Here is a 56,714-nt window from a genome sequence, read left to right as displayed (position 1 = left end):
AGATATGGCAATCAATTCTTATCGCGATATTCTTGCGTGGCAGCAGGCAATGGAGCTGGTAACGGCAATCTATAAATCGACGGAGATGTGGCCAAAAGAAGAGGTCTATGGGCTGACAAGTCAGGTGCGTCGCGCAGCAGTATCAATTCCGGCGAATATAGCGGAAGGTTACGGGCGGGATACACGTGGCGCCTACCAGAACTTTTTGCGTATCGCGCAAGGTTCGTTGAAAGAAGTGGAAACCCATATACTGATTGCTGAGAGATTGGGATTCATCAAACAAGACACTATCGATCCGATCATGGCGAAGAGTGAGAGTATTGGAAAATTACTTAGGCTTCTCATTCGCAAGCTATCGGACGGCTAACACACTCCCTTATTCCCTTATTCCCTTACTCCCCTATTCCCCTACTTCCTTAAAGCGCGGAATCGCCGATGCCCCACCAGTCCCCAATCTCCCCCGGCCTTTCGTGGTACGAAGCGAGCGTGCCCGAGCGGCCAGAATATCCGGAACTTGACGGTTCGCGGCAGGCCGATGTTGTTATCATCGGCGGCGGCTATACGGGGCTTTCGGCTGCTTATCATCTGGCGAAACAGGGCGCAGATGTGGTTCTGATCGAGGCCGAACGCTTCGGCGATGGCGCGTCGGGGCGCAATGGCGGCCAGTTCGGCACCGGTCAGCGCACATGGGCAGAAGACCTTGAAGCCGAATATGGCTTCGAGCGCGCCAAGGCCCTGTTCGATGTGGCCGAAGAAGCGAAAGCCTATCTGCTCGCCTTTGCGAGCGAACATCAGATCGACATGGACTATGTCCCCGGACAGATCTCCGTCGTGCACAAGCCGCGCTATCTCAAGCAATATGAGCGCCATGCGGAACTGATGCAGAGCCGCTTCCACTATCCGCATTTGCGTTTTGTCACCCGCGATGAAACCGCCTCTCTGTTAGGGTCGAGCCGCTATCACGGGGGCGTTTATGATGCGGGCACCGGCCACATCCATCCGCTGAAGTTGCTCATCGGCACGGCCAAGGCGGCGAAAGCGGCGGGTGCGCAGCTTTATGAAAACACCAGGGCAACGGGGATAAGCACGTCCAGCGGGCGTGTGGAAGTCGCGACCACAAAGGGCACAATTGTTGCGAAACATGCCTTCATCGCGGTCAATGCTTATGGTGGAACGCTGGAACCGACCAGCGCATCGCATGTCATGCCGATCCGCTCCTTCATCGGCGCGACGGTGCCGCTGGGCGACGACAGCCCGGTGATACCGGGCGGCGAGTCCGTCGACGATTCCCGCTTTGTGGTCCGCTATTTCCGCCGCTCGAAAGATGGGCGACTGTTGTTCGGCGGTCGCGAAGCCTATACGGCGGATAATCCGCGTGAGATCAGCACGCATATCCGCCGCCAGATCGCTGAAATCTATCCCGCACTCGGCAATGTCGAGATCACCCATGCCTGGGGCGGCTCGGTCGGCATAACCATGCCGCGCCAGCCTTTTGTCCGCGAAGTGATGCCCGGCGTCATTTCGGCAGGCGGTTATTCCGGCCATGGGGTGATGCTGGCGAATTTCATGGGCAAGCTTTATGCCGACACCATTTCCGGCAAGCGCGACAAACTGAGACTGTTCGAAGAACTGCGCATTCCCGCCTTCCCCGGCGGGCGCACATTCCGCGCGCCGCTGCTCTTCCTTGCGCTGTCATGGTATGCGCTGATGGATCGGATATGAAATGAAGGCGAGGCGCCATTTGGCGCCTCGCCTTTCTTCGACCTGCATTTTTGCAGACCGCTCCCCTTACACTATTTGCTCCCCGGCCCTCAAAGCCAGACGCTGATAGGTTTCCTCCACCACGTCACGCATCGGCAGAACACCGCTCAGGCACAACAAAGCGCGCATATGCTCGCGTCCGCCCTCATAGCCCATGATCGGCGCGAAGGGCTGCATCACGATGTTCGGCTCGTCGGTATAAAGCTCCTGATATTCGGCGAAGTTCATGAAGCTTTTATAGCTGTCGCCCAGCAGCAGATAGGTCTCCACCGCAGCCCCTTCGGCGAATATCGCTTCATGGCTGTCGAGCAGAATATTGTAGTAGTCGATTGCTTGCTCCATCGGGACACGCGTGATGGAACGCCCGTTGACGAGATCCTTGGCGCGGATCAAAACGCCGTCGATGAAAAGCGCATGGTTGGGCGACAGATAAAGATCGCGTCGCGGCGTCATGCGGTCGAGCGCGTGACGTGCAATACGGATCGGCATCACGTCCTCGCCCCATTCCACACCGCCCTTCCTATAGCGCTGCCAGCCGACCCATTTCACCGGCACCACCTTGCAATTGGCGGTCACGACAAGATCGCCAACGGCCAGGTTTTCCACGGCAACGGGTCCGCTCATTGTTTCAACCAGCGTGCCTTTCAAAAGGCAATTGGTGCCACTGCCACCGTCACCGCCGCCATCCTCCCACCATTTCGTCCCCAAGGCGCGGGCTGGCGTTGTGAAAGACGACGCCAAAGCGCCAAGCGCGGCGGCCTTTGCGGCAGCAGCGCCCGCCACTCCTAAAAAATGGCGTCGCGCACGATTGCGTGGTGAATGCCTGTTTTGTTGTTCTGTCGACATAAGTCCCTCCGCTCCGTCTGTCTGTTTCGACGCATCGCCAGCATCAAGCGCCGCGCGCTTTTGCCGGAAATGCAGTTGAACATCGGCCCGAAAACCAGTGCGGAGTTTTGCAAAGCACGATGCGCAGATTGAAAACCCGAAACGCCGCTCGCCATTACGTGGAAATTCGTCGTTTCGAACGCTTTGCCCCAAGACTACGTTTCTGATCTTAGCCGATCATGCCCCGCTGAATATTCCGGCAAAACGGACGAAACCCACCATAAACAGGCGTAAAACCTACCTCCAAAGGTGCAGGTTTTTGGCATTTTCCCACACGCGTTAAAGCAGTGCGAACTGATCGAGATTAATTCCCATCATCTGAAACATCCGATTCCACTTCTTGTCGAAACGTCAAAAATAGTATACCCCCCTATTTTATAGGAGGCCGCGATATGGGCACGCATCATCCGTATGAACGTCAGCTGGAAGCGCGGCACGACCATGTGTTTCTGGGTGACAACCACCGGCGCAACGAGCGGCGCACGTGGATCGTCATCGCCATTACCGCCGCAATGATGGTGATCGAGATCGTTGCCGGGAACCTTTATGGTTCCATGGCGCTGGTTGCCGATGGCTGGCACATGTCCACCCATGCAGCAGCGATGCTCATCGCAGCACTCGCCTATCTCTATGCCCGCAAGCAGGCCCACAATCCGCGCTTTACCTTCGGCACCGGCAAGCTCGGCGATCTGGCGGGCTTTGCCAGCGCCATAGTTCTAGCACTGATTGCGTTGCTGATCGGCTGGGAAAGTTTCCAGCGTTTCAGCGCCCCGGTCGCCATCAACTTCCATGAAGCCATTCTGATTGCCTGCCTCGGCCTCGCGGTCAATCTCGTCTGCGCCTGGCTGTTGAAAGACGATCACGCGCATCACCACCACGGACATGATCACGCCCATCACCACGAAAGCGGTCACGACCAGAACCTGCGCGCTGCCTATATCCATGTGCTCGCCGATGCATTGACTTCGGTGCTGGCGATTGCCGCCCTTCTTCTCGGCAGTCTTTACGGCTGGCTCTGGCTCGATCCGGCCATTGGCATTGCCGGTGCCTTGGTGATTGCGCGCTGGTCCTGGGGCCTCATTCGCGATGCGGGCGCGACGCTTCTCGATTACATCCCTGAAGGCGAGGACCTCCCCGAAGAGATCACTGAAATCATTGAGAAGGAAGGCGGCGAAATCGCCGATCTGCATGTCTGGCAGCTTGGGCCGGGCCATCACGGTGCCATCGTGTCGATTGTCACGGCCACGCCAAAGGCGCCGTCCTATTACCGCAAGAAGCTTGCAGCGATCCACGATTTGTCGCATGTGACGGTGGAGGTGGAAGTCCGCCCCGCCTGACATATCGCAAAATCAGGAGTCCCCATGACCCATACCCTCCGCGAAAAGCAGAAGCTTATCAACCGCGTGCGCCGCATTCGCGGGCAGCTTGAAGGTGTGGAGCGGATGCTTGAGGAGGAAAAGGGCTGCTCTGAAGTCATGCAGGTGATTGCCGGTGTGCGCGGCGCGGTGAACGGGCTGATGGCCGAGGTGATCGAGGATCATATTCTCATGCATGTCGCCGATGGTGATCTGCCGCAGAAGGAGCGCGACGAAGGCGCTGGCGAACTTGTGGACGTGGTTCGCGCCTATCTCAAATAATGTGAGCACAGCGCTCATATTTCATCAACCCGTGCTATCAGACACATAATCCTTCGACAGATTCGGATTTTCTGCATGGCGACAGGTTCAGCCTCCACCGACAAGACGCACGCAATCCCCTCAACCGTGTGGGTTCTGGGCGTTGTCAGCCTGTTGATGGATATCTCATCCGAAATGGTGCAGACGCTGCTGCCGCTTTATCTGGTGGCGGGATTGGGCGCATCCGCGATGACGATCGGCTTTATCGAAGGCCTGTCGGTTGCCATCGCCACGGTGACCAAGCTCTTTTCCGGCGTGATATCCGACTGGACTGGCCGCAGAAAGCCGCTCGCGGTGGCAGGCTATGGTCTCGCCGCCCTCTCCAAGCTGATCTTTCCGCTTGCCACCACGGCTGGCGGCATCGTCACCGCCAAAGCCATCGACCGCGTTGGCAAGGGCATACGTGGCACACCACGCGACGCCCTGATTGCCGATGTGACGCCGCCGGAAATTCGCGGCGCGGCCTTTGGCCTGCGCAAGTCACTCGATACGGTTGGCGGCTTTGTCGGTCCGCTTGTCGCTATCGGCCTGATGGTGGCGACAGGCGGCAATATTGTCGCGATCTTCTGGATTGCCGTTATCCCGGCCTTCCTTGCGGTTGCGCTTTTGATCGTCGGTATTCGCGAGCCGGAAACACCCCCTGCCCGCTCTAAAGGCTTGCCCCGTTTTGCCGATACGGGAAAACTGAACACCGCCGTCTGGATCGTCATCGCCGTCGCGTCGGTCCTGACGCTTGCCCGGTTCAGCGAAGCATTTCTGCTGCTCAAGGCGCAGGAAGCCGGTTTTACCGCCGCTTGGGTGCCAATCACCATGGTCGTCATGCATGCCGTCTATGGGCTGACCGCCTATCCCGTCGGCAGCCTGTCGGACCGGATGGGCCGCAAGGGCCTGCTCGCCGCAAGCCTCGGCTTTCTCGTTGCCGCCGATCTGGTGATCGCTCATTCAACGACGATCTATCCGTTTCTGGCGGGTATTGTCCTGTGGGGCCTGCATATGGGCTTTTCACAAGGCATTCTGGCGACGCTTATCGCCGATACCGCACCCCCGCATCTCAAAGGCACCGCCTTCGGCATCTTCAATGTGATCACCGGCTTTGTCATGCTGGCGGGCAATGTCGGCGCTGGCTGGCTATGGGAAGCCTATGGCTCGTCCTCGACCTTCCTCGCCGGAGCGATCCTTTCGGCCATAGCGCTTGTGAGCCTGCTCGCGCTTCCCGGAACGCCTAAAGCGGCATCGCCGAAGTCTGCTTGACCGTCTGGCTCGGAACGTCGGTCTTCAGGTTCTGCACGCCTTTGATGCGGCTTAGATATTCCGACTGGAAACGCCGATATTCCTCGATATCCGCCGCGACCACGCGGATCATCGCGTCGTAATCGCCCAGCATGAAATAACATTCCAGCACTTGCGGCAGCTTCAATATTTCGCGTGCAAACTCCTGAAGCGTTTCCTCATCCTGCCTGTCCAGCCGGATGCGGGTGAAGAAGGTCAGCCCCTTGCCGATCTTGGCCGGATTAAGCACCGCAACATAGCGTCGATCACGCCCGCCTCTTCCAGAAGCTTGACCCGCCGCAGACACGGCGACGGCGACAGCCCGACCTCGCGCGCCAGATCATTATTGGCGATGCGCCCGTCGCGTTGCAGCACACGCAATATCCGCTTGTCGATCTCGTCCAGCTTCATTGGCCACCGATTTCATTTACACCCAAACTATTGGCATTTTCTGCCAAATATTAATGCCATACACTAGCTCCCACAAGGCAATTGCTCAAGATACTGATTACATTAGCGAATACTTCCAGACCAGCGCACCGCATGCGCGAATTTCCGGCAAAGGTTATGAAGCGGCCAGTTTGCCGCGCAAAGCCAGAAAGAGATCAAGTGGTTCCAGCAGCTGTGTCTGGACTGGGAACCACGCGGATAAGGGGCAGCCGCGAGGCCAGCCAACGGGATTTTTATGGATATTCCACCGTTCTATGCATCTCAAGAAAGCACATTTAGCAGCCATCAAATTAGAAGGTCAGAATTCCGCCGCGGAGCCATTGCCGTGCTTCCGGTTCTGCTGGGTGCTTTTCCCTATGCCATGGTTATGGGCGCGCAGGCTGTACACAAAGGCCTCAGCCTGTTGTCCGTCATGTTGATGGCCGGCATGAACTTCGCGGGCGGTTCGGAGTTTTCGGCAATCCGGCTCTGGACGTCGCCACCGCATGTCCTGCTCATCGCGGCGATTACCTTTCTGGTCAACAGCCGCCATCTGCTGATGGGTGCCGCCCTTGCGCCCTTCATCAGCCATTTGCCGAAGCGCACGGCCTTCATCAGCCTGTTCCTGATGTGCGATGAAAGCTGGGCGCTTGGTCTAGCCGATGCGAAGCACCGCCAGTCTAAGGACGTCAACCCGGCGCTGAGCCTGAAATTTTATATGGGCGTTGCCATCCCATTCTACGTGGCATGGCTGTCCGCCGCCACGTTGGGCGCTGTCCTCGGACCGATGGTGGGGGATCTCCGCCCCTATGGCTTCGACATGGCGTTTCCGGCGGTCTTTCTGGTGCTGCTCGCAGGCATGTGGAAAGGCCTTAACGCAGCGCGTCCGTGGTTCGTCAGCCTCGCCGTCGCCGCAGTCACCTACCTCACCATTCCAGGCGCATGGTATGTCGCCGCTGGCGCAGTTTCCGGCCTCGTTGCAGCCTATCTTCTGGCAGATGCAGAATGATTGACCCCTTAGTCCTGCTCACCATCATCGCGATGGCCAGCGTCACCTATCTGACCCGCATCGGCGGCTATGTACTGCTGCGCAATCGCACACTCAGCAAACGGTCGATGGCGGTGATGGAGGCCGCGCCCGGCTGCGTACTGATTTCAGTCATCGCACCGGATTTCGTCTCCGACAGGCCCGCCGATCTTCTGGCGCTGGCGATTACCGTTCTCGCCGCCACGCGCTTTTCCATGCTGCCGACCGTGCTGATCGGCATCGGCACTGCCGGTCTTTGCCGCCACTTTATCGGATAGCTTCTATATCGCCCCGCGCTTCATTGGCCACGAATTCCATTTATGCCGATATTGTTGGCATTCACTGCCAAATATTGCTGCAATCGGCCAATCTTTGCAACCCGATTGCTCAAGACATTGGCTATATTGCCGTTCGCTCTCAAGCAAAGATGCTGGGGTAATAGACAAGGGGCAGCCGCGAGGCCAGCCAACGGCGGTTTTATGGATATTTCACAGGCCTATGTGCCACAGCAAAGTAAACCGGCGTCGGAATTCCGTCGGGGTGCCACCGCCGGACTACCGGTTTTGCTAGGCATTATTCCCTATGCTCTGGTGCTGGGCGCGCAGGCTGCACAAAAGGGCCTAAGCGTCCTCGAAGTGCCGTTGATGACGGGCCTGAATTTCGCGGGCGGCTCTGAATTTGCCGCGATCCAGCTCTGGACCTCGCCGCCGCATGTTTTGCTCATTGCCGCGATCACGCTTCTGGTCAACAGCCGCCATCTTTTGATGGGTGCCGCCCTTGCGCCTTTCATCCGCCATCTGCCAAAGCGCAAGGCTTTCGCCAGCCTGTTTCTGATGTGCGATGAAAGCTGGGCGCTCGGCCTCGCCGATGCGAAGCGCCGTCAGGCGAAGGGCGTCAATCCGGCGCTGAGCCTCAAATTCTATGCCGGTGTCGCCATCCCGTTCTACATTGCATGGGTGCTTTTCACCACGCTGGGCGCGGCCTTTGGCCCGATGATGGGCGACTTGCGGCCCTATGGTTTCGACATGGCGTTTCCGGCGGTGTTTCTGGTGCTGCTGGCAGGCATGTGGAAGGGCTTTGCCGCAGCGCGCCCGTGGCTGGTCAGCCTTGTTGTCGCCGCCGTTACCTATCTCACCATTCCCGGCGCTTGGTATGTCGCCGCCGGTGCACTCTCCGGCCTCGTTGCCGCCTATCTTCTGGCAGGTGAAGAATGATCGATCCGTTAGCCGTTCTCACCATCGTTTTGATGGCCAGCGTCACTTATCTGACCCGCATCGGCGGATATGTACTGCTGCGCAATCGCACACTCAGCAAACGCGCGACCGCCGTTATGGAAGCCGCGCCCGGTTGTGTGCTGATATCGGTGATCGCACCGGATTTCGTCTCCGACAAGCCCGCCGATCTTCTGGCTCTGGCGATCACCATTTTCGCCGCCACGCGCTTTTCCATGCTGCCGACCGTGATCATCGGCATCGGTGCTGCCGGTCTCTGCCGCTACCTGATCGGATAGCGGCAGCACAGGTCAGTGCAGGTGCTGCAACTTGTCGGGATTGCGGACGACATAGATCGCCGCAATCTTTCCGTCTTCGATATCGAGCGCCGTGGTCTGGATCTGACCATCCGATTCCAGCGAGATGAAGCCCGGCAGACCATTGATGAAGGTGGTGCGCACCAGCGTTGAACCATTGGCCCTGAAATAGCCGGCAAGCTTCTCGTGAATTTCCATAACATCGGTAAAGCCGAAAATCGGCTTCGGGAAGGCCGGGCGTTTTCCGCCGCCATCCGCATGCATATGCACGTCGGCGGCCAACATGGTGCCCAGCGCATTCATGTCGCCGCTACGCGATGCCGTGAAGAAAGCCTGCGCCAGCTCAATCCCGCGCTCTCTATCGACCTGAAAACGCGGTCGTTCTTCGCGAACATGCTTGCGCGCGCGGGTCGCGAGTTGTCGGCAGGCCGCCGCATCGCGCTGAATTGTTTTCGCTATTTCGTCGAAGTCGAGACCGAAGACATCGTGCAGCAGAAAGGCCGCGCGTTCCAGCGGTGAAAGACGCTCCAGCGCCAGCATCAACGGCAGGGTCACATCGTCGTCTTCCTCTTCCTCCTCGACCACCGGATCTGGAATCCACGGGCCGAAATAAGTTTCGCGCTGCCGCTGGCCGGATTTAAGCCGGTCGAGACAAAGCCGCGTCACCGTGCGCCGCAGGAAGGCTTCCGGCTCGCGCACCGCGCTGCGGTCGGCGTTCATCCAGCGGATGAACGCCTCCTGCACCATATCTTCCGCATCGGCGACGGAGCCGAGCATGCGATAGGCGACACGGATCAGTTTCGAACGCAGCGGATCGAAAATCTCCGCTGCATCGTCATGCGCCGCCCCCCCTGCCATCAGGCGACCGCCTCAGCAGTCTTTTGGGCCGGAGCCTTTGCCGCCGCTGGTTCAAACCAGAGGCCGAAGCCAACGGCCATGCGGTTCCAGCCGTTGATAATATTGATCATCAGCGTGAGATTCACCTGTTCCTCCTCCGTAAACTGCGCCTGCAGGGCCTTGCGCGCTTCGACAAGATCATGCCCCTGCGAGAGACGCGTCAGCGCATCCACCCAGCCAAGAGCCGCCCGTTCCCGCTCAGAATAGCATGGCGCTTCCTGCCAGGCCGAGAGCAAATAAATGCGCTGTTCGGTTTCGCCCAGCGCGCGGGCTTCAATCGTGTGCATGTTGATGCAGTTTGCACAGGCATTGATCTGCGACGAGCGGATTTTGACCAATTCGATCAGGCTCCCTTCCAGACTGGCAGCAACGGCTTGCGAGGTGGTCATCCAGGATTTCATCAGGGCAGGAGCAGCATTGAATGGGTTCAGCGTGGCAGTCATGGTCTCGTTCCTTTCGGGTTTGATTTGATGGTTCGAAAGACATGACGAGCGAGCATCGCTGAATGTGACATGTGGGCAAAAAAATTTTTGCCGATAGGCGTTATTTTCCAAGTTCTCCCATAATCCATGCCCGAAAAGCCCGGATTTTCGGCACGTTACGGCGGGATTCGGGATAGACCAACCAATAGGAACGGCCATCATCGCAGAGGAGGTCGAAAGGCTGGATCAACAGACCCGCCGCAACTTCCGCCGTGTGAAAGGCAGGGGTGAGGATACCCATACCGAGGCCTGCCGTGGCCGCCCGCCCTTCCAGATGCTGCGCGCCCAGTCGGTTCTGCGTGTTGCCCCGCAGTTGCGGATCAGGAACACCAGCGGCTTCGAACCACAGCCGCCACCAAGGATCGCTGGCATCGATGGCGGGCAGGCGCAACAGATCAGCCGGCTCGCGCACCCCGCCAATGCTTGCCGCAAGTTTCGGGCTCAGCATGGGCGTGAACTGCGCCTTGATCAGCTCATGACTGACCAGCCCCGGCCAGTGGCCGGTGCCGGTGCGGATGGCGAGATCGACCTCGCTCTGGGTGAAATCGATCAGCTGGTCATTGGTATCGAGCCGCACCGCCAGAAGCGGGTGCTCCATCTGGAACGAACCAAGGCGCTGAACCAGCCAGTTGGCGGCGAAAGTGGCGACCGAGCTGATCGTGAGCACGCCTTCCGCATCCTCCCGCAACGTGGCGAAAGCCGTGCGCATCGTTTCAAAAGCCTCTGTAATGGACGGCGCCAGTCGCTCACCAAGCTCGGTCAGTTTCACTTGTCGCGGCATGCGCAGAAACAAGGGCGCGCCGACCCGCTCCTCCAGCATCTTGATCTGATAGCTGACGGCGGCCTGCGTCATGCCAAGCTCTTCCGCAGCCTTGGTAAAGCTTGCATGACGGGACGCGGATTCAAAGACGCGAATGGCGGATAAAGGGGGTAGCGACGACACCATGATACATAAGCCCTCCTTATGTATGGTAATCGACGTTCAATTGGAAAACAACAGCTTTTCCGGCCATATCTATAGGCAGAATTTAACTGAGCTGTCTCCCACAGTTCACAAAAGCAAAGCCGGAACCATGCAAAATATCGAGATCAATGCACCAGCCCATGCAGGCGCTTGCGCTGCGTCTGGCCCTGCCGGCAAAGCCACCACAGGCTGGTATCGTCTTTTCACCCGCTTGTTTCAGCGCAAGCCAGCGCCCTATGTCGTCAGCGAACACTCGCCCGACTATCTGCTGCGCGACCTTGGCCTCATGGAAGGGCGCACCTCCCGCCTCCCGCGCGGCGGACACAGACTGCCGGATTGGCGCTAACTCAAGCGCTGATAACGGCAAATCCCCGCGCCTTCAGGCCGCGACGATCCTCGTGCAAACTGCTGACGAGACGGTCGCGGCTGCCGCCCAGATGCGCGCTCAACAGCTTCGCCGCCTCGTCGGCGTCGCCTTCGCGCACCGCATCAAGGATCGCGTGATGCTCACGCCATGCGCGGGCAAGGGCCGCTTCGTCGCGCACTTCCAGCCAGCGCGCTCGTGACAGGCGCTGCATCGCATCACGCACGCCACGGCTCAAAAACTCATTACCCGACAGTCGCGCCAGTTCGATGTGGAAATCCATGCCGACCCGATGCCATTCCTCCCGCGAGGTTTCGGCGTCGCAACTGTCCAGCATCGCGCCAATCGGCTCGACGCCGCTGCGCTCATCAAGCGTCGCAGTCAGCCGGATCGCCGCCACTTCCAGCGCCTCACGATAAACGCCGATCTGATCGATTTCAGCAAGATTGATCGGCGAAACCGTCCAGCCGCGCCCTTCCCGACAGACCAGCCCTTCGGCTTCCAACCGCAACAGCGCGGCGCGGATCGGCGTGCGCGAGGCGGCGAACTGCGTCTCCACCCAGCGCTCGGTCAGGCGTTCGCCCGGCCCAAGCTCAAGCCCCAGGATCATGTCGCGGAGTTGCGTTTCCACTTGCCTCATCTGTGACATTGCCGACCGGTCTCCTGGAGCGGTTCCGGTTAAAACGGAATGGTGGAACCGCTCTATCTAGTTGTTTCACGCATTATCCCACGCAAAACCGCTACGCACTGTTGCTGGAAATGCTCTCGTTCACCACACCGTGAATGCTTGTTCCTGACGGGAGTTGACAAGACGAAGCAACAGGCGCATGCATGTATTCCGCTTTGGTATCCCAAAATGGAATACAATACAATCCCATTCCCGCATCCGCATTCATTCGCAGGACATGACATGAGTACGACCCAAGCTGCCGCCAGGGACGCCGCCGCGTTAGACGGCACCACTGGCCCTTTGGCTGGCCCGAAACAGGCTGAGGAAAACCACGAGCGCTACTGGAAACAGAACCTCCTCATTTGCCTCATCGGTTCGTTCACCACGCTTGTGGCCATATCGCTTCTGCTTCCTTTCCTGCCGCTTTATGTGGAGCAGCTTGGCGTGTCCGACCATGCGGCCATCGTGCAATGGTCCGGCATCGCCTATGGCGCAACCTTTCTCGCCGCCGCCTTCGTCGCGCCGCTCTGGGGCAAGCTTGGCGACCGCTATGGTCGCAAGCTGATGCTGATCCGCGCCAGTCTCGGCATGGCCATCGCCATGTCGCTGATCGGCATGGTAACGAGCGTCTGGCAGCTGGTCGCGCTACGCCTGTTCGTCGGCATTGCGGGCGGTTATTCCTCCGGCTCAATGATCCTCGTCGCGACGCAGACCCCGAAAGACAAAACCGGCTGGGCGCTGGGTGCGCTTTCGGCGGGCATCATGGCGGGCAATCTGGCCGGGCCGCTGCTCGGCGGCGCTTTGCCGCCGTTGATCGGCATCCGCGCCACTTTCTGGCTGGCGGGCGGTGTGATCTTCCTGACTTTCCTCGCCACAACTTTCCTGATCCGCGAAGAGCGCAAGCCGCCGAAACCGACCAAGGAACAGAGGGCGGAATCCATCTGGGCTGCGATCCCCGACAGAAAGCCTGTTCTGGCCATGCTGGTGACGGGCATGCTGCTGCTGTTCGCCAATATGTCGATCGAACCGATCATCACTGTCTATGTCATACAACTGATGGACGACCAGACCAAGGTTACGCTGATTTCCGGCGTCGTGATGGCGGCGGCAGCCTTGGGCAGCATCCTGTCCTCATCGCGCCTCGGACGACTGGCCGACCGCATCGGGCACAGATATGTCATCATCGGTGCGCTGGCGATTTCCGCATTGTTGCTGATCCCGCAGGCATTCGTCACACAAGCCTGGCAACTGATCGGCTTGCGCTTTCTGATGGGACTGGCGCTGGGCGGCCTCCTGCCCTGCATCACCAGCGTCATCCGGCACAATGTGCCGGACCGGGTTGCTGGCGGCATACTCGGCTATTCGGTCTCGGCGCAATATGTCGGACAGGTCGCAGGCCCGGTGGCAGGTGGCTTTGTCGGCGGCCATTTCGGGATGCGCGCCGTCTTTCTCGGCACCTGCCTGATGATGGCGTTTGGCGCGTTTTATAACTGGATCGTGCTGCGCCGCGCTTCACAGAACTGACGCAACCAAGGGATACTGGCTGTCATTCCATCGATTCCATGATTCTGGGACATTGAATGACAGACCATATCTTCGCGCCCTTCGAAGCGCTTGCAGCTGAACTTCTGCCGCATGCGCTGGAACATGGTGAGGACGGATCGCACGACCTGTCCCACCTCGCCCGCGTCTGGAAAAATGCCTCAGCCATTCAAAGCGTGGAAGGCGGCGACGCCGAAATTCTTTGCACAGCGGCAATTCTGCACGATTGCGTGAGTGTGGAGAAAAATTCCCCCGACCGGCACAAGGCTTCGCGCCTTGCAGCCGACAAGGCCTCCGCACTGCTGCGCAGCCTCGGCTGGGACGATGAGCGCATTGACCGCGTCGCCCATGCGGTTGAAGCGCACAGTTTTTCAGCCAATATCGAGCCTGTGACCATCGAGGCACAGACCTTGCAAGATGCCGACAGGCTCGACGCCATTGGCGTGATCGGCGCAGCACGCTGTTTTTATATAGCAGGCCGTATGGGAAGCGCCCTTTATGATTGGCGCGACCCGCGCGCGGAAGACCGCGCGTTCGACGATAAAACTTTTGCGCTCGACCATTTCCGCACCAAGCTGTTCAAGCTTGCCTCCGGTTTCAGAACGGAAACCGGACGGCGCATGGCCGCCGAACGCCATAAGCGGCTGGAAGCCATCTATGATGATTTTCTCGCGGAAGCAGGTGCATGAGATGGATTGTGGTTATGGTCAGCCGAAAATGGTGGAGTTTGAGAACCGGAGCGGAGTGTACTTAAAGGTACATGAGCACCGGAAGCGCAAAACAACGCCATTTGCAGGCGGCCAGAGCCGCAATCTCAGATAGAATAGCCGCCGTCGACACTCAGCGCCGTCCCCGTGACCATCGCGGCGGAGTCGGATGCGAGCCAAAGGGCAGCTTCGGCAACATCTTCCGGCGTCGAAAAGCGATCGAGCGGGATGGTTGCTTTCAAGGCTTCACGCGCTTGCGGCGTATCGTCTTCCAAAAACAGCTTCAGCGCTTCACTGTCGCTTTCCGCCGGGCAGATGCAATTGACGCGAATATTCTTGTTGGCCAGTTCCAGCGCCATCGCCTTGGTGGCGCTGATGATCCAGCCCTTGGACGCGCTATACCAGACCAGCCCCTTGCGCGGGCGCAGCGCGGTCGCCGAAGCAGTGTTGATGATGACGCCGCCACCCTGATGCTCCATGATCGGCACGACGATCTGCGTCGAATAATAGAGCGCCTTCATGTTGACGGCATGGATGAGATCGAAATTGTGCTCATCCACCTCGGTCAATGGCATGTTGCGATGCGTGAAACCGGCATTGTTGACCATGATGTCGATGCGCCCGAAGGCCTCGAAGGCCGCACGCGCCACGCGCTCCACATCGTCCTTGCGCGACACATCCGCCTGCACGGACAAGGCATTCTTGCCGATATGCGCCAGCTCGTCTTCTACGCGCTTCACATTGACGTCAGCCAGCACGACTTTCGCGCCTTCGGCTGCAAATCGGTGCGCCATGCCTGAACCGAAACCCGATCCGGCACCGGTGATGATTGCGACCTTATCCTGCAGCCTCTTCATGTCATTCTCCTTTGACAAAGCCGTTTCAGACTTTGTGTGCAAATCACTTGAAACACGATTGTTTGTTCCAATATGGCTTTAAGATGAACATGTCATGTGTGCATAAGCGGTTAACCCGACAAAACCGACAGGCTGCCTCCATGCGCGGTCATATCCCGATATCTGGCCCACATTTGACGCCCAGTTCAAATTCACGAGAATGCGGCAATCGGACGGTTGAATTTAAATCGATTAAATTATAAAGATGGGCCGCGCATATGGCACCGTTGTCATAGTAGGCTATGACTGACAGACTGATTTGCGCGAACGAAAGAAGAGAGCGACAGATGACCAGCCAGACTATTCCGGTAGAGCCTTTCGACTGCATCGTTTTTGGCGGCTCGGGCGACCTAGCCGAACGCAAACTGATCCCGGCATTGTATCAGCGGCAGCGTGCAGGCCAGCTCTCCGACCCGACGCGCATTATCGGCGCTTCGCGCAGCCCCATGACCGATGAGGAATATCGGAAGTTTGCGCGCGATGCCATTCATGAGCACGTCAAGCCTGCCGAAATCGATGAAAAGCAGATCGAAGAATTTCTGACCCGTCTCAGCTATGTCGCTGTCGACGCCAAGTCCGAAGAGGGCTGGGATGCCCTCAAGACCCTGATCGGCAAGAAGCCGGAAAAGATTCGCGCCTTTTACCTCGCAGTCAGCCCGACCCTGTTCGGCGATATCGCCACGCGCCTGAAGAGCCATGGCCTCATCACCCGCGACACCCGCATCATCGTTGAAAAGCCGATTGGCCGTGATCTGGATTCGGCAATGGCGCTCAACGACACGCTGGGCAGCGTGTTCCGCGAAGACCAGATTTTCCGTATCGACCACTATCTGGGCAAGGAAACGGTGCAGAACCTGATGGCGCTGCGCTTTGCCAATGCGCTTTATGAGCCGCTTTGGAACTCAGCCCATATCGACCATGTGCAGATCACCGTTGCCGAAGCCGTCGGCCTTGAAGGTCGCGCCGGTTATTACAACACGGCCGGCGCGCTGCGCGACATGGTGCAGAACCATATTCTCCAGCTGCTCTGCCTTGTGGCCATGGAACCGCCTTCGTCGATTGAAGCGGACGCGGTGCATGACGAAAAGGTCAAGGTGCTGCGCTCGCTCAAGCCCATCACCAATGCCAATGTCGAGGATGTGACCGTGCGTGGCCAGTATCGCGCGGGCGCTTCGGCGGGCGGAGCGGTACGCGGATATCTCGAAGACCTCGAAAGCGACACCAGCAACACGGAAACCTTCGTGGCGTTGAAGGCCGAAATCGCCAACTGGCGTTGGGCGGGCGTGCCGTTCTATCTGCGCACAGGCAAGCGTCTGGCGACCCGCGTTTCGGAAATCGTCGTGACCTTCAAGCCAATTCCGCATTCGATCTTCGGTGAAAGTGCTGGCAAGGTCATTGCCAATCAGCTCGTCATCCGCCTGCAGCCCGATGAAGGCGTCAAGCAGTGGCTGATGATCAAAGATCCGGGCCCGGGCGGCATGCGCCTGCGTCACGTTCCGCTCGATATGAGCTTTGCCGAATCCTTCAACGAGCGCAATCCGGACGCCTATGAACGGCTGATCATGGATGTGGTTCGCGGCAATCAGACCCTGTTCATGCGTCGCGACGAAGTCGAGGCCGCATGGCGCTGGGTCGATCCGATCCTTCAGGGATGGGAGTTGAACAGTCAGCCGGTCCAGGGTTACACCGCAGGAACGTGGGGGCCATCGTCGTCCATCGCATTGATTGAACGCGACGGTCGCACCTGGCACGAAACGTTATAAAGGACCCTGAAAGGAACAGCATGACCATCGAACGGCACGATTTCACCAGCGGAACGGAACTGGCGCAAGCGCTCTCGGAGGCAATTGCAATCAAGCTGGCTGCCGCAATCGCTGAGCGGGGACAGGCGACGCTCGCCGTCTCCGGCGGCACCACGCCGCTGAGGCTGTTCGAAGTGCTGTCGCGCAAGATGATCGACTGGAACCTCGTCACGATCACCCTCGTTGACGAGCGTTTCGTGGCCACAGACAGCGATCGTTCCAACGAAAAGCTGGTCCGCGACCATCTTTTGCGCGATCATGCGGGCGTGGCCAAATTCGTCGGCCTCTATAATCCGGCGGCGACGGCCGAAACGGCGGCGCTGGCCGCGGCCAGCCGCATCGACGCATTGCGCCGTCCCTTCGACGTGGTGGTGCTTGGCATGGGTAATGACGGTCATACCGCTTCATTCTTCCCCAATGCCGACCGGCTCGATCAGGCGATCGACCCGGCAACACGGGCGCTCGTTCTGCCAATCCATGCCGAAGGTGCTGGTGAAAAGCGCCTGACGCTGACCCTGCCACTGGTTGCAGAGGCCGACATGCTGGTGCTGCACATCGAAGGCGCGGCCAAGCAGGCGACGCTGGAAAAGGCGCTGTCCGGCGACGACGAACATGAAATGCCGGTACGGGCGGTTTTCCACCATGCCCGCACCCCCATCCAGCTTTACTGGACCAGTTAATTCTATTCAGGCCAGATTGGCACAGGTGATACCCATGCCCATGCAATCCGCTCACAAACGCATTCAGGAAATCACCGCGCGCATTCGCGAACGCTCCAAACCGACCCGCGAGGCCTATATTGGCCGCGTGCGCGAGGCGGCGTTGAAAAAACCGAACCGAACGGTTCTGGCCTGCGCCAATCTGGCTCATGGTTTTGCGGCCTGCGGGCCGCATGACAAGGCGGCGTTGACTGGCGACGAAGTGCTCAATCTGGGTATCATCACCGCCTATAACGACATGCTCTCGGCGCATCAGCCGTTCGAAACCTTCCCGCAGCTGATCAAGCAGGCGGCCCGCGATGCGGGCGGCGTGGCGCAGGTGGCGGGCGGCGTACCTGCCATGTGCGATGGTGTCACCCAAGGTTTCGCGGGGATGGAACTGTCGCTTTTCTCGCGTGAAGTCATTGCCATGGCAGCAGCTGTCGGCCTGTCGCACGACATGTTCGATGCCGCCGTTTATCTTGGCGTCTGCGACAAGATCGTGCCGGGCCTCATCATTGGCGCGCTGACTTTCGGGCACCTGCCTGCGGTCTTCGTTCCTGCCGGTCCGATGACCAGCGGCCTGCCGAATGACGAGAAGGCCAAGACCCGCCAGCTTTATGCCGAAGGCAAGGTCGGGCGCGCGGAACTGCTGGAATCGGAATCGAAGTCCTATCACGGTCCTGGCACCTGCACCTTCTACGGCACGGCTAATTCCAACCAGATGCTGATGGAAATCATGGGCCTGCATCTGCCGGGCGCGTCCTTCATCAACCCGGGCACGCCGCTGCGCGATGCGCTGACGCGCGAAGCCGCCAAGCGCGCGCTCGCCATCACGGCCTGCGGCAATGAATATACGCCTGTCGGCGAAATGCTGGACGAACGTTCTTTCGTCAATGGCATCATCGGCCTCAATGCCACCGGCGGTTCGACCAACCATACGATCCATCTGATCGCCATGGCTGCGGCAGCGGGCATCAAGCTGACCTGGCACGACATTTCCGAGATTTCGGACGTGGTGCCGCTGCTCGCCCGCGTCTATCCGAACGGTCTTGCCGATGTGAACCATTTCCATGCCGCAGGCGGCATGGGCTTCCTCATCCGCGAGCTTCTGGACGGCGGCATCCTTCATGAAGATGTGCGCACCGTTTGGGGCGAGGGTTTGCGTCCTTACGCCATTGAGCCGAAGCTCGGTGCCGATGGCACGGTTCTGCGCGAACCCGTCCCCGAAAAGAGCGGCGACGACAAGGTACTGGCGAAAATCCATGCGCCGTTCCAGCCAACCGGCGGCATCAAGGTTCTGACCGGCAATATCGGCAATGCCATCATCAAGGTTTCCGCTGTGAAGCCCGAGCGCCATGTGATCGAAGCGCCCGCAAAGGTGTTCAACGATCAGGCCGAGTTGCAGGCTGCCTTCAAGGCGGGCGACCTGACCGGCGATTTCATCGCGGTGGTTCGCTATCAGGGACCGAAGGCCAATGGCATGCCGGAACTGCACAAGCTGATGACCGTTCTCGGCATCTTGCAGGATCGCGGCCAGCGCGTGGCGCTTGTCACCGATGGTCGCTTGTCAGGTGCATCGGGCAAGGTGCCGTCCGCAATCCACGTCACGCCGGAAGCACTCGATGGCGGCGCAATCGGCAAAATCCGCAACGGCGATGTTGTCCGCCTGGATGCCGTCAATGGTACGCTGGAAGTTTTGATCAATCACGCGACATTCGACGCCCGACTGGAGGAACGCCCCGACCTTTCCGCCAACGAACATGGCATGGGGCGTGAATTGTTCCGCGCCTTCCGGCAGATTGCCGGGCGGGCCGATGAAGGCGCTTCGGTGTTCTGAAGCAATTAAGGCAAAGCGGGTTTTGCACCGCTTTGCCTTTCAAATCGCATCAAATTGCGGGAACGAGGCGCGAAAACGCCTCTCAATTATGTCAAAAAACGGGCTTTTTTACGCCAGCACTGCGGCAGGCCGCCGTCAGCGTATTGGCCATCAGCATGGCGATGGTCATTGGGCCGACACCGCCCGGAACCGGCGTGATTGCGCCTGCAACTTTTTCTGCATCCGTAAAATCGACATCGCCGACAAGACGGGTTTTGCCCTCGCCTCTTTCCGGTGCCGGGATGCGGTTGATACCGACATCGATCACCGTCGCGCCGGACTTGACCCAATCGCCCTTGACCATCTGCGGACGGCCAACGGCTGCAACCAGAATATCCGCCGTGCGTGCAATCGCCGGCAGGTCCTTGGTGCGGCTATGAGCAACCGTGACCGTTGCATTGGCGGCGAGCAGCAGATTGAACATAGGCTTGCCGACAATATTGGAGCGACCGATCACCACGGCATTGAGGCCGGAAAGATCGCGTCCGTGAACGCGCTCGATCATGATCATCGCACCGGCTGGCGTGCAGGGCACGAACGCCGTATCGACCTCGCCAGTGCCGAGCTTGCCGACATTGATGAAGTGGAAGCCATCCACGTCCTTGTCAGGCGAAATGGTCTGGATGACGCGGCCTGAATCAATGTGTTTCGGCAGCGGCAGCTGCACCAGAATGCCGTGAATCGCCGGATCGTTATTGAGGCTTTCGATCAGGTCGAGAAGCTCCTGCTCAGAGGCGGTGTCCGGCAGATCGTGCTGGATGGAATGGAAGCCGCATTCCTTGGCCTTGCGGCCCTTGGAGGCGACATAGACTTGGCTCGCCGGGTCTTCACCCACGATCACCACGGCAATACCGGGAACCACGCCGGTCGCTGCAACGAGCTTTTCGGTTTCGGTCTTCACCGTGGAAACCACATCCTCGGCGAGCTTCTTGCCATCGATCAACTGGGCCATAGCGAGCGCTTCTTTCTTTTCGAAATATCGGCTTTGCGAAATAACGGAGCGGAATGTCTGGGAGATACATCACATCCGTCGGGCATACATGCCAATAAGCGTCATGACGCCCGATGACAATTACCGAATACGCGACAAAGGCGAAAATCAGGGCAGGATTTCAGAAGTTTCAGAACCGGACGCCGCGGTTTGCGCGCACGTCGTCGATGGTGCGCTGCAATTCATCCGCTTCTGCGGCTGTATGGGCGCGATTGTTTTCGACTTCCCAGCGCTCGTTCGCTTCCCGAATGACGGCGGCAAGCCGCGTTTCGCCATAGGTCTCAAGCACGTCGTCGACTTCCGGCTCCTCCCGCTCCCGCTTTTCTGCAACGGGCGCGTGCTTGTTTCCGAACAGGCACGAAAACAGACCAAGCCAGAGGCCGCCGAGCAGTCCGGCCAGAACCGAAGTCTGCAAGGACACGCCGCGCCAGCCGTATGAATCCTTGGCTGGCGGAACAAGGCGCACCGTGGCACCCGTCGCCGACAGGGTGCTCATGTCGCCTTGCGCCGCGCGCATTTGCGCATCTTCATAAAGCGCCTGCCGCGCCGCCAGATCGCGCTGCATCGCTTGCAGACGATTGCGGTCTTCATCGCTAGCTGGAGGCGCATTCAGCCCGGTCATGGCCGATGCCGCCTTCTGCTCGTTTTCAACGGCTTTGCGCAAATCTGCCTGAATCAGACTGCGCTGATTGGCGATTTCCGTATCGATTTCAGTGGCAAGGCTTTTGGCCGCTTCGCTTTGCCCGGCTGCGCGATATTGTTCGACCAGCCGGCCCAACGCGCCGGAACGCATATCTTCCGGCAGGCCATCCCGCAACAGGCTTTCCGCCGTCATGCTGCTCAAGCGGCCAGCCTCGGCGACAATCCGCGCCGTTTCGGCCTTGGCCTCGGCAAAGGCCTTTTCAAGCGCCGCCTGGTCGCCGTCGCCGAAATTCCGGCTGGCGCGGAACGCTTCAACCGCCGCCTTAACCGCAGTCGCATCAGCTTCCAGAGCCTGCAATCGCTCGGGCAGACCGGCATCCGGCGCGCCCGTGCTGCCCGTCAGCTGGTCACGGAAGGCCTGTGTCACCGCATTGGCAACCGCCACTGCTGTTTCCGGCTTCGCGGCCTTCACCTCGACCGTGACGATGCCGCTATCGAGCGCCTGCGAAAATTCCAGATGCGGGCGCAGAATGGCCGCACCCGTTTGCGCGGCCTGTGCTGCGGGCGCAGCCTCGCCTTCGGCTGTGGTGAACCGGGCAAGGGCTTGCCGCAGTTGATCGAGAAGCGGCGGCGGCCCGAAATCTCGTGGCGACTGGATATGCGCCAGTTGCGCGGCGCGGTTCAGCACCGCTTCGGATGCAATCTCGCTGCGACGTTCGGAAGGAAACACCTGCATGGATGTCGATACGCGATAATGTTGTGGCTCCAGCATGGCATAACCAAGCCCAAGCAAACCGCCCAGCACGGTAAAACCCACGATGCGACCCCAGCGCAAGCGCCAACGCCTGCGCGGTTTGGCGGACGGTGTATCACCGGTCGGAGCGACAGCGGCGGGCGCTGTTGGCTCCGGCGCTGGCATCGGCAGCTTTGGCGCTTCCTCCGGTTCAAGCCGGGACTGCAATTCGGCCCTGATCGCGCTCATGCGCTGGCGCATATCGGCGGCAGGATCATGGACCGCCGAAGGGGCAGCCGGTTCGCCGTCCAGCATTTCCTGCTTGCGGCGCAAAAGTTCCTCACGCCGCCTTCGATGCTCGCGCTCGGTCAGCAATTCCTCGGCCAGTTCGGCAGTGGTCTTGGTCGGCCCTACATCCGGTGTCCTGACCAGAAACTCGGGAGCATAAGCCAATAAGGGGCGCGCGGCAGCAGCTTGTCCCTTGTTCTTTTGCTCAACCATCGCTTTTTCCCGATGCCTATCCAAGCCCATTGACTGGCCCCTTTGCCCGGACCATCCACCCATGATCTGCCCATATCACAGACCATGAGAATTATGGCATCCATCATGGCAAACAAACCGTTAAAATTGTAGTTTTCCATAATGATTCATATCGATGCGCAACTTGAGGAACCCTCGATGCAAACCAAAATGGAACATCCGGTCGATATGAAACGCCTTGAGGGCATCATTGAGTTCATTCAGGCAGCCGAACGCCTGAAAAGCACATTGCGTTCCGGCCATACTGCCGAGGGCCGCCCGGAAAGCACTGCCGAACACAGCTGGCGGCTCAGTCTGCTGGTCACGCTTTTCGACAAGGAACTTGGCGATTGCGACCGGCTGCGCCTTCTGAAAATGTGCCTCGTACATGATCTGGGCGAAGCGATTTCCGGCGATGTTCCGGCCATTCACCAAAGCGCCGATGATGGCCGCGCCGAACGGGAAAAGGCTGATCTCATCGAGCTATGCGCGCCTTTGCCCGATGATCTGCGGGCGGAAATTCTCGACCTTTGGACCGACTATAATCGCGGTGTCTCCCCGGAGGCGATCTTCGCCAAGGGGTTCGACAAGATCGAGACCATGCTGCAACACAATATCGGGCTGAACCCGCCCGATTTCGATTATGCGTTCAATCTTGGCTACGGCCTCAAGCAGACCGAACGCCACCCGCTCCTGCGCCAGTTTCGCGCCGTGGTGGATGCGCAAACCGCGCGCAATGCGGAGCGGCAGAAGTGATCAGTTCAGCGTCGCGAAATGCCGCAGCGTGAAGATGATCTGATAGAGCAAGGCGAATGTGACGAATATCCCATGATAGCGGCGGCTATCCGTATACATGGCGATGATGCTGAACAGGATGAAGCAGACCGTCTGGATCGGATATTCGATCCCGTAGAGTTGATAGTGATCCACGCCTTTCAGCAATGTGTCGAGCACATCCACCACATGGATCAGCGCCAGAATGCCGAAAAACCATTTGCGCCGCGACATGAAATAATCGCGATAGCCAGTATATTCCTCCATGCTGTCGGGAAACAGCAGCGTGCATTGCAGGAAATAAAGCCCGGCATAAAAGATCACGAAAAGATATTTTTCGAACGTCCATAGCGGAATGGTTCTGAGGCCGAACTCGAACCACCAGAAATGCGCCACCGACAACAGCACGAAGGCGACCCAGGCCAGATGTACCGGATAGATTATCTGTTTGCCGGGATGCTGGATGAAGCGCGCAAAGCCGGTGAGCAGGCGCGATACGCACAGGCCCAGAATGATACCGATGATGATGCGAACGTGACCGAATGCCTCCGCTGGCGGAATACCTGTAGTCAAAGACGGATCCATTGGCCCCTCATTCCAACAGCAGCGCGGATAAGCAAATTATCCGCTCTTTCATGCAATTTCGTCGGGACATACTGGTCGATAATTTATGAGGCATCAATAATTTACGGGCAATAAAGCTATAATTTCCGCAGTTTTATGTTTTGTCCGCGCGCAACGATCAAATTTGGCCGCGCCGCCTTGCAGATTGCAAAGGCGCAAGGCTATACCGGCTTTGATCAATCCTGGCGCAACGGCGCCGACACATTCAGACAGGCGGAACAATCAATATGCAGGACACGGTAATTCTCGTCGGTTGCGGCAATATGGGCTTTGCCATGCTCAAAGGCTGGCTCGACAATGGCATTCTGAAAGCAGGCGATGTTCACGTCGTCGAGCCGACGGATGCGCTGCGCGAACGTGCAGCTGGCGCCGGCGTTCACGCCTATGCCAGCGCGGATGCGCTGCCTGCTGACCTTAAGCCGCGCATGATCCTGGTTGCCGTCAAGCCGCAGGTGATGAACGCCGTCCTGCCTGCCTATAAGCGCTTTGCGCCTGCCGCCACCTTTGTCAGCGTTGCAGCTGGCATTCCGGTTGCGCTGTTTGAAAATCATCTGGGCAACGACGCCGCCATCCTCCGCTGCATGCCCAACACGCCTGCCGCCATCGGCAAGGGCATGATGGTGACCTTCAAGAACGCCAATGTGACCGCCGACAACGAGGCGTTCGTCGCACGCCTGCTCGCAACGTCGGGCAAGGTCGCCAGCGTCGATGACGAAACGCTGATGGATGCCGTCACGGCGGTTTCGGGTTCAGGCCCGGCCTATGTGTTCCACTTCATCGAAGCCTTGACCGATGCTGGTGTTACGGCCGGTCTGCCACGCGAAACGGCGGCACTTCTTGCCATGCAGACCGTGATGGGGGCGGGCGCGCTTGCCGACGCCAGCACCGACACCCCGTCGCAACTGCGCGAGCAGGTGACGAGCCCGAACGGCACCACGGCGGCGGCGCTTGACGTGCTGATGGGTGGCGACCGTCTCAAAACGCTGGTTGCCGAGGCCGTTGAAGCAGCGCGCAAGCGTTCGGTGGAACTCGGCAAGGCCTAATCAGCAAGTCTCGGCACCGCATCAATCAGCGCTCTGGTGACAGGCGCTTGCGGTTTCAGGATCAGCTCCCGCGTCGGGCGGTTTTCAACAATCCGCCCGCGCTCCATCACCGCAATGCGATCCGCCACTTGTGCAGCAACCGCGAGATCATGGGTGATGAAGAGATAAGCCGTCTGCTCGGCCTTTTGTATCTCCTGCAACAAGTCGAGAATTGCGCCGCGCACGGTCACGTCGAGCGCGGAAACCGCTTCATCCAGCACGATCAGCGACGGGGATGTCGCAAGCGCACGGGCAATTGCCACCCGCTGCCGCTGGCCGCCGGAAATTTCATGCACACCGCGCCGAGCAAGCGCTGGATCAAGCCCGACCGTTTGCAACAGGTCTGCGATATCGCGGTCGATGCCATGAATGCGCAGCGGTTCGTGCAGAAGATCGCCCACGCTGGCGCGAGGGTTGAAAGCCGATAGCGGGTCCTGAAACACCATCTGCATCCTTGCGCGACGCCTGCGCAGCGCCGCACCTTGCCATGCCAGCCAATCCTCACCCTCAAAGCGGATTGTCCCGCTCTTCAGCGGCTGCAAGCGCAGCAAGGCACGCGCGAGCGTAGACTTGCCGCTGCCCGACGGGCCGACCAGCGCCAGTGTCTCGCCCCTGTTGACCGCAAGGCCGACATGATCGAGCGCCAATGCAGCGCCATAGTGCACCACCAGCCCGTCCGCCTGCAACAAAGCCTCAGTCATGGGACGCCAACTCCAGTGCAGGCACGGCGGCAATCAGTGCGCGCGTATACTCCGTCTGCGGTGTGCCGATGATTGCGCGCACATCGCCGCTTTCCACCAGCGCGCCCCGGCGGAAGACCGCGATGCGATCCGCCAGCCCGGAAGCGAGTGCGATATCATGCGTGATGAAGATCAGCGTCATGCCGTCTTCACGCACCAGCTTGCGCAGCAGCGCCACGATTTCCCGTTGGACAATCGTATCGAGCGCGCTTGTCGGCTCGTCGGCGATCAGCACACGCGGATTGGCGGCGATGGCGAGCGCTATCGCGATACGCTGTTTTTGCCCGCCAGAGAACTGATGCGGGTAGCGGTGAAAACTATCCTCCGCATCGGGGATATGCACGCGCTCAAGCAGTGCGAGCGCCCGCATCCTCGCGGTGTGGCAATCCAGCTTTTCATGCGCGCGAATGGTTTCGACCAATTGCGCGCCGATGCTCATCAGCGGATCGAAGCTTGATGCCGGGTCCTGAAAGACAAAGCCGATATCGCGTCCCGGCTTCATCGGCCCATCGGCCCAGTCGATCCGCCCTGATACTCGCGCATTGGCAGGCAGAAGGCCTGCAAGCGCCAGCGCCAGGGTGCTTTTTCCGGAGCCGCTTTCGCCGATAATGGCAAGCGTTTTGCCCGCCTCTATATCGAGCTGAACGTTGCCCAGCGCCGTTTCGCGCCCATAGGTGACCGAGAGGTTATCCAGTTTCACGAGCAGGCTCACGATTGCACCTCGCGCCGTGCCGCGGCGGCAGTCACGCCCTCGCCCGCCAGATAGACGCCAACGACGGTCAACGCCAATGCCAGTCCCGGCACAATGGAAAGCCACGGTGCAGAGCGCAGAACCGTGCGGCCTTCCGCAATCATGCCGCCCCATGTGACACGGTTCGGATCGCCAAGGCCGAGAAAGGACAGTGCGGCCTCGATCAATATAGCCGAAGCGACGATCACCGGCACCAGCGCCAGAACCGGCGGCAGGGCGTTGGGCAATATCTGGCGAAAGGCGATCTCCAGCGGATGCATGCCTATGACCCGCGCCGAGGCCACATAGTCGCGCTCGCGGATGGACAGCACCTGCCCGCGCGTCAGCCGTGCAGCCTGCGTCCAGCTTGAGAGTACGATTGCGGCGACCAGAACCGGCAATGACGGCCCGGCAAGACTAACCAGCGCCAGCGCCAGCAAAAAGCCCGGCACAGTCTGGAACGCCTCTGTAACCCGCATCAGGACTTCATCGACGATCCCGCCTGCAAAACCCGCCAGCACGCCGACCGTGCTGCCGACGAGGATGGAGGCCACAGCCGCCGCAAGCCCGACAACCAGCGAGGTGCGCCCGCCGTGGAAAAGTTCGGCCAGCACATCGCGCCCAAGCCGGTCCGTGCCAAGCGGAAAGGCGCTGTTTTCGAACGGTGCCAGCAAGGGAGACGCGACAATCCGCAGCGGATCACCAGGAAAGAGCAGCGGCGCGAAAAGTGCTGCTGCGACGAGGATCGTCAGGATAAGCGAACCTGCCAGACCCTCGCCCGTCTTGAGACTGCGCAGAAAAACCGTCATGCGCTGGCCTTTCCTGTCGGCCTTTGGGCAATACGCGGATCGAGCCAGACATAGAGAAGATCGACAAGCAAATTGACCATGATCACCATGATCGCGCTTGTGAGAATGACGCCCAGAAGCAAGGGCGTATCGCGGCTTGCAACGGCCTCCTGCGCCAGTCGTCCGAGACCGGGAACCGCAAAGACGCTTTCGATCACCACGCTGCCGCCCAACATGCTGGCCGCTTGCAATCCGAGCAGGGTAACGAGCGGCAACAACGCGTTGCGCGCCACATGGCGCAACACAATGCGTGGTCGCGAAATGCCGCGCGCCCGCAAGGCTCGCACAAAATCCATCCGCCATATGTCGGCCATCGCGGCGCGCATGACCCGCAGATAAAGCGCCAGATAAATCAGCGCCAGCGACATGACCGGCAGCACCAGATGGCGCGCTATGTCGCCTGCCCGCGCCAGTCCTTGCTTGCCGGATGCAATGGTTTCGATGCCACTCGACGGTAACCAGCGCAGCCGGATCGAAAACAGGATGACCAGCACCAGCGCCAGCCAGAAACCCGGAATGGCGTAGAGCACCAGAGAGGTAACCGACAGAAACCGGTCGCGCAAACTGCCCGGCCTTGATCCGGCGACAAGCCCAAGCAGTGTACCGATGGCAAAGGACAGTGCCGTCGCCGCACCCATAAGCAGCAGCGTATTGGGCAGCCGTTCCAGAATGACGCCGAGGATAGGGCGGTTGAAACTGACCGACCAGCCAAGATTGCCCTGCAAGAGAGAGGCAAGATAGGCGGCAAGCCGATACCAGACCGACTGGTCCAGCCCCCAGCGGGCACGCATTTCCGCAATCTGCGCCGCATCACCGCCGAAGCTGACGGCATAGGCGTCCACCGCATCGCCCGGCGCCAGTTCCAGCATCAGAAAGCAGCCGACAACGACAATCAGCAGCACAAGGATGCTGCCGATCAGACGTTTCCGGAGAAGGGTTAGAATCTGCGCCACGTCGCGACGATACAATCAACACGAAGCTTCGTCACCGTCTATCGCGGTTCCGGTTAAAACGGAATCGTGGAACCGCTCTAGCTATTTGTTTTAAGCATTATCCCGCGCATCGAAGCAGGATCAGAAATCAGTCCAGTGGACTGATTTCCCTGCGTAGACGCTACGCACTTTTGCTGGAAATGCTCTATCGCGGTTCAACCCAGGTATCGGCCCAGTTGGAAACCGCCCAGCGCGGATTGTTGGAAATATTCTTCACCCGCTCATTGGCAACCGTGATGAAACCCCATTCGGCAACATTGATCAGCGGCAGATCCGCTTCCACTTTTTGCTGGAACTCGTGATAAAGCGCCGTGCGTTTCGTCTCATCGATCTCGCGTGCTGCGGCGGCGATCAGGGCGTCCAGTTCGGCATTGGTATAGCCGCCCTGATTGGAGAACGGCACACCCGCCGGAATGCCACTTTCCACCAGAATGGTGGTGGAGATGGCCGGATCGCCGCGATAGACGGTCGGCGCAATGGCAAGGTCAAAATCGTGATCGGTATAGACCGCCTTTTGATGCGCCGCCGCGTCATTGTTGACGATGCGCGCATCGATACCAATCGCAGCCAGAGCCTGACGCAGATAATCGCCAAACTGTCTGGTCTCGTTGAAATAGGGCGCGGGCAGAAGCTTCAGCGCAAAGCGCGTTCCGCCCCCGCCGCGCTTGTAACCCGCTTCGTCCAGAAGCTCATTCGCCTTGGCCACATCGAACGGATAGGACGGCACATCACGCGTATAAAACTGGTTGTCATAGCGCGGCACGGGGCCGGTCGAGGTTTTGGCGTAGCCAAGGAAGATGGTCTTGACCACGAAATCGCGGTCGATCGCATGGGCAATCGCCTGACGAACCTTCAGGTCCGCCAGTTCCTTGCGACGATGATTGATTTCCACGACAAGCTGATAGGTCAGCGCCTCATAGCCCTTGGAAATAACCGCTAGCCCCGGCACTTTCGAAATGCGGTCGAGGTCGGCCAGCGGCACGGCGGAGAAAGCCGCCAGATCAATCTCTTCCGCTTCAAGCGCTCCGGCTGCGGCAGCCCGGTCCGGCAGAACACGATAGATGATCTCATCGAGATGAGGTTCGCCCTCGCCCCAATAGGCGTCGTTCCGGACCAGTCGATAATATTCGCCGGTCTTGTGCTCGGCATATTTGAACGGTCCGGTGCCAATGAGCTTTTCATTGGCCGGATTGGCCGCAATATCGGTGCCCGCGAAAACATGTTTCGGCAGAACCGCGGTCAGCGCTGGCAGAGCGTTGCGCACGAGCTGAAACGGCGTCGGCTCCGAGAAATGAAAGACGGCGGTATGATCGTCCGGTGTTTCCACCTTATCCAGCGCCTTGAACACGACGCGGCCAAGATTTTGCAGCGGCTTCCAGACTTCCAGTGCGGAGAAGGCCACGTCCGCCGCCGTAAACGGCGTACCGTCATGCCACGTGACGCCTTCACGCAGGCGGAACGTCACAGTCAGCCCGTCAGCCGAGCCTTCCCAGGCCGTGGCCAGTCGCGGGCTCAAGCCGTTTTCGCCGTCGAAAGAGGCTTCGGCCAAGGGCTCGACGATCTTGCTTGCAACGAAAAACACGCCATTGGAGGCGACGATAGCCGGGTTGAGATTACGCGGTTCGGAATCCGCCGCCACTACAAGTCGTCCGCCCTTTTCTGCACTGTCCTGCGCCTGCGCCCATTTCGGCCACGCCACCGATGCGGCCAGAAAGGTCGAGCCGACCAGAAAACCTCTTCGCGACGCAATGAACCGAGACATAACCCCACCTGCCCTGCATTTTTATTCCCATCGGCTTATTTCTATCGCAGCCACGGCCGAATGACAGGGTCAAAACCTGTCACCACGACAATAAATATTGAAAATCATTTCCTTTTTGGGAAATTTTGACCAACAGATAAACGTAGTATAATCCAATAATATGCTCACTGATTGTTCAGTATTTTGCAGAATACTGCTGAATTAATTTTTTACAAAATTGCCATCTTAAGAAATTCTCCCCTTGCCAAAGGGGCGCCTTTGCATAGATCATGGTTAATTATGTGTTGTCGTATTTCGTGAAGAGAGAACCGAATATGGCCAGCACATGACCACAGGAGTTTACCCCCGCTCCTGTTTCGCCCACTTGCAGGCCCGATAGATAAATCCGGCTGCAAGTTTTGAAGCTGAACCACATTGGAAGAGAGGAAACAGAAATGTCTAGTTTGCTGCCCCCGCTTCATGACGGTCACGCACCGATCTATCTACATCACGCATTTCAAGATGCGGTCGATGCTTATGAAGATTGGACACTGGAAACGGCAGAGCCGGTTGTTCAGGTCAATGGCAAGATTACACGTATCAGCGTTGTCTTCCGTCGCCTGTGGAACTGCACCGACATGGTGCCGCGCCACACGCTGGAAGCATTGAAGGATATCGTTCCGTCGACACTGGTTCATGCGGAACGCTGGAAAGAAAACGCAACTTTCTCAGAAGCCGCCCATGTGATGCGCGCGGCTTTGGAACGACGCAAGGCGCGACGGCTTCCGGTCGTGTGCTGATAGCGTGAAACCGGACAGGCGGGCGGGTTTTCCCCGCCCGCTTTTTTGTGCATGACAGGTCGGCCGCCGCTTTTCACTTTTGCTGGAAATGCTTTATGAACCGGACCTGATGAAATCATCCTCCCCAGGTCGCATACCAATTATCTCAGGAGTTCCGATGCGTAAGCTGCTAACCGCCGCCCTTATTCTCGCCGTCTGCACAGCCGGATCGGCGATGGCAAAAACCATACGCGTCGGCGTCACGCCCGGCCCGCATGCCCAGATCATGGAAAAGGTGAAGGAAGTCGCTGCCACCAAGGGTCTGGAAATCGATATTCAGGAATTTTCCGATTACGTCATTCCAAATATGGCGCTGGCCGATGGCGCGCTGGAAGCCAATTCATTCCAGCACCAGCCCTATCTCGATAATCAGGTTGCCGACCGCAAATTCGATATTGTCAGCGTGGCACAGTCCGTCAACTTCCCGATGGGCATGTATTCGAAGAAGCTGAAGAACATCTCCGAACTTGCCGATGGCGCGACGGTGGCGATCCCCAACGACCCGACCAATGGCGCGCGTGCGCTTCTGGTGCTGGCCGATAACGGTCTCATCAAGATCGATCCGGCCAAGGGCTTACGCGCCAGCGTCATCGACGTGACCGAAAACCCCAAGAACCTGAAATTCGTCGAGCTTGATGCCGCACAGCTGCCGCGCTCGCTGGAAGATGTCGAGGCGGCTGTCATCAACACGAACTATGCCATGGAGGCCGGTCTTAACCCGGCCAAGGACCCGCTGATCCGCGAAGGCGAAAAGGCGCCCTACTTCAACGTCATTGCCGTGCGCACCGCCGACAAGGACGCCGACTGGGTCAAGGAACTGATCACCTCCTATCACAGCCCGGAAGTGAAGACCTTCATCGAAGAAACCTTCAAGGGTTCGGTTCAGCCTGCCTGGTAAGCCAATCCCGCAAAAAGAAAGCGCCGGTCCAATTGTTTCGGACCGGCGTTTTTATTGCGTGACGCAAACTATTCAGAGCTTGCGGAAACGCACCCGTGCGCTGCGCTCGATGGCGGCAACCGTCAGCTCGTCCAGCGTCCAGCGGTCGCGCAGCATCTGGAGGAATTCCAGCTCTTCCTGCTCGACATGGAGATCGGCAGCCGCCACTTCCACCGCCAGCGCATAGGCCGTGTCATAAAGCTTTTCAGGCAGCGCTTCATGCGCAAGGTCGAGGATCTTTTCCAGACCGTCTTCATAGGCCAGCAGCGCGTAGCATTCATTGGCAAGACGCGGCAGTTCCGCCGTATCGAAGCCACGGAACACCGGAAGGCGCGTCACCACATTGCCGATGGACTCCAGTTCCGCGTCGGTCATCGTCGTGTCGGCAGCCGACGTCGTGATCATGATGTAGACGAGTGCATCCTGCGGCGAGATTTTCTTCATCGGGTACTCCTCAGCGACACCATGATCGGAATCAGCTTTTCCGGTTACAATTTGCCGGAAAGTTAGGAAGCCTCCCGCGGTTAGGCAAGGAAATTCCGCACCAGCCGTTGACGGCACGGGGTTGTCGCGCCATAGAGCATAGGCACGGATGCGTGCACCGTTTTTCAAGAATAACGCCCTTCACAGGATATCAGGACAAAACCATGACTTCGCATCGTCTGCCCGAAATTACGCTGACCCCGGAACTGACCGCGGCGGCTGCGGACGCGAAAGCCTGGCCCTTTGAAGAAGCGAAGAAAATCCTCAAGCGCTATGCCAAGACCGGCCTGCCGGACACAGTGATTTTCGAAACCGGCTATGGCCCGTCGGGTCTGCCGCATATCGGCACATTCGGCGAAGTGGCGCGCACCTCGATGGTGCGCCATGCCTTCCGTATTCTGACCGAAGACAAGGTGAAGACGCGCCTGATCTGCTTCTCCGACGATCTCGACGGCATGCGCAAGATTCCAGACAATGTGCCGGACAAGGCAGCACTTGAGCCTTATCTGCAAATGCCGCTTTCGTCGGTGCCGAACCCGTTCGGCGGCGAATATAAGAGCTTTGCCGAGCATAACAATGCTATGCTCTGCCGCTTCCTCGACACTTTCGGCTTCGACTACGAATTCGCCAGCGCGACAGATTACTACAAGTCCGGCAAGTTTGATGCGGTGCTGCTCAACGCCGTCGAACGCTATGACGACATTATGAAAGTCATGCTTCCGACGCTCGGCGAAGAGCGTCAGGCGACCTATAGCCCGTTCCTGCCGATCTCGCCCAAGTCGGGCCGCGTGCTTTACGTGCCGATGAAGAGCGTGGACGCCAAGGCTGGCACGATCACATTCGACGATGAAGACGGCGTCGAAACCACGCTTTCCGTCACCGGCGGCAAGGTAAAGCTGCAGTGGAAGCCGGATTTTGGTATGCGCTGGGCGGCACTCGGCGTCGATTTCGAAATGTTCGGCAAGGATCACCAGACCAATGCGGGCGTATACGACCGCATTTGCGAAATTCTCGGCGGACGCGCGCCGGAACATTTCGTTTACGAGTTGTTCCTCGACCAACTTGGCCAGAAGATTTCCAAGTCCAAGGGCAACGGCATCTCGATTGACGAATGGCTGGCCTATGCGCCGACCGAAAGCCTTGCGCTTTACAATTTCCAGAAGCCGAAGACCGCAAAGCGCCTTTACTTCGATGTCATCCCGAAGGCGGTGGACGAATATTTCACCTATCTGTCGGCCTATAACCGTCAAGAGTGGAAGGACCGGCTGAACAATCCGGTCTGGCATATTCATTATGGCAACCCGCCAAAGGTTGACCTGCCGGTGACCTTCGCGCTGATGCTCAATCTGGTCAGCGCATCAAATGCGGAAAGCCCGTCGGTTCTGTGGGGCTTCATCTCGCGCCACGCGCCGGGCGTCACGCCGGAAAACAATCCGGAACTGGATGCGCTGGTTGGTTACGCGATCCGTTACTTCAACGATTTCGTCAAGCCGACCAAGCAGTTCCGTGCGCCGGACGACGTGGAACGCGGCGCACTGGAAGCGCTGGACGCCAAGCTTGCGACCCTGCCTGCCGGGACCGATGGCAACGATATCCAGAACGCCATTCTGGACGTCGCCCGCGCCATCGAACGCTATCAGGATCACACCAAGAAGAGCCCGGAAGGCGGCCCCGGCGTGTCGGTTTCCTTCTTCCAGATGCTCTATGAAGTGCTGATCGGACAGGAGCGTGGCCCACGCTTCGGCTCCTTCGTCGCGCTTTACGGCATCGAGGAAACCCGCGCCCTGATCAAAAAGGCGCTGGCTGGCGAACTGGTCTGAGCCGCTCAATAGCCGAACAAAACGACAAGCCCCGCAGCCACCCGGCGCGGGGCTTTTTTGCGCCCGAAACGCTGGCACATTTGCTCCGATTGACTCTGCATCTCGTAGTAGGTAGAACGGTATACCTATCACAAGGATTACTGCGATGAAGTCCGTTCAAACACCATTTCCGGCTTCCACGGAAAGCGCGCGCGAAAAGCTTTTGAATGCTGCTGCCGTGCTGTTTTACGATCACGGCATCGGCGGCACCGGCATTGACGCCATCGTTGAAAAAGCGGGCGTCGCCAAGAAGAGCCTCTATAATAATTTTGCGTCCAAAGCCGATCTGGTGAACCAGTATCTGGAAGTGCGCCATGCCGAATGGCTGGGCCTCTATGATGCGCGGCTGCAAAAAGCTGTCACACCGCTGGAAAAGGTTCTCGCGGTTTTCGACGCCTATCAGGACCATGCTGAATTTGCCTATGAGCACGGCTTTCGCGGCTGCGGGCTGCTGAATGCTGCTGCCGAATTGATGGTCGGCGATATTGGGCGCCAGGCAGTGAAACACCACAAGCGCGAGGTCGAAGCGCTGCTGGCGGGCCATCTGGCGGAACTGCTGCCCGACGCGCCTGAGAGAGCGGCTGCATTGGCGCGGCAACTGTCTTTTCTGCTGGAAGGGGCAATGTCGCGCGCCGGACTTGAGGGGAACAGCGCCTGCATTCAGGAGGCGCGGGCTATGGCATCGGACATGTTGGGGGCATTGTGAACACATCATCGCGCAATTATGCGATTGGCGTCGCCGCCATTTTGTTTTCCTCTGCCGTCTGGGGGACGACTGGCACAGCCGCAACATTTGCCCCGGAGGTGGGTTCTGCGGCAATCGGCGCTGCGGCCATGGGCGTCGGCGGGCTGATGCAGGCGCTTCTCGCCGGACCCGGCATCATCCGTGCACGGCCGCAACTGGCCAGAAACTGGCGCAACCTCGTTCTCGGCGGACTGGCCGTCGCCATCTATCCCCTCGCCTTCTACGCCTCGATGCGTATGGCTGGGGTCACCATCGGGACCGTCGTCACACTCGGGTCCGCGCCGCTGCTTTCCGCCCTGATCGAATATGTATTCGATGGTTCCCGATTGTCCCGACAATGGCTGTGGGGTGCCCTGATCGGACTGCTCGGCATGATCCTCATATCCATAGCCGAGGGATCGGCGCATAGTGGTGTGCAGACGGGCAACTCTGTGCTGATCGGCATTGGACTTGGCCTGATTGGAGGCTTCACCTATGCGCTCTATTCATGGACTGCGCGCGGCCTGATCCTGCGCGGCATCCATTCATCGGTCGCGATGGGCGCGACATTCGGCATTGGCGGCCTGTTGCTGATGCCGGTGCTGCTGATGACCGGCGCGCCCTTCCTCGCCTCTTGGAACAATGCCGCCGTCGGCATCTATATGGCGGCGGTGCCGATGTTCCTCGGTTATGTCTGCTTTGGCATCGGCCTTGCGCGGGTTCCTGTCAGCATGGCGACGACGATCACACTCGTCGAGCCTGTCGTCGCCGCGCTGCTGGCCGTAGTTATTGTGGGAGAACGTCTCCCAGCCATGGGCTGGCTCGGCGTCGTACTGGTGATCGCTTGCCTCGTGGTGATCACCGTTCCGCTGAAATCAGTATCAGGCAGAAGCCCGAAGGCAGCAGCCGAAGCCTAGTTTGCAGGTGTTGGTGCTGGCGCAACAGGCGCTGGCGGAAATTCACCCTGCTGCGGAGACGGCGCAGAGGGTTGCGGCTCTGGCTCAGGTGCCAGCGGCGATGGATTGCTGAGACTGTTGCCCGGATCAGGCTCCAGACTTTGCAAGGACGCATCCGGCTTGTCTCCGAAAATGCCAAGGCGCGCTTCTTCCGCCTTGCGTCCCGCATCAGCATAGGAACCGTCTGGCGTCGCCCTGGCCCAGCCATTCGTCACCAGCCACTCAGCGGCATCGTCATTGCCAAGCTTGCACCCGGTCGCAATGGCGGCACCGCTATCGTTCTGCGGCAGGCGGCACATGATGGCGCGCGAGCGCAGCCACTGGCGGAAGGCCGTCCGCGCCTGCATACCGCATGGCCAGTTCTGGCCGGATGTGGTCTGGCAGGTCTGCTCGACCGGCAAAACCTCGATGCCCTGCAAATCGATCATGCGTCCCTGACTTTCGAGCCGCCCGGCGGCAACCGCGACTGGCCGCTGCAACAGCTGCATGTCCTCGCCCTCCCCGACAGGCACGGCAGGGGTTGGCGCAACCGGCTCAGCCGGAGCGACCGGCTCCGGCGGCTTTGGTGTCGCCGCAAGACCGAGATCGCTGAGCGGCGGTCGCGGCGCTTCGCGCTGAAGCCCGTTTGCCTCATCGCTGGAATTGCCCGGCTGCGGCGTGGTCTCAGGAGCGGATTGCGCGTTCTGCTGACCATCCGTTTTGGTACCCGGCTCGTCATAATCGAATTGTTCGACGACGATGCCGTTGCCCGAACTGCCGGTCGGCGCGGTCGTGCCGCTATCCGCAGCGATCACCGGCACGGGCCCATCCAGAGCGCCATAAAACGGAGCGATGAAAGCAGCGGCCAACAGCGCGCCGGTCAAACCGGCGAGACTGCCATAGACCATGCGCGAATGGCTTCTCGTATGCGACTGCGCCATTACTGGCTGGCCCATAGAATTCTGGCGATCCATTCCACATCCTTGGTCTCAAAGCTGCGGTTTGAATGCTCTGGATTAAGCGAATGCAATTCGATTGTCCGTGGTGTCTGGCGATAGAGTATCTTGGCCATGACTTCTCCGTCCTTGGTTCGCACCACCACGCGGTCGCCGCGACGCACCGGCGCATTGGGCGCGACAATCAACGTATCGCCGTCACGGTAAAGGGGCAACATGCTGTCGCCCGAAACTTCCAGCGCATACACACCTTCGCTGGCACCCACTGGAAATTCTACAATGTCCCAGCCCTGCCCCGCCGGGAAACCCGCATCGTCGAAATAGCCGCCCGTGCCAGCCTCCGCCATGCCGAGAAGCGGGATCGGTTGCGCGTCCTGCGTATATTCGCCGAAACCCTGGTTCGTATTAACGCCGCCGCCGATCAGGCGGGTGAGTTCTTCAAAGCTTGCCCCGGTGGCTTCCATCACCTTGGCCAGCGATTCCGTCGAGGGCCAGCGCGCGCGCCCGTCGGCGGCGTAACGCTTCGACTTGTTGAAGGTCGTGGGATCAAGACCAGCGCGGCGGGCAAGGCCCGACGCACTCAGGGAATGGCGTTCTGCCAGTGCGTCTATCGCCGCCCAGACGCTGTCGTGAGAAAACATGTGTTATCCGCCAATTTCAGGCAGGCATCGTCCCATGGCGAACTCGGGCCGTGAGAATGCGCCGCGTAGGATTTTAAACCTAATACCCTTACCAACTTTTGTCAGAACCTACCGAAAATTGGTGTTTTACGCAAGACGCATGAAATAACAGGGAAAATTTCCTAACGAGATCGAAAGGGACGCCGGAAAATTAAAAGGCGCGATGTTTTCACACCGCGCCTTCCAGACTTTAAGAGATTACGGATCAAGCCGCTTTTTTGGTTTCGCTCTTGTAGGGATTGAAACGCTGATAGAAACTTTCGCCATTCTCGGCCAGGTCGAGCAGAAGCTTCGGCGCCTTGAACTGCTGGCCGTATTTCTTCTGCAAGTCCTTGGCAAGCTTGACGAATTTCTTCGCACCCATGCCATCGATATAGGACAGCGTACCGCCCGTATAAGGCGCGAAACCGAAGGCGAGGATCGAGCCGACATCGGCTTCGCGCGGATCGGTGACAATGCCTTCTTCCATCACGCGGGCAGCTTCGAGAGCGATGGTGACGAGGAAGCGTTGCTTCAGCTCGTTCACGTCGATCTTGTCGGGGTTCTGCTGCGGATAGAGATCCTTGAGACCAGCCCAAAGATGCTTCTTGGCGGGCTTGGCCGGGTATTCGTAGAATCCCTTGCCATTCTTGCGGCCCTTGCGGTCGAACTCGTTGACGAGCCTGTCCACCAGCTCGACATGGCGCGGATCAACGGCCTTGTCGCCCAGATCGGCAAGCGTGGCTTTCAGGATCTTCTGCGACAGGTCGATGGCGGTTTCGTCGTTGAGCGCCAGCGGGCCGACCGGCATACCGGCCATGCGGGCGGCATTTTCGATCATGGCCGCCGGAACGCCTTCAACCAGCATGTTGTAGGCTTCCGACATATAGCGCAGCACGCAGCGATTGACGTAGAAGCCGCGCGTGTCGTTGACGACAATCGGCGTCTTCTTGATCGCGCGGACATAATCGAGCGCGACGGCCAGAGCCTTGTCCGAGGTCTTCTTGCCGAGGATCACTTCCACCAGCATCATCTTGTCGACCGGCGAGAAGAAGTGGATGCCGATGAAATTCTTCGGACGCTTCGATACCTTAGCAAGACCGCTGATCGGCAGGGTCGAAGTGTTGGACGCGAAGATCGCCGAAGACTTCAGCACTTCCTCGGCCTTCTCGGTCGCGACACGCTTGACTTCACGGTCCTCGAACACGGCTTCGATCACCAGATCGGCACCGTCGAGTTCGGCATAGTCCGGCGTCGCGGTGATGAGCGACAGAAGCTTTTCCTTGTCGGCCTCAGTAGCGCGGCCCTTCTGCATTTCCTTGGTGACGAGATCGGCGGTATGCGCCTTACCCTTGTCGGCGGCTTCCTGATCGCGGTCGATCAGCACCACCGGAATGCCCGCCTTGGCGGTCACATAAGCAATGCCCGCCCCCATGAAACCAGCGCCAATGACGCCGATTTTCTTGAGCTTGGTCGGCTTTTCATCCGCAGGGCGGCGTGCGCCCTTGTTCAGTTCCTGCAACGACACGAACAGCGAACGGATCATCATGCCCGCTTCGGTTGTTTGGAGGATTTCGGTGAAATAGCGCTGCTCTATCTTGAGGCCGGTATCGAACGGCACCAGAAGGCCCTCATAAACCGACTTCAGAATAGCCAGCGCCGCCGGATAATTGCCCGATGTTTCGCGGCGCAGAATGGCGGTTGCGGCGGGCCAGAGATTGGCACCGGCAGCCGAATAGATCGCGCCGCCCGGCAGCTTGAAGCCCTTTTCATCCCAAGGCTGAACCGGCTTGAGGCCGCCCTTGATGAGCTTCTTGGCGGTTTCGACCAGCTTCTTCGCCGGGGCGACTTCCGTGACGAGGCCCATCGCCTTGGCGCGCTGCGCCGTCAGGCTGGAGCCGGTCGTCATCATCTGAAGCGCGTCCTGCTGGTTGGCTAGGCGCGGAACGCGCTGCGTTCCACCAGCGCCCGGGAACAGGCCGACCTTCACTTCAGGCAGCGCAAGCTTCACGCCCGGAGCATCCGACACAACCCGCGCATGGCAGGCGAGCGACATTTCAAACGCGCCGCCCATGCAGGTGCCGTTGATGGCCGAAACCCAAGGCTTGCCGCAGGTTTCAAGCTTGCGGAACAGGCCGCTCATCTTGCCGACATTGTCGAACAGGGACTGAACCGCGCCCTGCGGGTCCTTGGCCTTCTGCTTCTGGAACGCCTTGAACATGCCTTCCAGCATGGTCAGGTCGGCGCCACCGGAGAAGCTTTCCTTGCCGGACGTGATGACCACGCCCTTGATCTTGTCATCGGCAACCACCGCATCGATGATGGCGTTCAGTTCCTGCATCGCCTCGACGGTGAAAACATTCATCGACTTTTCAGGCATGTCCCAGGTGACGAGGGCAATGCCGTCGGCGTCGGTCTCAACTTTGAAATTCGTGTAAGCCATTCGTAAAAACCTCCCTCGCCCTTATACGCGCTCGATGATCGTCGCCGTGCCCATGCCAGCACCGATGCACAAGGTCACCAGCGCGGTGTTGAGATCGCGGCGTTCCAGCTCATCCAGCACCGTACCGAGGATCATCGCGCCGGTTGCGCCGAGCGGATGGCCCATGGCAATCGCGCCGCCATTGACGTTGATCTTGTCGTGCGGAATGTCGAAGGCCTGCATATAGCGCAGCACCACAGCGGCGAAGGCTTCGTTGAGTTCGAACAGGTCGATATCCGAAATCTTCAGCTTTGCCTGCTTGAGCAGTTTTTCCGTCACGTCGACCGGGCCGGTCAGCATCAGCGCCGGGTCGGAGCCGATATTGGCGAAAGCGCGGATACGGGCGCGCGGCTTGATGTCGAACGCCTTGCCAGCCTTCTTGGAGCCAACCAGAACGCCCGCTGCGCCATCGACGATACCCGACGAATTACCGGCATGATGAACGTGATTGACCGTTTCGATTTCCGGATGCGCCTGAATGCCGACAGCATTGAAGCCGCCCATTTCGCCCGGCATCACGAAGGACGGGTTCAACTGGCCCAGCGCCTGCATGTCGGTCGTCGGGCGCATATGCTCGTCATGGTCGAGAATGGTCAGGCCGTTCTGATCCTTGACCGAAATGACCGAATTCTTGAAATAACCCTTTTCCCACGACTTGCCGGCGCGCTTCTGGCTTTCGACAGCATAGGCATCGACGTCGTCGCGGCTGAAACCGTATTTCGTGGCGATCAGATCGGCGGAAACGCCCTGCGGCATGAAATAGCCCGGGAAGCCAACCGATGGATCCATGTACCAGGCGCCGCCCGACATGCCCATACCCACGCGCGACATGCTTTCAACGCCGCCCGCTATCACCAGATCATCGGCGCCGAAGGCAACCTTGGCAGCCGCCAGATTAATGGCATCGAGACCCGAAGCGCAGAAGCGCGAAATCTGGATGCCCGGGGCCTTGAAGTCGTATCCGGCTTCAAAAGCGGCAGAGCGCGGAATGACGGCACCGGCTTCGCCAACCGGATCGACACAGCCAAAAATAATGTCATCGACCTTGGCGGTATCGATGTTGTTGCGGTCGCGCAGGGATTCCAGAACCTTTGCGCCCAGACGCACAGCAGGCACTTCATGCAAGGACCCGTCCTTCTTGCCGCGCCCGCGCGGCGTCCGCACGTGATCGTAAATATAAGCCTCAGCCATTTTTTCTCCTTCCCGCCGGGTCCGAAGAACCCGGCCTAACCTTTAAAATATCGGCAGAAAATCAGAACGCATCCGCAGGCAGCGCCATCATGCTATCCGCACCCGACTGGATGCGCGCCAGATGGGCGGCACTTTCCGGCATGATACGCTCGAAATAGTACCGGGCAGTGACAAGCTTGGCTTCAAGGTAAGCCTTGTTGCCTTCACCTGCCGCCAGCTTTTCCTCGGCGACCTTGGCCATGCGGCCCCACATCAGGCCCAGAGCAACCAGACCGAAAAGGTGCATATAGTCATTGGAGGCTGCACCGGCATTGTCGGGCTTCGCCATGGCGTTCTGCATCAGCCACATGGTGGCGGCCTGAAGGTCGTTGAGCCCCTTCTTCAGATGCTTGGTGAAGAAGGACAGCTTCTCGTTGTCGCGATTGGCTTCGCAGAACTCGCCCGCTTCCTTGAAGAAGGTCGTGACCGCACGACCGCCATTCAGCGCCAGCTTGCGACCGACCAGATCGAGCGCCTGAATGCCGTTCGCACCCTCATAGATCATCGCAATGCGCGCATCGCGCACATACTGGCTCATGCCGTGTTCTTCGATATAGCCGTGACCGCCGAACACCTGCTGCGCCATGACGGCATGTTCAAAACCCTTGTCGGTCAGAACGCCTTTCAGCACCGGCGTCAACAGGCCGACCAGATCATCGGCGGCCTGACGCTCACCCTCATCACCGGAACGGTGCGCGATGTCGGAATTCAGCGCCGTCCACAGGATGAGCGCGCGGCCTGCTTCGTTGAAAGCGCGGATCGTCATCAGGTTGCGACGGATATCCGGATGCACGATAATCGGGTCAGCCTTCTTTTCCGGCTCTTTCGCGCCAGAAAGGGCGCGGCCCTGATTACGCTCGCGGGCATAGATCGCGGCATTCTGATAGGCGGTTTCGGCAATCGAAAGCCCCTGCAGCGCCACGCCGAGACGCGCTTCGTTCATCATGGTGAACATGGCGCGCAGGCCCTTATGCGCCTCGCCGATCAGATAGCCGGTCGCATCGTCATAGTTCATGACGCAGGTGGCGTTGCCGTGAATGCCCATCTTCTCTTCGATAGACCCACAGGAAACGCCGTTGCGCGCACCCGGGTTGCCGTTTTCATCGAGAATGAACTTCGGCACGATGAACAGCGAAATGCCCTTCACACCTTCCGGCGCGCCGTCGATACGGGCCAGCACCAGATGGATGATGTTTTCCGACATGTCATGTTCGCCAGCCGAGATGAAAATCTTCTGGCCGGAAATCTTGTAGGAGCCGTCGCCCTGCGGCGCCGCGCTGGTGCGCAGGAGACCCAAATCCGTGCCGCAATGCGGTTCGGTCAGGTTCATCGTGCCGGTCCAGGTGCCTTCCACCATCTTCGGCAGATAGGTGTCCTTCTGCTCATCGGTGCCATGGGCAAGGATCGCGGCAATCGCGCCCTGCGTCAGACCGGGATACATGGTGAGCGCCATATTGGCCGAGGACATATATTCGCCGACGGCGGTGTGCAGCAGATAAGGCAGACCCTGGCCGCCATATTGCTCCGGCACGGCGAGACCGAGCCAGCCGCCTTCGCGGTAAAGATCGAAGGCCTCCTTGAAACCCTTCGGCGCGGTGACGCTGCCATCGGCAGCGCGCTTGCAGCCTTCGCGGTCGCCGCTGTGATTGACAGGGAACAGGGTGCCTTCAGCGAGCTTTGCACCTTCCGACAGGATTGCCTCGACCACGTCGGGCGACGCGTCGGCAAAGCCCGGCAGATTGTTGTAACGCTGATAGTTCAGAACGTCGTTGAGCACGAAATTCGTATCTTCAACGGGCGCGCGATAGCTCGGCATCAAAATCCTCCAAATTCATCACCTGAGCCAGCCCGTAACGGACGGATACCAGCTCCAAACCGCGTTTCATGCATGCTGTCTGCTTAACTGGCAAAACGCCGTGACAACCTGCATGCTGCAACAAAAAGGACCGTTCTCACTCGAAAACCTGCCATTTTTGCAGCATTCTGGCCAGCCTTAACCCGTTCTCGGGTCGCAGCCGACCAGTTCGGACTCAAAACTAGCGCAGTTTGACGTTTCCGTAAACGTCAAAATTTCGCGAGCAGGCGTGTGGTGTAAAATGGGATTGGGAAGAAGGCCATGGTAGGCTTTGTCGGCGGGACTGGCGCAGTATGGCAGAATCCTTTCGCCGAACCAAAAACTCGCCCGCAAGAATCAACACTATAAAAAGCAATCTCTGATATAAAATTGCCAGCGCTCCTTTGCTATTTCGCGAAATAATAAATGACTTCAATAATAAGCTACCTTCATAAAAAGGCACATTTTAAAAATTGGGAGAAGTTCAATGCATAATCCAAACAACACCGTAAGCAAGCAATCAATTGCATTTGAAGATGTATTGAAGGGACTCTCTTCAACACTCAGCTGTATTGATTTTCTTTATGTTTATGACTGCAACAATAAGAAGAAATAATATTATCTCTGCTAAGAACGCCCGTTACTAACTTCTGGATGGAGATTAGGGGGTAGTTCACTCCCTAATTTTCCCGCTGGAAAGATAACTCTCATGACGAAACACTTTGAAACTCCGGTTATCTTTTCGCTGCCTCACCAGGCCGCAAGCGACTTTTGTGAGCACTATCTCACCAAGAGCGGCATCATGATTTCGCTCGCGGATTTGCGTGACAAGGAACTCGCGGCGGATCTGGCCGACCAGGCCGCACATGTCTTCGCAAACTTGCTCAAAGATTTGCAGTATCAGTTGGATTGCCCGGAAATCGGGATCGTCGCGGTCGATATACCGTCCATCCTTGACGATGCGACATTGGATGCCATTGCGGGTGCGCTGCTGGCCGTTTCGCTGACCCAGGCGCTTATGCCGACGTTAACCGACGGGAGAAACCAGACGCCGTTTTCCGTCTTCACCACTTCCGCAGACAGTCTCGAAAGACTTGAACGCGCCGGATTACAGGATCTAACGCCAACGAACCGATTGGAGTTTCATTCCGACAGTGCACTTACCGGCACAGAGGTGGCCGTTCCCGACTACATATCAGTCTATAACATTGCCATTAATTTCGAGGAACGCGGCTATTTTCATTGGGTTCCGACCTGCAAACTCGATGGTCTGGCAGCGCTTGTGGACAGAATAGGCTTATCGGATGCGTATTATTTCAAGCTCAATCCGACTGTCTATGAAGACGGGCAAAATGACGTGATGGTCATAGAACATCGCGTCAAGGCAACCATTTTCAGCCATGACCAGAACGGCTCGATTACAACTTATATGAGCGGCCAGTTCGACGGGAAGGTGGGCGAGGAGCATACCCAATCCCATGACGTCGTCACTGACATGGTGAATGCCATATCAGAAAACAAATTTCGCTATTCCATCCCGCAGGAAAGCCGCAGGTTGCTTATAATGAATAACGCAAACGGCTTTCACGCCCGCGACGCTCTTGAAAAGCCCCTGCCCGGCGTTGCCGTGAACCGGGTCTATCTTCGCTGCACGTCTGTAGCGGGCAAAGTTGTCGGCGAAATTGTGGGAGAATAGGCCCGATCCGACGCAGACGGGTGGTTCATTGGCTCAACAAAGCCTGCATCCGGTCCTGATTGCGCAGCCCGACTTCCCGAACGATCTCGGCGATCTGCGAGAGTTGCGACGACAGCGGGTTGCTTTTGCGCCAAACCAGACCGATGGTCCGCGACGGGCGCGGTTCGGCAAGGCGGAACATGCAGACATTCGCGGCGAGTGTTTCCGTATAGACCGCCATCTCCGGCACAAGCGTAATGCCGATGCCAGCACCCACCATCTGCACAAGCGTGGACAGTGAACTGCCTTCCATCAATTCACGCGGCGGCGCATTCGCAATATTGCAGAAGGATAGCGCCTGATCGCGGAAACAATGCCCTTCTTCCAGAAGAAGAAGCCGCATTTCATGCAGTTTTTCGGCGCTGGGAACCGGCTTGCCCGCATCTTCCAGCGGGCGCATCAGCACGAATTCCTCTTCAAAGAGGGGCACTTCCTGCAAGGCAGGCTCGGAAATCGGCAAGGCGACAATCGCCGCGTCCAGTCTGGCTTCCAAAAGGTCTTCGATCAGTTTCTGGGTGATGGCCTCACGCGGGCGTGGTTCCAGCCCCGGATAACGCTGGGTGAGCGTCTTGATCACTTCCGGCAGAAGATAGGGCGCAACCGTCGGGATCACGCCGAGACGCAGGCGCCCCGTGAACGGGCCATGCGCTGCCCGCGCCAGCTCTTCCAGTTCGTCGACCGAACGCAGAATGCCGCGCACCCTCTCCGCGAATTCCTCACCGAGCCCGGTCAGGCGGATTTGTCTGCCACCACGCTCCACCAGAGGCGCGCCGATCAGGTCTTCCAGTTCCTTGATCTGCAAGGATAAGGCGGGTTGAGAGATGGAGCAGGCCGCTGCCGCGCGCCCGAAATGGCTCAATCGCGCCAGCGAGTCGAAATAGCGAAGGTGTTTCATGGAGAGGCCAATCATAAGCTGAGCATATCGCAGCCTTTAGAATATACAATTGGAATTTATCGGAAGCATTGATTACCGTACCAAAACTGACTGTGGCCCGGAGTGTCCGCCTTCATAAAGCGGACGCTTTGGCATGCCAGTGTCAGCCGCTCGTTCAATTTAGCGAAAGCCATCTTTGGGAAAGCCATCGGAGAGCAATCATGGACGTTAAGACGAAATCGGCCGGAAAATGTCCGGTCATGCATGGCGGCAATACCGCGCTTGGCAGTTCTGTCATGGAATGGTGGCCCAATGCGCTGAACCTCGACATTCTGCACCAGCACGACAGCAAGACCAATCCGCTGGGCAAGGACTTCAACTATAAAGAAGAGCTGAAAAAGCTCGACGTGGAAGCCCTCAAGGCCGATCTGCGCGCGCTCATGACCGATAGTCAGGAGTGGTGGCCTGCCGACTGGGGCAGCTATGTCGGCATGATGGCTCGCGTGACTTGGCACGCCGCCGGTTCCTACCGCACCTCCGATGGTCGCGGTGGCGCCAGCACCGGTAACCAGCGTTTTGCGCCGCTCAATTCCTGGCCGGATAACGTCAACACCGATAAGGGTCGCCGTTTGCTGTGGCCGATCAAGAAGAAGTACGGCAACCGGCTCTCCTGGGCCGACCTGATCGCGCTTGCCGGTACGATTGCCTATGATGTCGCCGGTCTTAAGACCTTTGGTTTCGCCTTTGGCCGTGAAGATATCTGGGCGCCCGAAAAAGACACCTATTGGGGCAATGAAAAGGAATGGCTGGCGCCAAGCGATGGCCGTTACGGTGACGTGACCAAGCCGAGCACGCTGGACAACCCGCTGGCGGCGGTCCAGATGGGCCTGATTTATGTCAACCCGGAAGGCGTGAACGGTAAGTCCGATCCGTTGGCAACGGCAGCGCAGATGCGCGAAACCTTTGCCCGCATGGGTATGGACGACGAGGAAACCGTGGCGCTGACAGCTGGCGGCCATACGATCGGCAAGACCCATGGCAATGGCGATCCGGCTAACCTCAGTCCCGATCCGGAAGATGCAGGGCCTGAATATCAGGGGCTGGGCTGGATGAATACCAAGGGTCGCGGCATCGGTCGTGATACCGTGGTTTCGGGCCTCGAAGGCGCATGGACCACGGAACCGACCAAGTGGGACAACGGTTTCTTCGAAATGCTGTTCAAGCATGAATGGCATCTGGTCAAGAGCCCGGCTGGCGCATCGCAATGGGAGCCCATTTCGATTGCCGAGCAGGACAAGCCGGTTGACGTGGAAGACCCGTCAATCCGCCTGAACCCGATGATGACCGATGCGGATATGGCGCTCAAAGTAGACCCGATCTATCGCGCGATTTCCGAGCGTTTCATGAACGACTTCGACGCGTTCTCGGATGCCTTTGCCCGCGCATGGTTCAAGCTGACCCATCGCGACATGGGCCCGAAGACCCGTTACATCGGGCCTGACGCGCCGACGGAAGACCTGATCTGGCAGGACCCGGTTCCTGCTGGCCGCACGGATTACGACGTGAAGGACCTCAAGGCCAAGATCGCCGTTTCCGGCCTTTCCGTGTCCGATCTGGTTTCCACCGCCTGGGACAGCGCCCGCACCTATCGCGGTTCGGATTTCCGTGGCGGCGCAAACGGCGCGCGTATCCGTCTGGCTCCGCAGAAGGATTGGGCAGGCAACGAGCCGGAACGTCTGGCCCGTGTTCTCTCGGTTCTGGAACCGATTGCAGCGGCGTCTGGCGCAAGTCTGGCCGATGTCATCGTGCTGGCTGGCAATTACGGTGTGGAACAGGCAGCCAAGGCCGCCGGTTTCGACATTGAAGTGCCTTTCGCACCGGGACGTGGCGATGCGACAGCCGAGCAGACCGATGCCGAAAGCTTTGCTCCGCTCGAGCCGCTGGCAGACGGTTTCCGCAACTGGCAGAAGCAGGACTATGTGGTCAGCGCCGAGGAACTGCTCCTCGACCGTGCCCAGCTCATGGGCCTCACCGCCCCTGAAATGACGGTCCTTGTCGGCGGCATGCGCGCCATCGGCACCAACCATGGCGGCACGGCGCATGGCGTCTTCACCGACAAGGTCGGCGCGTTGACGACGGATTTCTTCGCCACGCTCACCGACATGCGCTACACGTGGGTTCCGACCGGCGAAGGCCTGTATGAAATCCGCGACCGCAAGACCGGCACGCCGAAGTTCACCGCAACGCGCGTCGATCTCGTTTTCGGTTCGAATTCGATCCTTCGCGCCTATGCCGAAGTCTATGCTCAGGACGACAGCAAGGAGAAGTTCGTGAAGGACTTCGTTGCCGCCTGGACCAAGGTGATGAACGCCGACCGTTTCGATCTGGCATAAAAGCCGATCTAGAGCATTTCCAGCAAAAGTGCGAAGCGGTTTTGCGTAGGACAATGCGTGAAAACAAATGGATAGAGCGGCTCCAGCGATTCCAATTTAACTGGAACCGCTCTAACGAAAAAGCCTCCCCCGAAGGTTTCGGTGGAGGCTTTTTTATTTATTTCGCCATGTCGATGGCGGAGCTGAGCTCTTCAACCGCCTGATCAGCCGTCAGCTGGCCATTGAACTGGCGGGTGATGACATCGAACATCGCATTCTTGATCGCGGTTGGCTGTGCATGCGACTGCGAGAAGGAACCAAGCAGCGATCCGCTCTTGTCGGCGGCGGCCAGATCCTTGATCGCCTTTTGTCCGCATTCGTCAAATGCCGTGGTCGGCACATCCGTGCGCGCCGGTGCCGAGCCCTTCACCACATTGAAGGCCGACTGGAAATTGACGTCTTCCACAGCGGCTGCGAGTGCAAGTTGCGCCTTGCGCTTGTCCTCACCCACTTCGAAGACAGCGAACTGATCGGCATTGAAAGCCACGGAACCTTCCGTTCCCGGAAAACGACCGCAAACGAAATCCGCGCCCGGCTTTTTTCCGGCCTTGGTGAACTCGCCCTTGGCCCAGTCGCCCATGAACTGCACGCCCGCCTTGTCGTCGATGACCATTGATGAGGCAAGATTCCAGTCACGTCCGGAGAAGTTGTCGTCCACATAGGTGCGCAGCTTCGCCATCCGCTCGAAGACCTGCTTCATGGTATCGCTCTTCAGCGCTTCCGGATCGAGATCGATCAGCGCCTTCTTGTAGAAATCCGGCCCGAACGACATCACGACACTTGTGAAGATAAGCGCTTCCTGCCAGGGCTGGCCGCCATGGGCAATCGGCGTGATCCCCTGTTCCTTGAACTTGTCGAGCAGCGCGACAAGCTCGTCCCAGTTCTGCGGCACTTTTCCGCCTGCCTTGTCGAGCGCGGCCTTGTTGTACCACGCCCAGTTGGTGGAATGCACATTGACCGGCGCGGCGATCCAGTGGCCGTCATATTTCGAGAAGCGCTGGATTGCAGGCGGGATGACCTTGTCCCAGCCTTCCTTGTCGGCGACTTCATCCAGATTGCCGAGCACGCCCTGCTCCGCCCAATCCAGAATGTCGAAACCCTGCATCTGCACGGCGGCAGGCGCATTGCCCGCCGTCACACGGGCGCGCAAGGTCGTCATGGCAGCCTCGCCCGCACCGCCGGCGACCGGCATATCGACCCAGCCAATACCCTGTTTCTGAAGATTTTCCTTCAAGAGATTAAGCGCTGCCGCCTCACCGCCCGAGGTCCAGTAATGGAGAACTTCCACGCTTTCCTCGGCTTGCGCCAGGTTCGCCCCACCCAAAATACTGACACCCGCCAGCAGCATTCCCATCATCAAGCGCATTCTCATATCTCCTCGTTAAGAGCGCATCCCGAAAAGTGTGAAACGGTTATCGGAGAAGATGCGCGTTATAACAGAAAAATTAGAGCGCGGTTCGATCTGATTCAATCAGATCGAACCGCGCTCTAAGAATGGCGCACACAACCATGTGTCCAGCGAAACGAAATTCACTATCGCGTTGGCGTAAACATGCCGTGGGCGACACGCCTACACTTCATTTTTCAGCGTTTCTTTCTGCGTAATCAGACGCGCTGAGTGCTGCCCCGAAATGAAGACCCAGAGCCAGCTGAGCGCCACCGCCAGACGGCTGCGCGTGCCAATGAGAAAATAGATATGGGCGAGGCCCCATATCCACCATGCAATCCAGCCTTTGAGCCGCAGCGACCCGAAATCGATGACGGCTGCACTTGGACCGATGGTGGCAAGGTTGCCAAGATGCTTGTAACGGAAGGAACCGGGCGCGGCATGATTGGCAAACCGCGCCTTGATCACCTTCGCCACATATTTGCCCTGCTGCTTGGCGGCAGGCGCAATGCCCGGCACTGGCTTTCCATCAGCGGTTTTGACCAGAGCCGTATCCCCGACGATAAAGATTTCGGGATGGCCCTTCACTGTCAGGTCCGGCTCGACCACGGCGCGCCCGGCGCGATCCTGTTCGGCGCCCACCCATTCAGCCGCTTTCGAAGCCTGCACACCCGCCGCCCAGATGACGGTGCGGCTCGCGACCTGTTCGTCACCGATGGAAATGCCCCTGGCATCGCAGGCAGTGACGGGCGTTCCGGTTCTGACCTCCACGCCCATTTTCGTCAGCGACTTCTCCGCATATTCCGAAAGCGACGGCGGGAAAACCGGCAGAATGCGCGGCCCGGCTTCAATGAGTATGATGCGGGCTGTGGATGTATCGATATTGCGGAATTCCTTGACCAAGGTGCGGTGGGCCAGTTCCGCAATGATCCCCGCCAGTTCCACGCCGGTCGGCCCCGCGCCGATGATGCTGAATGTCAACAGCGCTTTGCGAACTTCGGGATCGGCCTCCAGCTCGGCCTGTTCGAAAGCCAGCAGGAGACGGCGGCGAATAGTCGTCGCATCTTCCAGCGCCTTCAGGCCCGGTGCATAAGGCTCCCATTCGTCGCGTCCGAAATAAGCGTGCCGCGCACCGGTCGCAAGCACAAGCGTGTCATAATCAACGGCGTGCCCATCGCGGAGATGCACCTTGCGCGCCTGCGTGTCCACGCCCGTCACTTCAGCCAGCAGGGTGGAAACCTCTTCGCGATTGCGAAAGACGGAGCGGATCGGCCAGGCGATTTCCGATGTTGCAAGAACAGTCGTCGCGACCTGATAGAGCAAGGGCTGGAAAAGATGATGGTTTCTGCGATCGATGATCGTGATCGATGTATCCGGACTTTGCAGATCTTTCGCCAGCTGCAAACCCGCAAAACCGCCGCCGACAATCACTACGCGATGCTGAGCCAATTCGCTTTTCCTTTCGCCGCCTGCATCCTGTCGAGGACTCACCATACACGCGAGCGCTTGCTCTGCCTTTCAAAAACCATCGCAAGCGTGGGGGATGTCCGCTCCATGTAATAAGTAGCGCCGCGCGGAAAAAAGTCAGCCCGCAACCGATGCTCGGATGCGGGCTTTTAAAAGGGCGCGCGGGCTGGCTTCAGCGCAGCAGATAGGCAGGTATTTTGGGATCGAAGCCGACAATGCGCTGCCCTTCGGCAAAGGCTGCGCGCAGCGTCTCGCGAAGCGACAGGCGCGCCTGCATGGCCGCCGCTGGATCTGTCGCAAGCAGCTGGTCGATATCGCCGGGAAATTCGACGCGACGAATATCGGCGGGAAATTCAGGCGCCTGCCCTTTGGAACGGGCTTCGACACGCGGATCGTCCAAGTGCCAGTCGGCTACGATGCGATCCGACGGAAGGCCCGCATTGATGCCGACCATCGGACCATAATAGTCGATGTGATAGGTGGACGACGTGGCGCCAAGGCTTGCAATATTCAACCCGGCATTGACCGCGCGAATGGGATCATAGGTCCAGCGCACATGGGTCACGCCGCGCGCAAGGCACCAGTCACGCTGGAACCACTTCATGCGCGCACCAAGCTTCAGGCCCCGCGCTTCCGGCAAAACCCCCAGACGATGCGAATGCTGGATGCCCGGTGTCGCAGTCGGGAAACCGAAGATGAAACCCAGCATCTTCTCACCATCGAAGGCACCGGCGACAAGCCCGCCTTCATGCTGGATAGCAAGCAACAGATCGGAGGCATCGACAGGATCGTCGTCGCCCCAGACAAGCCGCTGCACAGTTTCCGAATCCTTCATCTCGGCCAGCGATGCGAGTTCGCGGATGACTATTTCGCTCATGCTGCGAATTCCTCGCGATGGTTCGTCACCGTATCGAGGAAGGCGCGGTCGAGCGTCACACCAATACCCGGGCCGTTTTTCGGCACAGCCATGCCGCCGTTTTCGGCTTCCAGCGGCTCATTGACAATGTCGCGCGGGAAATAGCGACTGGCGGACGAGGTATCCCCCGGCTTGGTGAAATTCACCAGCGTCGAAAGATGGATATTGTGCGCACGTCCAATGCCTGCCTCCAGCATGCCGCCGCACCATACAGGTACATCGAAAGCCGCGCAGACATCATGAATGGCCCGCGATGCGCTGTGGCCACCGACGCGCCCGACCTTGATGTTGATGACCCGGCAGGCACGCGCGACGAGCGCCTTGCGCGCATCGACCGAAGAGCGAATGCTTTCATCGAGACAAATGGCCGTCAGCAGTTTTTCCTGCACATGCACATGGTCGGTAATGTCGTCAAACGCCAACGGCTGCTCGATGTAATCGAGCGCGAATGCGTCCATGGCTTTCAAAAGCGGCAGGTCCGACAGGCGATAATCCGTATTGGCGTCAACGGTCAGCTTGGCGTCCGGGAAGCGGTCGCGCACGGCTTGCAGCATCGCCAGATCATGGCCGCGCTTGATCTTGAGCTTCACGCGCTTGTAACCGGCGTCGAGCGAAGCCGCGACGCGGTCAATCGTCGTTGGAATATCGGCGATGCCAAGGCTGACACCAACATCGATGGCATCGCGAACGCCACCAAGCGCAACGCTCAATGGCAGGTTCAGCGCTTTCGCCCACAAGTCCCACACGGCCATTTCGACCATGGCCTTGCTCATCCTGTGCCCGCGCCACGGATCGAGAATGGCGGCAAGATCAGCCGGACCGTTGAAACGCTTTCCAACAATCTGCGGCAGCAGCACATCGCGCAGGAATGAGAGCGAGCCGGAGATGGTTTCTTCGAGATAATCCGGCAAGGGGTCCATCACGCCTTCGGCATAGCCTTCAAGACCTTCCGCCTTCAGGGTGAGGATCGGTATCACCTTTTCAGTCATCGTGCCGGTGGAGATCACGAAAGGCACGAGCAGCGGCAACCGGATAACCCGTATTTCAGCCGCCTCGATTTTTAATCCGGCGAAAATTGGCGCTGTCTGCATCGGATACTCCATCCGTGGGTATGATTGATTACGTCAGATCGAAACGGTTCTAGAGCGGTTCCGATTAAAACGGAATCGTGGATCCGCTCAATCTATTTGTTTTACGCACTATCCTACGCATCGAAGCGGGATTAGAAATCAGTCCAGTGGACTGATTTCCCAGCGTAGGCGCTACGCACTTTTGCTGGAAATGCTCTAAATTCCCTGTTCGCTGGCAAAAGTCCAACAGATTCAGTTGGGACTTTCACTGATGTACTCACGAGAGTGTATCCAGTGGGAAAACCGGACGCCGCAGGCGCGAATAAGTGCGTCTCGAAAGATCCGGCGAACTCAACCCACCAGCATCGGTCACGATGATCTGCGCCGCAATCGGGCCGAAAGCCCCCTTGAAATGCTGCATCGACTTGACCGCAACAATTGCCTTTTCCTTCGGCTCGATACCGACAATCCGGAAGATGTTCTGATCGAGCATCTGCATCCGTTCGGAAACGATCATGATGTCGATCCCCTCCACGCGCAGGCACACGGATTTTCCGGTCGTTCCGGGCAGACCCGTAAACATCGGCCCTTCGAAAACGAAGCTGCCTTCGCTGATCGCCATGACACGGCCCGTCACCGTCAGCGGGCCACCGCCGACCGTTGGATCAGACTTGCCGCCAATCGTCACCGTGAGGGTCTCGCCCACTGCCTTGGCTGCAATCTCGGCCACCGCTTCGGGGTCCAGCAGCGCGCCAGCGGCGGCATCGGTCACACCGGCGTCCAGCATCGCCGCAATCAGCGCGGTGCAATCGCTATAAGCGCCCGAGCCGGGATTATCCGAGAAGTCCGCAACAACAATCGTGCCCTTGGCGCCGCGCGCCTCTTTCAATCGCGCGATGCACGCATCAAGAGGCATCGGCTGCGTCCACTGATCCTTATAGGACCAGATTTCATCACACATCTTGCCTGCAACATCGAAAGCGGCCTGCCGTTCAACACTTTTCGCATCGAAGGTGACAATAACACTTGGTCCCGCCGCCCAAACATCGGCATCGGTGAAACCGGCATTGATCGCCACATTGAGGATGCCCGGCTGCTGCATTTCGCGGTCCGCGCTTTCGAGCAGACGGCACATCGGGCCATTATCCGTCGTGCGACCGTCATCGCAACCGAGCAGCATTGGCGGGCGGGCGATGGCGAGAGCAGGTTCGATCTCGCCCTTCATCGCCCGATCCAGCAGCGAACAAGCCTCAACCCCAACCTCATTCATATCGACATGCGGATAGGTTCGGAATGAAACCGCGATCTGCGCCAGATCGGCCAGTTCGTCGAAAATATTCGCATGAAGATCGAGCGTGATGGCAATCGGTACATCATACCCAACCACCGAGCGGATTTCGCGCAGGAACTGGCTGTCGCCATCCTGATCCGTTTCCGTCACCATGGCACCATGCAGAGCGACGAAGATACCGTTGAACGGTCCGCATTCCTTCAACCGCCGCAGGCATTCGCCTGTGATTTCCAGACGTGCGCTTTCCAGCACCGCGCCATTCGGCTCCGCATGGGCGGCAGTAATATAAACAGGTGTCCATCCCTTTTCATCCGCGACCTTTATCGCGCCGCCGACCTCCGAGCCGGTGCCGCGGAAATTGGCCGGAATCTCATCACCCTTGAAATAGTGGGACGCACGGAAATCGCCAATACTCGTGCGATTTTTCGTGAAGGTATTACTTTCATTGATGAGTTCGATGATCGCAACGCGATAGGACACGGGATCGACCTTTCTTAGAGCGGTTCCGGTGAAAACGGAATCGTGGAACCGCTCTATCTATTTGTTTTTACGCATTATCCTACGCAAAACCGCTACGCACTTTTGCTGGAAATGCTCTATGTCGGCGAAGACCAGTCTGGATTGGTCGAGAATGTAACGGCTGAAGCATGATCGCGCCGCCGCAACCTTGCGCATGGCACAAGGCGGGCACCCGATCTGATGTGGTGCTTCAGATCAGGGCCCTTTCGGAACGAACTATTTTGCGAAGATTTCGCTGGCGAATTTCGGCTTTTCCCGAATGTCGAAGTCAAAATACTTGGCGCGGATCTTGTCGTAGGTGCCGTCCTGGATGATCTCTTCCAGCGCCTTGTTGACGCGCGCGCGCAGCTCCTCATCATCCTTGCGGAAGGCCATGCCAGCGCCCAATGTGCCATCGAGCAGGAACTCGTTACCGACAAACTCGCAGCAGCTCGCTCCCTTAGAAATCCAGTTGCTGAGCGCGAACTTGGATTCAAGCACGAGGTCCACGCGACCGTTTTCAATGTCGAGGAAAGCTTCTTCCAGCGTCGGATAGAGCTTCACCTCATTATCAGGGAAAAAGCGCTGCAAAACATCGACCGCGATAGAGCCGGTCTGGGTGCCTATGACCTTCCCCTTGGCGCTTTCCGGCGTCACGTCCTTCAGGCCAAGTTCCTTCAACGCAACAAACCGCATGGTATTGTAGTAGTAGGGATTGGAAAAATTGACCTGCTGCATGCGCGATTCCGTGATAGCCATCGACGACGCCATCACATCAAATTTCTTCGCCTGAAGAGCAGGAATAATCCCGCTCCATTCATTGGCGCTCCACACGCAATCCGCTTTCAGTTTCTCGCAGATCGCATCGCCGACGTCGATATCGAAGCCCTGCAGCTTCCCATTGGGATCGAGGTAATTGAACGGCGCATAAGCGCCCTCGGCTCCCATGCGGATTTCCTCGGCATAGGATGGGAAAGCACCGAACACGGCGACAACCGCTGCAATAATTCCCATTTTGGCGTGCTTATGCATGTTCCGATCTCCTGTTATTCGCCCTTGCCCGGCAATGTCTGATCCCAGAAAATCAGCGTCACCTGAGATCATCAGCCGGTGGGAATGCTCCCTTGGGCAGCTTTTATTGATTGACGATTATGCTTGTGCCCGCAGCCGATCAATGCAAAAGAACTATTCAATGTTATTAGAAAATTTAATGGGACTATGAATTCACGAGCCGGGCGGAGAAGACTTCCAAGCTTGAAAGCGTTGCGGGCTTTTGAAGCCGTGGCGCACTGCCAGAGCTTTACCGCTGCGGCGGAAGAGCTTGCGGTCAGCCAAGGCGCGGTCAGTCATCAGATCAAACTTCTCGAACAGGCCTTGGGCTGCCAGTTGCTTATTCGCGGGCCTCGTGGCGTGACCGTTACCGCAGAGGGCGCATTGCTGGCCGAAGTTTGTGGGCGTGCCCTTGACGAAATCGGTGCTGTGACGGCCCTTATCGGTCAGGACAACAGGGCGCAAATTCTCCGCGTCCGCGCCGGGCCTTTCTTCTCTATGGAAGTCATTGCCAGCCGCATTGCTGGATTCCTCAAACAGAACCCGGGTATACAGCTGCATCTGAACAATCTCGAGATCGATTCCATTGCGCATGACAGAGAAGACGCGCAGATCAAATATTGCCTGAACGCCCCTGCCGGTGCCTACAGCATCGACCTGTTGACCGAAAAGCTCGTTCCCGTCTGTAGCCCTTCTCTTCTCGAAGGCGTGGCAAACCCGGAAGACCTTCTCACAAACCCCGACATTCCGCGCCTACACTACCGCGACATGAGCGATTGGAAGCGATGGATATCGCACCACGGCATTGGTGATATAGCCGCAAACTCAAATCTGTTTTTCGACGACCAGCACACGCTTCTGGCGGCGGCGCGGTCGGGACAAGGCATTGGCTTTTCTCATCGACCGCTTCTCGAAAGCGACGTGCAGCGCGGCAGTCTCGGCATCGTATCGGAGAAATTCTTCCAGCCCAAGGAATCTTACAAGTTCATTTGCAGCCATGAGACCATTGCCTCAAACCATGCATTACAGCTCTTCCGCGACTGGCTGATGGCTGAGGTTTCGACGATCTGCTAGGCGGCACGACTTTTAAAGCATGTCGCTGTTAACCGGATTCGGGATTCCCGTTTGGCTTGATCTGTGATTCACTTGTCTCATGGAAGGAGA

General features: G+C 58.6%; 52 protein-coding genes and 1 pseudogene. 25 read left to right on the top strand and 28 right to left on the bottom strand.

The window, feature by feature from the left end; all coding sequences use genetic code 11:
* Positions 1 to 4: 4 nt before the first annotated feature.
* Positions 5 to 367, top strand: a complete 363-nt coding sequence (locus HWD97_RS19005) for a four helix bundle protein (protein ID WP_109367039.1) — start codon at positions 5 to 7, stop codon at positions 365 to 367.
* Between the two features lie 68 nt (positions 368 to 435).
* Positions 436 to 1,722 carry an FAD-binding oxidoreductase gene (locus tag HWD97_RS19000; protein WP_121539088.1) on the top strand — a complete coding sequence of 429 codons (1,287 nt, stop codon included), beginning with the start codon at positions 436 to 438 and terminating at the stop codon, positions 1,720 to 1,722.
* A 66-nt stretch (positions 1,723 to 1,788) separates the two neighbouring features.
* Here the strand turns inward: HWD97_RS19000 and HWD97_RS18995 are convergent, their stop codons facing one another.
* Positions 1,789 to 2,607 carry a Hint domain-containing protein gene (locus tag HWD97_RS18995; RefSeq protein ID WP_121539087.1) on the bottom strand — a complete coding sequence of 273 codons (819 nt, stop codon included), beginning with the start codon at positions 2,605 to 2,607 and terminating at the stop codon, positions 1,789 to 1,791.
* A gap of 431 nt (positions 2,608 to 3,038) precedes the next feature.
* On the opposite strand from HWD97_RS18995, the gene dmeF reads away from it, so the two are divergent.
* From dmeF to HWD97_RS18980, 3 genes are all read left to right on the top strand, one after another.
* Positions 3,039 to 3,983 (top strand): CDF family Co(II)/Ni(II) efflux transporter DmeF, encoded by a 945-nt coding sequence (dmeF, locus tag HWD97_RS18990; RefSeq protein WP_121539086.1) that lies wholly within the window; start codon positions 3,039 to 3,041, stop codon positions 3,981 to 3,983.
* Between the two features lie 24 nt (positions 3,984 to 4,007).
* Positions 4,008 to 4,283 carry a metal/formaldehyde-sensitive transcriptional repressor gene (locus HWD97_RS18985; RefSeq protein ID WP_109367036.1) on the top strand — a complete coding sequence of 92 codons (276 nt, stop codon included), beginning with the start codon at positions 4,008 to 4,010 and terminating at the stop codon, positions 4,281 to 4,283.
* Positions 4,284 to 4,358: 75 nt separating this feature from the next.
* Complete coding sequence (locus HWD97_RS18980; protein WP_121539084.1) at positions 4,359 to 5,573, top strand: MFS transporter; 1,215 nt, start codon at positions 4,359 to 4,361, stop codon at positions 5,571 to 5,573.
* Here the strand turns inward: HWD97_RS18980 and HWD97_RS18975 are convergent.
* A pseudogene (locus HWD97_RS18975) lies at positions 5,545 to 6,002 on the bottom strand (Lrp/AsnC family transcriptional regulator). The gene HWD97_RS18980 and the pseudogene HWD97_RS18975 overlap by 29 nt on opposite strands.
* 274 nt (positions 6,003 to 6,276) lie before the next feature.
* On the opposite strand from HWD97_RS18975, the gene HWD97_RS18970 reads away from it, so the two are divergent.
* The 4 genes from HWD97_RS18970 (at position 6,277) to HWD97_RS18955 (ending at position 8,557) form a co-directional block, all read left to right on the top strand.
* On the top strand, positions 6,277 to 7,029 hold the full coding sequence (locus HWD97_RS18970; protein ID WP_109367033.1) for an AzlC family ABC transporter permease: 753 nt from the start codon (positions 6,277 to 6,279) through the stop codon (positions 7,027 to 7,029).
* Positions 7,026 to 7,325 carry an AzlD family protein gene (locus HWD97_RS18965; RefSeq protein WP_109367032.1) on the top strand — a complete coding sequence of 100 codons (300 nt, stop codon included), beginning with the start codon at positions 7,026 to 7,028 and terminating at the stop codon, positions 7,323 to 7,325. Before HWD97_RS18970 ends, HWD97_RS18965 begins: the two co-directional genes overlap by 4 nt.
* Positions 7,326 to 7,526: 201 nt before the next feature.
* Entirely contained in the window at positions 7,527 to 8,261 is a 735-nt protein-coding gene (locus tag HWD97_RS18960) for an AzlC family ABC transporter permease (protein WP_109367031.1), read from the top strand.
* Positions 8,258 to 8,557 (top strand): AzlD family protein, encoded by a 300-nt coding sequence (locus HWD97_RS18955; protein ID WP_109367030.1) that lies wholly within the window; start codon positions 8,258 to 8,260, stop codon positions 8,555 to 8,557. Before HWD97_RS18960 ends, HWD97_RS18955 begins: the two co-directional genes overlap by 4 nt.
* A gap of 12 nt (positions 8,558 to 8,569) precedes the next feature.
* Here HWD97_RS18955 and HWD97_RS18950 read toward each other — a convergent pair whose 3' ends face one another.
* From HWD97_RS18950 to HWD97_RS18940, 3 genes are all read right to left on the bottom strand, one after another.
* Complete coding sequence (locus HWD97_RS18950) at positions 8,570 to 9,433, bottom strand: sigma-70 family RNA polymerase sigma factor (protein WP_109367029.1); 864 nt, start codon at positions 9,431 to 9,433, stop codon at positions 8,570 to 8,572.
* Positions 9,433 to 9,915, bottom strand: coding sequence for a carboxymuconolactone decarboxylase family protein (locus tag HWD97_RS18945; RefSeq protein WP_109367028.1), 483 nt, complete (start codon positions 9,913 to 9,915; stop codon positions 9,433 to 9,435). The genes HWD97_RS18950 and HWD97_RS18945 overlap by 1 nt, the downstream gene beginning before the upstream one ends.
* A gap of 100 nt (positions 9,916 to 10,015) precedes the next feature.
* Entirely contained in the window at positions 10,016 to 10,900 is an 885-nt protein-coding gene (locus tag HWD97_RS18940) for a LysR substrate-binding domain-containing protein (RefSeq protein ID WP_109367027.1), read from the bottom strand.
* A gap of 127 nt (positions 10,901 to 11,027) precedes the next feature.
* Here HWD97_RS18940 and HWD97_RS18935 point away from each other — a divergent pair, with 127 nt between their 5' ends.
* The gene (locus HWD97_RS18935) at positions 11,028 to 11,264 is read left to right on the top strand and encodes a hypothetical protein (RefSeq protein ID WP_109367026.1); all 237 of its coding nucleotides are present in this window, start codon (positions 11,028 to 11,030) and stop codon (positions 11,262 to 11,264) included.
* A gap of 1 nt (position 11,265) precedes the next feature.
* On the opposite strand, the gene HWD97_RS18930 is transcribed toward HWD97_RS18935, so the two are convergent.
* Positions 11,266 to 11,931 (bottom strand): GntR family transcriptional regulator, encoded by a 666-nt coding sequence (locus tag HWD97_RS18930; RefSeq protein ID WP_109367025.1) that lies wholly within the window; start codon positions 11,929 to 11,931, stop codon positions 11,266 to 11,268.
* Positions 11,932 to 12,192: 261 nt separating this feature from the next.
* Between HWD97_RS18930 and HWD97_RS18925 the strand changes: the two genes are divergently transcribed.
* Positions 12,193 to 13,476 carry a multidrug efflux MFS transporter gene (locus tag HWD97_RS18925; RefSeq protein WP_371835449.1) on the top strand — a complete coding sequence of 428 codons (1,284 nt, stop codon included), beginning with the start codon at positions 12,193 to 12,195 and terminating at the stop codon, positions 13,474 to 13,476.
* A gap of 56 nt (positions 13,477 to 13,532) precedes the next feature.
* On the top strand, positions 13,533 to 14,183 hold the full coding sequence (locus HWD97_RS18920) for an HD domain-containing protein (RefSeq protein ID WP_109367024.1): 651 nt from the start codon (positions 13,533 to 13,535) through the stop codon (positions 14,181 to 14,183).
* A gap of 125 nt (positions 14,184 to 14,308) precedes the next feature.
* Here the strand turns inward: HWD97_RS18920 and HWD97_RS18915 are convergent, their stop codons facing one another.
* Positions 14,309 to 15,058 carry an SDR family oxidoreductase gene (locus HWD97_RS18915; RefSeq protein WP_109367023.1) on the bottom strand — a complete coding sequence of 250 codons (750 nt, stop codon included), beginning with the start codon at positions 15,056 to 15,058 and terminating at the stop codon, positions 14,309 to 14,311.
* A gap of 326 nt (positions 15,059 to 15,384) precedes the next feature.
* Here HWD97_RS18915 and zwf point away from each other — a divergent pair, with 326 nt between their 5' ends.
* From zwf to edd, 3 genes are read left to right on the top strand one after another with little or no spacing between them, the layout of a single operon-like run.
* Complete coding sequence (zwf, locus tag HWD97_RS18910; RefSeq protein ID WP_109367022.1) at positions 15,385 to 16,860, top strand: glucose-6-phosphate dehydrogenase; 1,476 nt, start codon at positions 15,385 to 15,387, stop codon at positions 16,858 to 16,860.
* A gap of 20 nt (positions 16,861 to 16,880) precedes the next feature.
* Positions 16,881 to 17,579 carry a 6-phosphogluconolactonase gene (gene pgl / locus HWD97_RS18905; RefSeq protein ID WP_109367021.1) on the top strand — a complete coding sequence of 233 codons (699 nt, stop codon included), beginning with the start codon at positions 16,881 to 16,883 and terminating at the stop codon, positions 17,577 to 17,579.
* A 34-nt stretch (positions 17,580 to 17,613) separates the two neighbouring features.
* Positions 17,614 to 19,437 (top strand): phosphogluconate dehydratase, encoded by a 1,824-nt coding sequence (edd, locus tag HWD97_RS18900; protein WP_121539083.1) that lies wholly within the window; start codon positions 17,614 to 17,616, stop codon positions 19,435 to 19,437.
* A gap of 91 nt (positions 19,438 to 19,528) precedes the next feature.
* On the opposite strand, the gene folD is transcribed toward edd, so the two are convergent.
* Together folD and HWD97_RS18890 are read right to left on the bottom strand one after the other, a co-directional pair.
* The gene (gene folD / locus HWD97_RS18895) at positions 19,529 to 20,428 is read right to left on the bottom strand and encodes a bifunctional methylenetetrahydrofolate dehydrogenase/methenyltetrahydrofolate cyclohydrolase FolD (RefSeq protein WP_109367019.1); all 900 of its coding nucleotides are present in this window, start codon (positions 20,426 to 20,428) and stop codon (positions 19,529 to 19,531) included.
* A gap of 169 nt (positions 20,429 to 20,597) precedes the next feature.
* Positions 20,598 to 22,343, bottom strand: coding sequence for a lipopolysaccharide biosynthesis protein (locus HWD97_RS18890; protein ID WP_121539082.1), 1,746 nt, complete (start codon positions 22,341 to 22,343; stop codon positions 20,598 to 20,600).
* Positions 22,344 to 22,520: 177 nt separating this feature from the next.
* On the opposite strand from HWD97_RS18890, the gene HWD97_RS18885 reads away from it, so the two are divergent.
* Positions 22,521 to 23,117, top strand: a complete 597-nt coding sequence (locus HWD97_RS18885; protein WP_109367952.1) for an HD family hydrolase — start codon at positions 22,521 to 22,523, stop codon at positions 23,115 to 23,117.
* Here HWD97_RS18885 and HWD97_RS18880 read toward each other — a convergent pair whose 3' ends face one another.
* Positions 23,118 to 23,720 (bottom strand): hypothetical protein, encoded by a 603-nt coding sequence (locus HWD97_RS18880; RefSeq protein ID WP_109367017.1) that lies wholly within the window; start codon positions 23,718 to 23,720, stop codon positions 23,118 to 23,120.
* 266 nt (positions 23,721 to 23,986) lie between these two features.
* On the opposite strand from HWD97_RS18880, the gene proC reads away from it, so the two are divergent.
* A complete protein-coding gene (proC, locus tag HWD97_RS18875; protein ID WP_109367016.1) occupies positions 23,987 to 24,802 on the top strand; it encodes a pyrroline-5-carboxylate reductase in 816 nt (271 codons plus the stop codon).
* Here proC and HWD97_RS18870 read toward each other — a convergent pair.
* The 5 genes from HWD97_RS18870 to HWD97_RS18850 all read right to left on the bottom strand — a co-directional run bounded on the left by HWD97_RS18870 (position 24,799) and on the right by HWD97_RS18850 (position 29,913).
* Positions 24,799 to 25,542: an ABC transporter ATP-binding protein gene (locus HWD97_RS18870; protein ID WP_109367015.1), complete on the bottom strand. Its 744-nt coding sequence runs from the start codon at positions 25,540 to 25,542 to the stop codon at positions 24,799 to 24,801. The two genes, proC and HWD97_RS18870, sit on opposite strands and share 4 nt — an antisense overlap.
* A complete protein-coding gene (locus HWD97_RS18865; protein ID WP_109367014.1) occupies positions 25,535 to 26,293 on the bottom strand; it encodes an ABC transporter ATP-binding protein in 759 nt (252 codons plus the stop codon). Before HWD97_RS18865 ends, HWD97_RS18870 begins: the two co-directional genes overlap by 8 nt.
* Entirely contained in the window at positions 26,290 to 27,120 is an 831-nt protein-coding gene (locus HWD97_RS18860) for an ABC transporter permease (RefSeq protein WP_109367013.1), read from the bottom strand. Before HWD97_RS18860 ends, HWD97_RS18865 begins: the two co-directional genes overlap by 4 nt.
* Entirely contained in the window at positions 27,117 to 28,127 is a 1,011-nt protein-coding gene (locus HWD97_RS18855; protein ID WP_109367012.1) for an ABC transporter permease, read from the bottom strand. Before HWD97_RS18855 ends, HWD97_RS18860 begins: the two co-directional genes overlap by 4 nt.
* Before the next feature lie 169 nt (positions 28,128 to 28,296).
* On the bottom strand, positions 28,297 to 29,913 hold the full coding sequence (locus HWD97_RS18850) for an ABC transporter substrate-binding protein (RefSeq protein ID WP_109367011.1): 1,617 nt from the start codon (positions 29,911 to 29,913) through the stop codon (positions 28,297 to 28,299).
* Positions 29,914 to 30,347: 434 nt separating this feature from the next.
* Here HWD97_RS18850 and HWD97_RS18845 point away from each other — a divergent pair, with 434 nt between their 5' ends.
* A complete protein-coding gene (locus HWD97_RS18845; RefSeq protein WP_109367010.1) occupies positions 30,348 to 30,692 on the top strand; it encodes a hypothetical protein in 345 nt (114 codons plus the stop codon).
* Between the two features lie 157 nt (positions 30,693 to 30,849).
* On the top strand, positions 30,850 to 31,629 hold the full coding sequence (locus HWD97_RS18840) for a MetQ/NlpA family ABC transporter substrate-binding protein (RefSeq protein WP_109367009.1): 780 nt from the start codon (positions 30,850 to 30,852) through the stop codon (positions 31,627 to 31,629).
* A gap of 72 nt (positions 31,630 to 31,701) precedes the next feature.
* On the opposite strand, the gene HWD97_RS18835 is transcribed toward HWD97_RS18840, so the two are convergent.
* Complete coding sequence (locus HWD97_RS18835; protein ID WP_109367008.1) at positions 31,702 to 32,112, bottom strand: tellurite resistance TerB family protein; 411 nt, start codon at positions 32,110 to 32,112, stop codon at positions 31,702 to 31,704.
* A gap of 203 nt (positions 32,113 to 32,315) precedes the next feature.
* Here HWD97_RS18835 and HWD97_RS18830 point away from each other — a divergent pair, with 203 nt between their 5' ends.
* The 3 genes from HWD97_RS18830 (at position 32,316) to HWD97_RS18820 (ending at position 35,651) form a co-directional block, all read left to right on the top strand.
* Positions 32,316 to 33,971 carry a lysine--tRNA ligase gene (locus tag HWD97_RS18830; protein WP_109367007.1) on the top strand — a complete coding sequence of 552 codons (1,656 nt, stop codon included), beginning with the start codon at positions 32,316 to 32,318 and terminating at the stop codon, positions 33,969 to 33,971.
* Between the two features lie 145 nt (positions 33,972 to 34,116).
* A complete protein-coding gene (locus HWD97_RS18825) occupies positions 34,117 to 34,716 on the top strand; it encodes a TetR/AcrR family transcriptional regulator (RefSeq protein ID WP_121539081.1) in 600 nt (199 codons plus the stop codon).
* Positions 34,713 to 35,651: a DMT family transporter gene (locus HWD97_RS18820; protein WP_209445999.1), complete on the top strand. Its 939-nt coding sequence runs from the start codon at positions 34,713 to 34,715 to the stop codon at positions 35,649 to 35,651. The genes HWD97_RS18825 and HWD97_RS18820 overlap by 4 nt, the downstream gene beginning before the upstream one ends.
* Here the strand turns inward: HWD97_RS18820 and HWD97_RS18815 are convergent.
* From HWD97_RS18815 to HWD97_RS18795, 5 genes are all read right to left on the bottom strand, one after another.
* Entirely contained in the window at positions 35,648 to 36,610 is a 963-nt protein-coding gene (locus HWD97_RS18815; protein ID WP_109367005.1) for a thermonuclease family protein, read from the bottom strand. The genes HWD97_RS18820 and HWD97_RS18815 overlap by 4 nt on opposite strands.
* Complete coding sequence (locus HWD97_RS18810; protein ID WP_109367004.1) at positions 36,610 to 37,266, bottom strand: helix-turn-helix transcriptional regulator; 657 nt, start codon at positions 37,264 to 37,266, stop codon at positions 36,610 to 36,612. The genes HWD97_RS18815 and HWD97_RS18810 overlap by 1 nt, the downstream gene beginning before the upstream one ends.
* Positions 37,267 to 37,510: 244 nt before the next feature.
* Positions 37,511 to 39,727: an FAD-dependent oxidoreductase gene (locus HWD97_RS18805; RefSeq protein ID WP_109367003.1), complete on the bottom strand. Its 2,217-nt coding sequence runs from the start codon at positions 39,725 to 39,727 to the stop codon at positions 37,511 to 37,513.
* A gap of 21 nt (positions 39,728 to 39,748) precedes the next feature.
* Positions 39,749 to 40,957 (bottom strand): acetyl-CoA C-acetyltransferase, encoded by a 1,209-nt coding sequence (locus HWD97_RS18800; protein WP_109367002.1) that lies wholly within the window; start codon positions 40,955 to 40,957, stop codon positions 39,749 to 39,751.
* Positions 40,958 to 41,018: 61 nt separating this feature from the next.
* Positions 41,019 to 42,812, bottom strand: coding sequence for an acyl-CoA dehydrogenase C-terminal domain-containing protein (locus HWD97_RS18795; RefSeq protein ID WP_109367001.1), 1,794 nt, complete (start codon positions 42,810 to 42,812; stop codon positions 41,019 to 41,021).
* A gap of 727 nt (positions 42,813 to 43,539) precedes the next feature.
* Here HWD97_RS18795 and HWD97_RS18790 point away from each other — a divergent pair.
* Positions 43,540 to 44,526, top strand: coding sequence for a hypothetical protein (locus HWD97_RS18790; protein WP_109367000.1), 987 nt, complete (start codon positions 43,540 to 43,542; stop codon positions 44,524 to 44,526).
* A 25-nt stretch (positions 44,527 to 44,551) separates the two neighbouring features.
* Here the strand turns inward: HWD97_RS18790 and HWD97_RS18785 are convergent, their stop codons facing one another.
* On the bottom strand, positions 44,552 to 45,475 hold the full coding sequence (locus HWD97_RS18785) for a hydrogen peroxide-inducible genes activator (RefSeq protein ID WP_109366999.1): 924 nt from the start codon (positions 45,473 to 45,475) through the stop codon (positions 44,552 to 44,554).
* A gap of 185 nt (positions 45,476 to 45,660) precedes the next feature.
* Here HWD97_RS18785 and katG point away from each other — a divergent pair, with 185 nt between their 5' ends.
* Positions 45,661 to 47,832 carry a catalase/peroxidase HPI gene (katG, locus tag HWD97_RS18780; protein ID WP_109366998.1) on the top strand — a complete coding sequence of 724 codons (2,172 nt, stop codon included), beginning with the start codon at positions 45,661 to 45,663 and terminating at the stop codon, positions 47,830 to 47,832.
* Positions 47,833 to 47,989: 157 nt separating this feature from the next.
* On the opposite strand, the gene HWD97_RS18775 is transcribed toward katG, so the two are convergent.
* The 6 genes from HWD97_RS18775 to HWD97_RS18750 all read right to left on the bottom strand — a co-directional run bounded on the left by HWD97_RS18775 (position 47,990) and on the right by HWD97_RS18750 (position 55,532).
* The gene (locus tag HWD97_RS18775; protein ID WP_109366997.1) at positions 47,990 to 49,237 is read right to left on the bottom strand and encodes an ABC transporter substrate-binding protein; all 1,248 of its coding nucleotides are present in this window, start codon (positions 49,235 to 49,237) and stop codon (positions 47,990 to 47,992) included.
* A 204-nt stretch (positions 49,238 to 49,441) separates the two neighbouring features.
* Entirely contained in the window at positions 49,442 to 50,707 is a 1,266-nt protein-coding gene (locus tag HWD97_RS18770) for an NAD(P)/FAD-dependent oxidoreductase (RefSeq protein ID WP_209445998.1), read from the bottom strand.
* Positions 50,708 to 50,897: 190 nt separating this feature from the next.
* Complete coding sequence (locus tag HWD97_RS18765) at positions 50,898 to 51,602, bottom strand: GNAT family N-acetyltransferase (RefSeq protein WP_371835448.1); 705 nt, start codon at positions 51,600 to 51,602, stop codon at positions 50,898 to 50,900.
* Complete coding sequence (gene menC, locus HWD97_RS18760) at positions 51,599 to 52,732, bottom strand: o-succinylbenzoate synthase (protein WP_371835447.1); 1,134 nt, start codon at positions 52,730 to 52,732, stop codon at positions 51,599 to 51,601. The genes HWD97_RS18765 and menC overlap by 4 nt, the downstream gene beginning before the upstream one ends.
* Before the next feature lie 256 nt (positions 52,733 to 52,988).
* On the bottom strand, positions 52,989 to 54,482 hold the full coding sequence (locus tag HWD97_RS18755) for a M81 family metallopeptidase (RefSeq protein ID WP_109366993.1): 1,494 nt from the start codon (positions 54,480 to 54,482) through the stop codon (positions 52,989 to 52,991).
* 255 nt (positions 54,483 to 54,737) lie between these two features.
* A complete protein-coding gene (locus HWD97_RS18750; RefSeq protein ID WP_235859018.1) occupies positions 54,738 to 55,532 on the bottom strand; it encodes an ABC transporter substrate-binding protein in 795 nt (264 codons plus the stop codon).
* A 123-nt stretch (positions 55,533 to 55,655) separates the two neighbouring features.
* Here HWD97_RS18750 and HWD97_RS18745 point away from each other — a divergent pair, with 123 nt between their 5' ends.
* Complete coding sequence (locus HWD97_RS18745) at positions 55,656 to 56,624, top strand: LysR family transcriptional regulator (RefSeq protein ID WP_235859017.1); 969 nt, start codon at positions 55,656 to 55,658, stop codon at positions 56,622 to 56,624.
* Positions 56,625 to 56,714 lie beyond the last annotated feature (90 nt).

The sequence above is a fragment of the Ochrobactrum sp. C6C9 genome, assembly GCF_022627935.1.
In the GTDB taxonomy this organism is placed as follows: Bacteria; Pseudomonadota; Alphaproteobacteria; order Rhizobiales; family Rhizobiaceae; genus Brucella; species Brucella teleogrylli.
Note: the sequence above shows the minus strand (reverse complement) of the source record. Positions and strands in the feature narration are given on the sequence as shown.

What these genes read in the sequence shown, in the direction of transcription:
- HWD97_RS19005 (WP_109367039.1), top strand. Translation starts at nt 5, where the DNA reads ATGGCAATCAATTCTTATCGCGATATTCTTGCGTGGCAGCAGGCAATG.
- HWD97_RS19000 (WP_121539088.1), top strand. Translation starts at nt 436, where the DNA reads ATGCCCCACCAGTCCCCAATCTCCCCCGGCCTTTCGTGGTACGAAGCG.
- HWD97_RS18995 (WP_121539087.1), bottom strand. Translation starts at nt 2,607, where the DNA reads ATGTCGACAGAACAACAAAACAGGCATTCACCACGCAATCGTGCGCGA.
- dmeF (WP_121539086.1), top strand. Translation starts at nt 3,039, where the DNA reads ATGGGCACGCATCATCCGTATGAACGTCAGCTGGAAGCGCGGCACGAC.
- HWD97_RS18985 (WP_109367036.1), top strand. Translation starts at nt 4,008, where the DNA reads ATGACCCATACCCTCCGCGAAAAGCAGAAGCTTATCAACCGCGTGCGC.
- HWD97_RS18980 (WP_121539084.1), top strand. Translation starts at nt 4,359, where the DNA reads ATGGCGACAGGTTCAGCCTCCACCGACAAGACGCACGCAATCCCCTCA.
- HWD97_RS18970 (WP_109367033.1), top strand. Translation starts at nt 6,277, where the DNA reads ATGGATATTCCACCGTTCTATGCATCTCAAGAAAGCACATTTAGCAGC.
- HWD97_RS18965 (WP_109367032.1), top strand. Translation starts at nt 7,026, where the DNA reads ATGATTGACCCCTTAGTCCTGCTCACCATCATCGCGATGGCCAGCGTC.
- HWD97_RS18960 (WP_109367031.1), top strand. Translation starts at nt 7,527, where the DNA reads ATGGATATTTCACAGGCCTATGTGCCACAGCAAAGTAAACCGGCGTCG.
- HWD97_RS18955 (WP_109367030.1), top strand. Translation starts at nt 8,258, where the DNA reads ATGATCGATCCGTTAGCCGTTCTCACCATCGTTTTGATGGCCAGCGTC.
- HWD97_RS18950 (WP_109367029.1), bottom strand. Translation starts at nt 9,433, where the DNA reads ATGGCAGGGGGGGCGGCGCATGACGATGCAGCGGAGATTTTCGATCCG.
- HWD97_RS18945 (WP_109367028.1), bottom strand. Translation starts at nt 9,915, where the DNA reads ATGACTGCCACGCTGAACCCATTCAATGCTGCTCCTGCCCTGATGAAA.
- HWD97_RS18940 (WP_109367027.1), bottom strand. Translation starts at nt 10,900, where the DNA reads ATGGTGTCGTCGCTACCCCCTTTATCCGCCATTCGCGTCTTTGAATCC.
- HWD97_RS18935 (WP_109367026.1), top strand. Translation starts at nt 11,028, where the DNA reads ATGCAAAATATCGAGATCAATGCACCAGCCCATGCAGGCGCTTGCGCT.
- HWD97_RS18930 (WP_109367025.1), bottom strand. Translation starts at nt 11,931, where the DNA reads ATGTCACAGATGAGGCAAGTGGAAACGCAACTCCGCGACATGATCCTG.
- HWD97_RS18925 (WP_371835449.1), top strand. Translation starts at nt 12,193, where the DNA reads ATGAGTACGACCCAAGCTGCCGCCAGGGACGCCGCCGCGTTAGACGGC.
- HWD97_RS18920 (WP_109367024.1), top strand. Translation starts at nt 13,533, where the DNA reads ATGACAGACCATATCTTCGCGCCCTTCGAAGCGCTTGCAGCTGAACTT.
- HWD97_RS18915 (WP_109367023.1), bottom strand. Translation starts at nt 15,058, where the DNA reads ATGAAGAGGCTGCAGGATAAGGTCGCAATCATCACCGGTGCCGGATCG.
- zwf (WP_109367022.1), top strand. Translation starts at nt 15,385, where the DNA reads ATGACCAGCCAGACTATTCCGGTAGAGCCTTTCGACTGCATCGTTTTT.
- pgl (WP_109367021.1), top strand. Translation starts at nt 16,881, where the DNA reads ATGACCATCGAACGGCACGATTTCACCAGCGGAACGGAACTGGCGCAA.
- edd (WP_121539083.1), top strand. Translation starts at nt 17,614, where the DNA reads ATGCCCATGCAATCCGCTCACAAACGCATTCAGGAAATCACCGCGCGC.
- folD (WP_109367019.1), bottom strand. Translation starts at nt 20,428, where the DNA reads ATGGCCCAGTTGATCGATGGCAAGAAGCTCGCCGAGGATGTGGTTTCC.
- HWD97_RS18890 (WP_121539082.1), bottom strand. Translation starts at nt 22,343, where the DNA reads ATGGTTGAGCAAAAGAACAAGGGACAAGCTGCTGCCGCGCGCCCCTTA.
- HWD97_RS18885 (WP_109367952.1), top strand. Translation starts at nt 22,521, where the DNA reads ATGCAAACCAAAATGGAACATCCGGTCGATATGAAACGCCTTGAGGGC.
- HWD97_RS18880 (WP_109367017.1), bottom strand. Translation starts at nt 23,720, where the DNA reads ATGGATCCGTCTTTGACTACAGGTATTCCGCCAGCGGAGGCATTCGGT.
- proC (WP_109367016.1), top strand. Translation starts at nt 23,987, where the DNA reads ATGCAGGACACGGTAATTCTCGTCGGTTGCGGCAATATGGGCTTTGCC.
- HWD97_RS18870 (WP_109367015.1), bottom strand. Translation starts at nt 25,542, where the DNA reads ATGACTGAGGCTTTGTTGCAGGCGGACGGGCTGGTGGTGCACTATGGC.
- HWD97_RS18860 (WP_109367013.1), bottom strand. Translation starts at nt 27,120, where the DNA reads ATGACGGTTTTTCTGCGCAGTCTCAAGACGGGCGAGGGTCTGGCAGGT.
- HWD97_RS18850 (WP_109367011.1), bottom strand. Translation starts at nt 29,913, where the DNA reads ATGTCTCGGTTCATTGCGTCGCGAAGAGGTTTTCTGGTCGGCTCGACC.
- HWD97_RS18845 (WP_109367010.1), top strand. Translation starts at nt 30,348, where the DNA reads ATGTCTAGTTTGCTGCCCCCGCTTCATGACGGTCACGCACCGATCTAT.
- HWD97_RS18840 (WP_109367009.1), top strand. Translation starts at nt 30,850, where the DNA reads ATGCGTAAGCTGCTAACCGCCGCCCTTATTCTCGCCGTCTGCACAGCC.
- HWD97_RS18835 (WP_109367008.1), bottom strand. Translation starts at nt 32,112, where the DNA reads ATGAAGAAAATCTCGCCGCAGGATGCACTCGTCTACATCATGATCACG.
- HWD97_RS18830 (WP_109367007.1), top strand. Translation starts at nt 32,316, where the DNA reads ATGACTTCGCATCGTCTGCCCGAAATTACGCTGACCCCGGAACTGACC.
- HWD97_RS18825 (WP_121539081.1), top strand. Translation starts at nt 34,117, where the DNA reads ATGAAGTCCGTTCAAACACCATTTCCGGCTTCCACGGAAAGCGCGCGC.
- HWD97_RS18815 (WP_109367005.1), bottom strand. Translation starts at nt 36,610, where the DNA reads ATGGCGCAGTCGCATACGAGAAGCCATTCGCGCATGGTCTATGGCAGT.
- HWD97_RS18810 (WP_109367004.1), bottom strand. Translation starts at nt 37,266, where the DNA reads ATGTTTTCTCACGACAGCGTCTGGGCGGCGATAGACGCACTGGCAGAA.
- HWD97_RS18805 (WP_109367003.1), bottom strand. Translation starts at nt 39,727, where the DNA reads ATGGCTTACACGAATTTCAAAGTTGAGACCGACGCCGACGGCATTGCC.
- HWD97_RS18800 (WP_109367002.1), bottom strand. Translation starts at nt 40,957, where the DNA reads ATGGCTGAGGCTTATATTTACGATCACGTGCGGACGCCGCGCGGGCGC.
- HWD97_RS18795 (WP_109367001.1), bottom strand. Translation starts at nt 42,812, where the DNA reads ATGCCGAGCTATCGCGCGCCCGTTGAAGATACGAATTTCGTGCTCAAC.
- HWD97_RS18790 (WP_109367000.1), top strand. Translation starts at nt 43,540, where the DNA reads ATGACGAAACACTTTGAAACTCCGGTTATCTTTTCGCTGCCTCACCAG.
- HWD97_RS18785 (WP_109366999.1), bottom strand. Translation starts at nt 45,475, where the DNA reads ATGATTGGCCTCTCCATGAAACACCTTCGCTATTTCGACTCGCTGGCG.
- katG (WP_109366998.1), top strand. Translation starts at nt 45,661, where the DNA reads ATGGACGTTAAGACGAAATCGGCCGGAAAATGTCCGGTCATGCATGGC.
- HWD97_RS18775 (WP_109366997.1), bottom strand. Translation starts at nt 49,237, where the DNA reads ATGCGCTTGATGATGGGAATGCTGCTGGCGGGTGTCAGTATTTTGGGT.
- HWD97_RS18765 (WP_371835448.1), bottom strand. Translation starts at nt 51,602, where the DNA reads ATGAGCGAAATAGTCATCCGCGAACTCGCATCGCTGGCCGAGATGAAG.
- menC (WP_371835447.1), bottom strand. Translation starts at nt 52,732, where the DNA reads ATGCAGACAGCGCCAATTTTCGCCGGATTAAAAATCGAGGCGGCTGAA.
- HWD97_RS18750 (WP_235859018.1), bottom strand. Translation starts at nt 55,532, where the DNA reads ATGCATAAGCACGCCAAAATGGGAATTATTGCAGCGGTTGTCGCCGTG.